The sequence below is a fragment of the Streptomyces sp. V1I1 genome, from assembly GCF_030817355.1.
Classification (GTDB): domain Bacteria; phylum Actinomycetota; class Actinomycetes; order Streptomycetales; family Streptomycetaceae; genus Streptomyces.
In genome coordinates this window covers 2,620,449-2,678,119 of the sequence record NZ_JAUSZH010000001.1, presented here as the reverse complement: position 1 = coordinate 2,678,119, position 57,671 = coordinate 2,620,449, and the positions used below count along the sequence as shown (strand labels likewise).

Genomic DNA, 57,671 nt, shown 5'->3' with positions numbered 1-57,671 from the left:
GGTCTGGCTCGGCGTCTACCCCGAGTCCAGGCTCTACCGCTACCGGCCCGACAAGCCCTGGAACAGCCCCGAGTACTCACCCGGCGGCCCGCCGGGGACCACCCCCAACCCCGAGCTGATCTTCAACCTGGGGCCACAGCTGCAGGCCCGCAGCAAATGCCTCGTCGAGGCGGAGGACGGAAAGATCGCCGTGGGCACCGTCCCGTCCGGCGACCGGCTCGGCGGCGGGCTCGCCATCTACGACCCGTCGTCCCGAGACTGGGAGTTCACCCGCAATGTCTCACAGGACCAGAGCCTCTTCGCGCTCGCCGCGTATGACGGTGTGGTCTACGGCGGCGGGTCCGTGACCGGCGGGCTCAGCACCACGCCGCCCACCAGGAAGGCGGGCGCGGTCTTCGCCTGGGACGTGGACCGCGGCCAGAAGCTCTGGGAGTTCGAGCCGGTCAGCACGGAGGGGACGGTCAGCGCGCTGGCCATCGGCCCCGACCGGAAACTGTGGGGGCTCGCCGGGCACACGCTCTTCGCCGTCGACCGGCAGAGCCAGCAGATCGTTCACCGCTATGAGCTGGGCACCAGGAGCACCGGCGGCTCAATAGTCGTGTCGCGCTCGAAGCTGTACGTGAGCGTGGACGGCGGCTTGATATACCGCATCGATCCGTTCGCCCCGCACCGTGACCCGGTGCTGGTCGTCGCGTATCCGCACCGGCGGCTGACGGGGCATCAGGATGGGCGGTTGTACTTCAACCGTGTCGCCGAGCTGTTCGTCGTCGATCCGCGGCGCTGATCTCCCGGCGCTGATCTCCCGGCCCGATCACACGATCTGATCGCCAGATCTGAACCCCGGTCTGACCTCGCGACATTGACCCCCCGTCATCAAGGCATTGACATGCCAAAACCGCCCGGCTAGTTTCGGCCCAGGCCGAAACTAGCCGGGCTCTGGCTCCCCTTCTCAGGCCTTCCGGAGGCCCCCATGAAGACAGGCTTCAAGCGCGCCGCCGCACCACTCGCGTTGTTCACGCTCGCCGCCCTGATCGCCGGGTGCGGCGGCGACAGCAGCTCGGGGTCGAAGAAGGTCACCGTCTGGATGTACCCGGTGATCGCCGACCCCAAGGCCAACTCCGCCTACTGGACACAGATCGAGAAGGACTTCGCCAAGGCCGAGCCCGGCGTGCAGCTCACCGTGGAGCAGCAGCCGTGGGAGAACCGCGACGAGAAGCTCGCCACCGCGTTCAGCAGCGGCAAGGGCCCGGACGTCGTGCTGCTCGGCCCCGACCAGATCCCGCAGTATCTGAGTAATGGAGCCATCAGGCCGGTCGACGGGGCGCTCAAGGGCACCGAGGACAAGTTCCTGCCGGCCGCACTCGAAGCCATGAAGCAGGACGGCAAGGTATACGCGGCGCCGATCTACCACACCGTCACCACCACGCTCTACAACAAGAAGTTGCTGGACCAGGCGGGCATCAGCAAGCCCCCGGCCACCTGGGACGAGATCAAGGCGGCCGCCCCCAAACTGAAGCAGGCGGGCGCCGCGGCCCTCGACTACTCCGCGGGCAACGAAGCGACGCAGAACCTCAACTTCTATCCCCTGCTCTGGCAGGCGGGCGGAAAGGTCTTCGCCGACGACGGCAAGAAGGTCGCCTTCAACGGGCCGGAGGGCGTCGCGGCCCTCACCTTCGTCACCGAACTGTACAAATCCGGCGCGATCCCCAAGTCCGCCCTGACCAACGCCAACGTCGTCGCCGACCAGGCGCTGGGCAAGCAGCAGGCGGCGATGGGCTTCTCCAACACCCCCGCGGACGCCGCGACCGCGGCCCAGGCCTGGGGCGCTGAAAACGTCGTCGTCGGCCCGCCGCTCACCGGGGCCAAGCAGGTGACCTTCGGCATCCCCGGCGGGCTCGGCATCAACGCCAAGTCCAAGAACGTCTCCGGGTCGGAGAAGTTCCTCGCCTTCATGACGAAGCCGGAACAGCTCCAGAGCATGGGCAAGGCAAGCGGCTTCCTCTCGCCGCGTACGGACGTCACTGTCCCGAGCGACGCCCCGTACGCGAAGGAGTTCCAGGAGGCGCTCGCCAACGCCTACCCCGGTGAGCCCAACCCCACCGCACGTCAGCTGATGTCGCTGATCGCGCCCGAGATCCAGGCCGCGCTGACCGGTAAGAAGAGCCCCAAGGAAGCCCTCGACGCGGCGGCCGAGCAGGCCGACGACCTCCTGGCGCGGCAGCGTTGAGTCAGACGTCCCTGACCAAGATCTCCCCGGGCGAGGTCCCTCCCCCCAAGGACTCGCCCGGCAGGAGCTCCTTCAGCAGGGCCGTACGACGGCGCGAGGCCCGCGTCGGCCTCCTCTTCGTGGCCCCGATGCTGCTGCTGTTCATCGTCTTCCGCTTCGGACCGGCCATCGGCGCCGCGTTCCTCTCGCTCACCGACTACCGGCTGAACGGCGAATGGCAGTTCATCGGGGCCGAGAACTACACCCGTCTCCTCGACGACGACCTGTTCTGGTCCAGCCTCGGCGTCACCGCCCTGTACACCGCGTTCTTCGTGCCGCTGACCGTCCTGCTCTCCCTGGGCACGGCCCTGCTGCTGCACCGCACCGTCTGGGCGCGCGGGTTCTTCCGCGGGGTGTTCTTCCTGCCGTACGTCACCAGCATCGTGCTGGCCGCCGTCATCTGGAAGTGGATCTACGAGGTCCAGGACGGCCTGCTCAATGCCGCGCTCGGCGTCATCTCCCTCGGCCCCGTCGACTTCCTCGGCAACGAGCACCTCGTCCTGCCCTCCATCGCCGTCACCTCCGCGTGGAAGGGCTTCGGCTACTCGATGCTGATCCTGCTGGCCGGACTCCAGTCGATCCCGCAGCACGTCATCGAGGCGGCCACCATCGACGGGGCGAACGGCTGGCAGCGGTTCCGTTGGGTGACTCTTCCGCTGCTGCGGCCGGTGCTGTTCTTCGTCCTCGTCATCGAGGCCATCGGCTCCTTCCAGGTCTTCGACCAGATGTATGTGATGACGGCCGGCGGACCCGTGCGCTCCAGTTATTCGCTCGTCTACTTCCTCTACGACTCCGGCTTCAAGTTCTTCGACTTCGGCTACGCGAGCGCGATCGGCCTGGTGCTCTTCCTCGTCGTACTGATCTTCTCGCTCATCCAGCGACGGCTCATCGGAAGGGAGGCGGACTGATGGCGCGGCTGCGACTGCCCGTCCTGCTGGTCCTGGTGGCGCTCGTGACCGTCATCCCCTTCGTGGTGATGGTGCTCGTCGCCTTCGCGCCGCCCGGCGGGCAGACGCTGCCGGGCGCGTTCGACCTGACCCGGGCCACCTGGCAGAACTTCTCCGACGTCCTCAGCAGCGCGGACATCATGCGCTGGGCGGTCAACTCACTGATCTACTCGGTGGTCTCCGTCGCGCTCATCCTGCTGTTCTCCTCCATGGCCGGATACGCCTTCGCGAAGAAGCGGTTCCCGGGCCGCGAGGTGCTGTTCTGGTCGTTCCTGGCGACCCTGATGGTGCCCTTCCAGGCCACCCTCATCCCGTACTACATCCTCGTCTCGGAGCTTGGCGGCGTCGACACGTACTGGGGACTGATCGTGCCTACGCTCGCCAACTCCCAGGCGGTCTTCCTCATGCGGCAGTTCATCCAGCAGCTGCCCGACGAACTCTTCGAGGCCGCGAAGATCGACGGCGCCTCGGAGTGGCGCATCTACACCACGATCGTCATCCCGCTGATCCGGCCGGTCCTGGCGACCCTCGGCGTCTTCGTCTTCCTCTGGCACTGGAACGACTTCCTGTGGCCGCTCGTCATCGGCCAGTCCGCCGAGATGCGCACGCTCACGGTCGGCCTCGCCACCCTCGAAGGTGAGAACGTCGCGGTCAACCAGATCATGGCCGGGGCCACCATCACCGTGATCCCCTGTCTGCTCGTCTTCGGACTGCTGCAGCGGTATCTGACCGACTCGATCGCCACCACCGGCCTCAAGACATGACCGTCGTCGACATCAACCGGCTGCTCGGCCCGCTGCCGTACGACGAGGTGGTGAGCCGGGACCCGGCCGGGCTCGTCGGCGAACTCGACCGGCTGCGCATCGACAGCGCCTGCGTGGTCCACACGCATGCCGTGTACGGCGACCCGCGCGACGGCAACGAATCGCTCACGGCCGTCGAGGAGGCCGACGGCGTACGGCTGCGCCCGGTGCCGGTGCTGATTCCCGGACCGCTCGGCACACCACAAGGGCAGGGCGGCGCCCGGCTGGTGCGGCTGTGCCCCGGCGAACACCGCTGGTCCCTCACCTGCGGGCACGCACTCGCCCTCGCCGCCGCGCTGGCGAAGACGCGCACCACCGCCCTGCTCGGCTGGGAGACCGTGACCGCCGCCGAGATCCATCAACTGGCGAGCGCCCTGCCGACCCTGCGGATCATCCTCACCGGCACCGGTTACCGCAGCCTGCGAGAGCTCGCCGAGCTCATGGACTCGCACGTGGAGTTGTACGTGGACACCTCGACGCTCGCCGGACATCTCCAGGTCGAGTGGTTCGCCGGACGGTACGGAGCCCGCCGCGTCCTGTTCGGCACGGGCGCGCCCGTCACCGACGACGCCGGACCCCGCTACCAGCTTGACACCCTGGGCCTGCCGGACGCCGAAACGGCCCTGATCGCGGGCGGCAACGCCATGCGGCTGCTGGGCGAAGGCGAAGACCCGTGAGCGTCATCGACGACCGGACTGTCATCGACGCCCATGGCCATCTTGGGCGCTGGTCCGACTTCGCCATCCCGGACGGCTCCGCCCGCAGCCTCGTCGAGGTCATGGACCGGTGCGGCGTCGCCACCGCCTGTGTCTCGCATCTGCTCGCCGTCGGCCCCGACGCCCGCGCCGGAAACGCCCTGCTGCTCACCGAGCTCGCACAGCACCCCGGACGCCTCCTCGGTTACGCCGTCTTCAACCCGCACGATCCCGAGGCACCGGCCCGGCTGCGCGACCTGATGGACGTGCCCGGCGTCATCGGGGTCAAGCTCCACCCCGAAGTCCACGAACTCCCGCTCGACCACCGCGCCTACACCCAGGCTTTCGACATCGCCGCCGACCGCGGCCGCATCGTGCTCGCGCACAGCCAGCAGGCATCCGCCCTTCTCCGAGCCGGTGCGCTTTTCGGCCGTGGCCCCCCGCTACCCGGAACTGCCGCTTCTGATGGGCCACTCGGGCCTGTGGACCAGCGGCTTCGCACCCGCCGCGGAAGCCGCGGCCCGCTGCCCCAATCTGGTCCTGGAGACCTGCGGCTCCCGGATGACCGCCCGCCATCTTCTGCGGCTGGTCGCCGAGACCGGGGCCGAGCGCATCGCCTTCGGCTCCGACGCCGTCTTCCTCGATCTGCGGGTGGGACTCGGGCGCGTACTGCTCGCCGGCCTCGACGAGGCCAACCGGGCGCAGATTCTGCACGGCACCATGGACCGCCTGCTGAAGGGCCTGAGATGACGCCCGTACGCACCGAAGGGTGGCCGCAGTGGCCGCCGCCGGCCGGCGAGGAGCAGCGCGAGCGGCTGCTGCGGGTGCTGGAGAGCGGAGAGTGGGGAGCGACCGCGGGCAGCGAGACCGAGTCCTTCGCGGCGGCCTTTGCTGAGAGCGTCGGCGCTTCTTACGGCGTCTGCACGGTCAATGGCACAGTGGCGCTCTTCCTGGCGCTGCGCGCGCTCGGCGTGCGGCCGGGTGACGAAGTGATCGTGCCCGCCTATACGTTCGTGGCCAGCGCCACCGCGGTGGTGCTGACGGGGGCCCGGCCCGTTGTCGCCGACGTACTGTCCGAGACCCTGCACCTGGATCCGGCGGCGGCGCGGCGGCTCGTGGGACCACGGACCCGTGCCGTCATGCCGGTGCATCTGGCGGGCGCGCCTGCCGACACCGAGGCGCTGCGCTCCTGGGGCATCCCGGTGGTGGAGGACGCGGCCCAGGCGCACGGTGCGCGGCGGCACGGACGGGCGGCCGGGAGCCTCGGGGTCGCGGGCTGTTTCAGTTTCCAGTCCAGCAAGGCGATGACCGCCGGGGAAGGCGGCATCGTGGTGACGGACGACCGGCGCACGTACGAGCGGCTGTGGTCGCTGCACAACGTCGGCCGCCGCCGGGACGGGGGCTGGTACGAGCACCCGGAACTGGGCTGGAATCTGCGGATGACGGAGTTCCAGGCCGCTGTGCTGCATCCCCAACTGTCCATGCTCGAACAGCAGTTGGCGCACCGTGCGGCACGGGCGGCGACGCTGGAGGCGGCTCTGGAGGAGGTCGAGGGCCTGGATCTGATCGGGCCCCCTGCCGGCACCACCCGGCACACCTGGCATCTGGCCATGCTCCGTTATGCCCCGGCGGCCTTCGGCGGCCACCCAAAGGCGGCGCTCCTGGAGGCCATGACCGCTCAGGGCATCCCGCTGGACGCCGGCTACCGCTCCCTGTCGCGCGAGCGCTGCACCGGGGGTGGGCCGTGCCCGGTCGCCGAGGCGGCCGAGGACACGGTCGTCTGGGTGCGCCAGCCGATGCTGATGGCCGACGACGCAGCCATGGCGGACATCGCCCGCGCCGCGCTCCTGGTCCAGCAGGCTTTCCGGCAGCGCCCGTTCAGCCGTTGAGACGCGGCAGCACCTCGGACCCGAACGCCTCGATCGCGCTCAGGGCGTCCGTCTGCGGCATGCCCGGCGGCTGGATACGCAGCACCACGCCGTCGGCGCCCATCTCGCCGTACGCCCCCAGACGCTGGACGCATTGGTCCACCGAGCCGATCACGGAGCGCGCCTCGATGTCGTCCCACTGCTGCGCGTAGCGCGCGGCATCGGCGGAGGTGCGCTTCCAGTCGCCGTAGGCGTCGTACAGACCGCGCAGCGGGCCCTCCAGGGCGACCCGTGCCTGCTTCGATGTGGTGGCGGCGTAGCCCTCGCGGCAGACGATGACCTCCGCGCCCAGACTCGCCGCGCCGCGCGGGTAGGAGCGGTACTCCGCGATCTTTCCGGGGAGTTCGGAGTCGAGTTCGTTGAAGGAGGTCGTCCAGCCGTCGCACATCCGGGCCGTACGCTCCAGCGCCGCCGACACCCGCCCGCCGTTCCAGATCCGCGGGCGCGGGGACTGCACCGGACGCGGCGACAGGAAGGCCTCGTCCACCGAGGTCCAGCGGCCGTGGTGGGTGACCTCGTCCTCCGTCCACAGCCGGGTGACAAGCTCCAGGCACTCCTCGAAGCGCGACACGCGCTCGCGCGGCTGGGTGCCGTACAGAGTGAACTCCTCGGGCCGGTAGCCCAGTACGAATCCCGCCGTGAGCCGCCCTCCCGACAGTACGTCGATGTGCGCGAGCGTCTCGGCCAGCCACACCGGCTGGTAGACGGGCGCGATCAGCCCGGCCGTCGCGAGTCCGATCCGCTCGGTGTGCGCGGCGAGATACGCCAGTGAGGTGAGGGCCTCGTGGTATCCGGGCCGGTGCAGATGCCGTTCGCCGAGTACCACCCAGTCGAATCCGGCCTGTTCGGCCAGGAGCACCTGCTCCACCGCGTCGGCGAGCCGGGGCCGGTCGGCCTTGTCCGCGTAGAGATTGACGTACAGGCCGAGACGCATGGGGCGCTTGGGCATTCTCGCTGGCCTTTCCTTTACGGTCCGGGCCGTAAAGGCTAGCGTGTCGACAACGACCGCAACAGACGGGAGAGATCGCTCATGTCTGCGACGGAGAACCTGGTGCGCAGGCTGCGCGGTGCCGTACTGCCCGCGGTGGCCACACCCATGGATCCCCGGGGAGTCGTGGACCTGGACGCGCTGCGCGGATACGCGGAGCGGATCGCGGCCGCGCGGATCGGCGGCGTCGCGGTATGGGCCCACACGGGCCGCGGTCTTCATCTCTCCGAACCCGACCGGCAGCAGGTGCTGAGCATCTGGCGGGAGGCGGTCGAAGGGCCGATCGTGGCGGGCGTGGGGGTGCCACGATCGGTCCGCCCCAGGACCCTGAAGGAGGCCGTGTCCGCCACGGTCGCCATGGCCGTGCAGGCGGCGGAGGGCGGTGCGGACGCGGTCATGGTCTATCCGCTCGCGCAGCTCGACGGGGACGACGACGAGGCCGTACGGCTGCACGAGAGCGTGGCCGCGGAGAGCGGGCTGCCCGTGCTCGGCTTCTTCCTGCACGGCGAGGCGGGCGGCTATCCGTATCCGCCGGCGTTGATCCGCCGACTGATGGCCCTGCCGTCGGCCGCGGGGATCAAACTCGCGACCCTGGACCGGGCGATGGAGTGCCAGGACGCGATCCGCGCGACCGAGGAGAGCGGAAAGCTGGTGGTCACCGGCGAGGACCGGATGTTCGGCCCGTCCCTGATGTGGGGCGCGGACTCGGCACTGGTGGGCATCGCGGCGGCGCGGGTCGGCCTGACAAGCGCGGTGCTGGACGCCTGGCGCTCGGGCGACCACGCCGGTTTCGTACGCGCGTCGGGTCGCCTGGACCGGTTCGCGGAGGCGACGTTCCTGGCGCCCATCGAGGGCTATGTGCAGCGGATGCTGTGGGCGGCGGTGTGGGAGGGGCTGCTTCCGGAGTCGGCGGCGTGTGATCCGTACGGGCCGGGGTTGGGTGTGGGGGAGCGGCGGGTGGTGGTGGACTGCCTGGAGGAGCTGGCGAAGGAGCCGGACGAGGCCTGACCCGGGGGGCCACCTGAACCGTGGCTCCGCCCCGGGCCCCGCGCCTCAAACGCCGGCGGGGCTGAATTTCGCGTCCGGGACCGCGCCTCAAACGCCGGCGGGGCTTGAATTTCCCGCCGGTCGGCCTGAACTTTCAAGCCGACCGACGGAAATGAAGCCCGTCGGGGGTTCCCCGGGCGAAGTCTGGGGGAGATTGAGGACACGCCCGAAGGGCGTACGGGGTCCGGGGCGGAGCCCCGGTTACGGGAAGGGGCGGGTAGGGGAAAGAACCCCCTCCAAGCCGAACAGCCCCACCGCGTTCCGCCACAACACCCCCTCCAGCTCCTCAAACGTAAAGCCCGCATCCCGGACCACCCCCAGCGCCACCGACGGGTCGATCAGCGTCGAGTCCGTCCCGAACAGCAGCCGCTCCACCGGCACCCCCGCCGCCCGCGCGTAGTCGATTCGGCCGGCGTCCGTGACCGTACGGCAGTGTTCGAGGTAGAGCCGGTCGCACGCCGCCGCCGCGTGCGCGGCCTCGCGCCAGGCGTCGCCGCCCGCGTGGCCCATGATGATCCGCAGCCGCGGCCGGCTCTCCAGCAGTTCGGGCAGCAAGGCGACCTCCGGCCCCCAGGTGTGCAGAAGCAGCGGCACCCCCGCCTCGTCGACGACGTCCAAGGCCTCGGCCATCTCCCGGGTGCCGATGAGCCGCCCCGGATAGTGGGTGTGAATCTTCGCGCCGACGAACCGGCCGGTGTCCAGACAGCGCCGCAGATCCTCGGCGCTCTCCTCGATACGGTTCGGGTTCACCACCGCGTAGCCGAGCAGCCGCGGGTGCACGGCCAGCACCTCGCGCAGCGCGGCGTTGCCCGCCACGGCGTCGTACACCACCGCCTCGGCGGCCGACACCAGCTGCAGACCGATGCCGTACTTGTCCATCAGGCGGATGTTGAACGCCGCGTCGCCCGTGTCCATGTGGAACGGCCACGGGCCCACATGCGCATGCACATCGATGATCGGCATCAGCCCAGCAGCTCCTCGACGTTCCCGCCCGCGATCGCCGCGCGCTCGGCCTCCCCGATGCCCGCGTAGCGCAGCCGCAGCGTCTGCGGGGAGATGTCCATGAAGGGGGTGCGCGAGCCGAAGACCAGATGGCGCGCGCCGGCCGTGTCGACGACCCGCTCGATCGCGTCGGGGGCGGAGAGCAGCCGGGTGGTGGCCCGGAAACCCGGTTCGCTCCGGGCGAGGAGCAGGAAGTCGGCCAGCACATACGAGTGCACGTCGAGGAAGACGACGTCCGCGCCGCGCCCTGCGAGCACCGGCCCGTAGTGGCGCGGGTCGCCGTCGTGCAGAAGGACCAGACCGCGTGCGACGGCCTGCCCGATCACATGCCGGTAGCCGGGGAAGTCCGGTTCCACGTCCTGCTGCTCGGTGAACAGCCGCAGGAAGCGCACACCCTCCGCGTCCAGGGCGTCAAGACGATCGTCGGCGGCGAGCGCGTCCCGCAGATCCACGGTGCCGACCGGCAGCAGCTCGGGGCAGTCGGCTAGGTCCTTGACCGTACGGATGTTGCCCGCCGCGTCGTCGAAGAGCGCTCCCCGCGTCGACATGGCCAGCGCTCTGGAGACGGGGGAGCGGGCAAGGCGGGACCTGACCTCGGCGAGGCCGATGTCGGCGTGGTGCCTGGGCCACGGGCCGTACAGCACGTCGACGTCCCAGCCGATGAGCTCCTCGGGCGCGGTCCGCAGCCAGTCGTAGTCGGTCACCGCGGTCACCGTGCGTGGGCCCGGTCGTGGACGGTGTGGATCGCGCGGGCGATGTGCTCCACGTCCGCCTCGGTGTATCCCTCGTTCCAGGGGAGGGCGAGCAGGGTCCGGCCGATCAGCTGCTCCGCCTGCGGACACAGCCCCGGCGGGTACCCCGGCAGGGCGGGATTGGCGTACAGCGGACGTTCGAGATAGCCCGGCATGGTGGGGACACCCTCGGCCTGAAGGTCCTTCGCCCAGCGGGTGTTGTCGTCGACGAGCAGCGGGAAGAGCCACCAAGCGTGGCCCGGCAACGGCTCGGGCACGGTGACCCGGTCGAGCCCGGCGAGCGCGGCGACGAGCTGCCCGGCCCGCTCCCGCCGCACCCGTACGACGTCCGCCACCTTGGCCAGCTGCGCGCGGGCCACCGCCGCGGTGAGCTCGGTCATCCGGTAGTTGAGGCCCATCTCGCGGTGGATCCGGCCCTCCGTGCGGTCCCATCCCTTGTCCATGAACAGCCGCATATGGCGAGCGAGCCCGGGGTCGTCGGTGAGCGCGAGGCCGCCGTCGCCCGCGGTGATGTGCTTGTACTGCTGAAGGCTGAAGCAGGCGATGTCCCCGACCGTGCCGAGCAGCCGGCCGGTGCTGTCCTCACCGAGCCAGGCCTGCGCGCAGTCCTCGATGAATACGAGTCCGTGCCGGTCGCAGATGGCGCGCAGCGCGTCGACGTCGGCGGCGGCGCCGAAGAGGTGCACGGCGATGACGGCCTTGGTACGCGGGGTGAGCGCCGCCTCGACGGCGCCGGGGTCGATGTTCCCGTCCTCGGGGCGTACGTCGGCGAACACCACCCGGCCGCCCTGCGCGACGACCGGCGCCACCGTGCCGAAGTCCGAGAGCGGCGTGGTGATCACCTCGTCGCCCGGGCCGACCCCGGCCGCCGCGACCGCCAGATGCAGCGAGGCCGTACCCGAACTGCAGGCGACCGTTTCCCCGCGGGACGGGCGGGACGGGCGGGACGGGCCGGACCCGCGGGACCCGCCGGAGTACAACCGCGTCATCTCGGCTTCAAGGGAACGTGCTTCACTGCCGAAGGCGCTGCACAGCACCGCGGAGTCCAGGACGCGCAGCACCGCGGCCCGTTCCTCCTCACCGAAGGTGCGGCCGCGCGGGCCGAGAACTGTGGGCAGCGGCATTTCCCGTTCGGGCATCGGGGCACTATCCTCTCCGCAAGAATGCGGTTATGGCCTGGGCCGAAATTAAAGCCGCGGTTGTCGGGCGTCAACCCCGTCCAGAAGTACCCCAGAACCACTCCAGAAGAACGGAGACCGGCCGATGGCTCTCACGGTCGGCGTCATCGGTCCCGAGGACCTCGTGCACAAGGTGGTCGCGGTCGGCGGCTCGGCCGGGGCGGACCGGCTGGTGCCCCTCCCGTACCGGCACGAGGACGAGACCCTCGACGTGGTCGGCAGGGCGCAGGCCGAGGTGGACGCGCTGCTCTTCACTGGCGTAGTACCGCACACGCTCGCCACCGCCGCCGGAATCGTCGACCGGCCCGCGATGTATGTGCCGTACAGCGGCGCGACTCTGCTGCGTGCCCTGGTCGAACTGCTCCGCCTCGGCCACGACGTCTCCCGTATCTCCATCGACACGCTGCGCCGCAGCGAGGTGATGGAGACGCTCACCGAGGCCAAGCTGCCCACCGACCATGTGCATGTACTGCCCTACCGGCCCGGGCTGACCTCGCAGGACCTGGCGGAGTTCCATCTCGCCGCGCGGGACAGGAAGCAGACGCGGGTTGCCCTCACCTGTCTCGGCTCGGCGTTCCATCTCCTCGACCACGAGATGCACGCCGTACGTCTCGCGCCGTCCCGGCACTCCATACGCTCCACGCTCCAGGCCCTTGTGCTCGCCACCGCGGGACAGCACAGCGGCGACGCCCAGGTCGCCCTCGGCATCATCGATCTTCCGGCGGCCGACAGTGAACTGGCCGCGGATCTTCGAGTGCTGGGCGGCAGCCTCGCCGATCTGGCGGACGGGCAGCGTCTGGTCGTCACCACCCGGGGCGTCCTGGAGGAGGTGAGCGGGCAGTTCACCCGCCTCCCGTTCCTCGACGACCTCGCGGCCCGGCACGGCGCCGCTCATGTGGGCTTCGGCCTCGGCCGCACTGCCGCGGAGGCCGAATCGCTGGCCAGACGCGCGGTCAACAGGGCCCGATCGGTGGGCCCGGTGGCCGGAGTCGTCTCGATGACCGACGACGTCGACATCGTGATCGACGCGGAACGCTCCGCGTCCACGCTGTCCGCGGCGGCGGCCGGGCCGGAGAGCACGGTCACGCTCGCCCGCCGCGTCGGACTGAACCCCAAGACGCTGGACCGGCTGCGTGAACTGGCCGCTCAGGAGCAGGACGAGGGCATCACCGCGCACCGCGTGGCGGAGCACCTCGCCGTCCAGCAGCGCACGGCCCGCCGCATCCTCAAGCGACTGGAACGGGCTGGGGTGGCCGTACCGACGGGCAGTCGGCAGCTGGGCCAGACCGGCCGCCCGCCGATCGTCTACCGCGTACGCCTCTAAGCCCGCCCTTACGGTCCGGGCCGTAACTCGAAGGAGCCGTGCTTGAAGATCGTCTCGGTCCACACCCGCGTTGTCAGGGCCCCTTACCGGCGGCCCTTCGTCATCAGCAGTGGAAGCAGCCCCGAACTCGTCAGCCTGGTCGTCGAAGTACGCACGGCAGACGGCGATACCGGCTTCGGCGAGGCCTCCCCGATGACCGCGTACACCGGCGAGACCCTCGCCGGCCTCGAGGCGGCGCTCACCGAACACGCCGCCCCCGCGCTGATCGGCCGCGACGCCCGCGACCTGGCGGGAGCGCACGCGGCCATGGACGCTGCCATCCGTGGCCAGCAGCTGGCCAAGGCGGCGCTGGACATCGCGCTGCACGACGTGGCGGCGCGGGCGGCGGGCTGGCCCGTGCATCTGCTGCTCGGCGGCTGTGTCCGCCCGCGCATCCCCACCACCTGGGTGGTCGGTCTCGGGACGGTCGAGGAGATGGTTGAGGAGGCGGCCGCGTACGCCGCACGCGGCTTCACCCACATCAAGGTGAAGGGCGGTGAGGACCCGGAACTGGATGTGCGGCTGGTCCATTCCGTGCGCGGTGCCGTGCCGGACTTCGTGGAGCTCAGCCTCGACGCGAACGAGGGCTACGACCCCGGCATCGCGGGCCGGACCGTCGCCCGGCTCGCCGACGCCGGGCTCGACCTTATTGAACAGCCGCTGCCCCGCTGGGACTTGACCGGCATGGCCGAGCTGCGCAGCCGCGGCGGCGCGCGCGTCATGGCCGACGAGAGCGTGCACTCGCTGCACGACGCCCTGGAGATCGTCCGCCGAGGGGCGGCCGATGTCCTCAACATCAAGATCCTCAAGGTAGGCGGGCTGTACAGGGCCCGGCAGATCGCAGCGCTCGCCGAGTCCGCGGGCCTCGCCGTGAAGATCGGCACCATGCCGGAGCTGGGCGTCGCCACCCTGGCCGCGGCCCATCTGACGGCCGCCCTGCCGCACGCCACGGTCCCGGCGGACCTGGTGGGCCCGCTGCTGGTGTATACGGAACCACTGGCGCCGACGGCGTTCGCGGCGACGGCGGAGACGGGGTGGGTGGACGTACCGGTGGGTCCGGGCCTGGGCCACGACCTGTAACCCGCGCGGCTGCGGCCCCCTCTGGGGCTCCGCCCCAGACCCCGCGCCTCAAACGCCGGCGAGGCTGGATTTGCCCGGGCGGGCCTCAAGTTTCGGCCGGACGGGTGGAAATTCAAGCCCGTTGGGGGTCCCCCCGGACGAAGTCTGGGGGAGATTGAGGACAACGCCCGAAGGGCGTGCGGGGGTCTGGGGGCCTGCCCCCAGTTCGGGAAGGGGCGGGGTGGGGAACAGGCCCGCCGCAGGCGCACCCCCCAGCCCGACGCCCGCTACCGCAGGCCCGCCGCGTCCCCCGCCACCGGCGCCACCCGCCGCGCCAGCACTCCCACCGGACCCGCCGCCCGCTCCAGCGTCAGCAGGCCCCTGACCGCCTCCGCCGTCTCCTCGTCGCTCGCGGCCGTCGCCGCGAGCAGCGCGATCAGATGGTCGACCAGCCAGTCCCGCAGCTCGTCCGCCGACGGCTGCTTCCCCTCGTCCAGCCAGATCAGCGAGGCCGCCTCGACCGCCGCGATCCAGGTGCGCACCATCATCCGCAGCCGCGGCCCCGGCCGGGCCACGCCGATGTGGACGAGGATCTGCTCGGCCGCGGCTCGCCGCACCTCGTCGACGATCGCCGTCGTACGGGAGGTCTCGGCGACGCTGCCCCCGCGCAGCAGCGCGCTGAACCCGGCGTCGTGTTCGTCGACGAAGACGAGGTAGCGGTCGAGGACCCGGGAGACCCGCTCGGTGGGCGGTCCCGCGGGCGGCTCGGTGAAGCACAGTTCCAGCTGGTCGGCGGCGGAGCGGAGAGCCGTCTCGTACAACTGCTGCTTGCCCCCGGGGAAGTAGCGGTAGACGAGGGGCCGGGAGACCCCGGCCGCCTCGGCCACGTCGTCGAGGGACACCTCGTCCGGCGGCCGGTGCGCGAAGAGCGTGAGCGCGGCGGCGAGGAGCTGCCTGCGGCGCTCCTCGACGCTGAGCCGTCGGTAGGCACGGGTCGCTGGAGCGGGACTGGTCATGCTCGCAGCGTAACCGCCCCGTTCCTGGATTACGCGAGGAGGCCGGAGCTCTTCCAGAGCCTGCGGCCCGGGCCCCGCAGGACGCCGATGTCGTCGAGGAAGTCCGTCAGCCGCTTCGCGCCCGACTGCATCACCTCGCGGCGGTGGCCGCTCGCCTTCACCTGGGCGACCGCCTCGCGCCGGTCGAGGCCCACGTCCGTGTACACCTGCGGATTCACGAAGCAGACCGAGAAGACCCGCGCCGCCTCCCCGCAGCTGAGGCGCGTGAACTCCTGCTCCCAGCGCGGCGCTGTCACCATCTGCCGGCGCAACTCCTCGCGGGCGTACCGCACATGGCGCGCCTCCTCCACCACATGGATGCGGGTCACGCCGCGCACCAGGGTCTGGACGCGCTCGTCCGGGAAGGTGAGGCGCTGCATCCAGTCGAGGATCTCCTCGCCGAGCAGCGTCGCCGCGAACGAACCGGGTGTGGTCGAGACGGTCTTCAGGACGCGCGCCAGATTGTGGTAGAGCCGCGGTACGGGATACGCCGGCGCCCCGCCCTTCTGGATCAGCCGGGCGAACATCATCGAGTGCCGGCACTCGTCCGCGATCTCGGTGAGCGCGTACCGGACATGGCTGCTGGTCACCGACTTGTCGTAGATGTGCCTGACCAGCAGCTGCATCAGGATGATCTCGAACCAGATGCCCAGCGAGGCGAGCGACGCGGCCTCGCGCCTGGCCAGGTCCAGCCGCTGGTCCTCGGACATCTTGCGCCACAGCGGGGTGTCGTAGAGGGAGAGCAGCTCCGGCGGCCAGAACCACTTGCCCTCCTCGACCGGGGAGTCCCAGTCGAGCTCCTTGTCGGGGTCGAAGGAGTGCTTGGCGGAGGACTCGAGGAGACGCTGGGCGACCTGCTCCCGGTCCCGGAGCGGGCCGAGTGCGTCGCGGAGCTGCTGCACGTCGCTTTCGGTCACTGTTGTCATGGCTGAGGGCACCTCGCGGGTGGGGTGAGCAATGTCAACCCTTATGAGACTGCCTGTCAGTAAGGTCGTCAATCCCTTGCGTACGACTTGTTGACTGGGCGTCTACCAACGTGTGAGCCTGCCAACTGTCCGTAGTGGTACGGGATATGAGGCGAAGGAGCCGTCAGTGTCGACTCACGACCGCTACACGCATGCCCCGGAGAGCTTCCACTGGCAGGTCCCGGCCTCCGGCGCGGCCCGCTTCAGCTGGGAGTACGAAGACGGCCGCGACCGACTGCTCGCCCTGTACCAGAAGGGCAAGGACAAGCAGTGGGACGGCGTCAAACGCATCGACTGGGACCTCGAGGTCGATCCGTACGACCCGCTGGGCACCCCCGACGAGGCGCTCACTCTCTACGGCTCGCGCCACTGGCCGAAGCTGACCGAGAAGGACAAGGGGGAGCTGCGCAGGCACTACACCTCCTGGCAGTTCAGCCAGTTCCTGCACGGCGAGCAGGGCGCGATGGTGTGCGCGGCGCGGATCGTGGAGTCGGTGCCCGATCTGGACGCGAAGTTCTACTCCGCCACCCAGACGATGGACGAGGCCCGGCACGCGGAGATCTACAGCCGCTTCCTGCACGACAAGATCGGGATGCTCTACCCGATCAACGACAACCTCCAGGGGCTGCTCGGCGACACCCTGCGCGACTCCCGCTGGGACATGCCGTACCTGGGCATGCAGGTCCTCATCGAAGGGCTCGCGCTCGCCGCGTTCGGCCTGCTCCGGGACACGACGGACAAGCCGCTGCCGAAGCAGATTCTGGCTTACATCATGCAGGACGAGGCCCGCCATGTCGCCTTCGGGCGGATGGCGCTGCGCGACTACTACAAGGAGCTCAGCGACGCGGAGCTGCGCGAGCGCGAGGATTTCGTCATCGAGGGCTGCTACTTGATGCGCGACCGGCTCAGCGGGGTCGAGGTGCTGGAGAACTTCGGCATCCCCAAGGCCGAGGCGGCGGAGCTCTCCGAGCAGTCCGAGTTCCTGCAGCTGTTCCGGAAGCTGCTGTTCAGCCGGATCGTGCCGTGCGTCAAGGACATCGGGCTGTGGGGCGAGCGCCTGCAGAAGGCGTATCTGGACATGGGCGTCTTCGAGATGGGCGACGCCAACCTCGACCTCCTCATGTCCCAGGACGAGGAGATCGCCGAGCAGCTCGACCGCGAACGCTTCGCGACGGAGGAGCAGGCGCGGGTCGCGGAGGTGGAGGAAGCGATCGCGGAGGGCGCGCAGGCGGCGGGCTGAGCTCTGCCCTCCGACTGAGCCTGCGGCCGAGCATCCGGCGGGGCGGTGAACCGGCGCACGGGACCGGCCACCGCCGTCGGCTCCCCCAGCAGCATGGCGTGCGTCGCGTCGGTGTCCTTCGCCCCTCGCGGAAGTACGGAATGGGCCCCTCTGCCGGGCACTGACCGCGCCCGTACCCCCACGCACCGTGTCACGTCAGGCCTGAGCAGGGTACGCCGGACCGGACGCGCTCAATGGCATGGAAGCCGAGACCCCCACCCGGTCGCTGACCCGGATCGGAGCCGGACGGCAGTCAACACAGGAGTCTGTCGCTCACACTTCCGAGCGGGATGCGGCCTTCTGGCTGGGTACGCTGGCTGTGCCAGGCAGACTCCGCCGCATGGGAGCAATCATGAGCGCCGCACGCGAGTACGGGCTGGACGAGCAGTACGAGTGGGCCCGCCCGCCGGCCGGCGGCTGGACGGCGGACGACCTCGACAGGCTTCCGAATCTTCCTCCGCACACGGAGCTGATCGACGGGAGCCTCGTCTTCATGAGTCCGCAGACCCACTTCCATATGGTCACCCTGCGCCTATTGGAGAACGCCTTGCTGGACTTCGCGCCTGAGGATCTCGACGTCATCCGCGAGATGACCACCAAGCTGGCCAGACGGGATCGGCCGGAGCCCGACCTGATGGTGGTGCCCCGGGGCGCGACCACCGGCCCGCGGCAGACCTGGTACGACCCCGACGACATCCTTCTGGCCGTCGAGATCGTCTCCGCAGACTCCGTGGAACGTGACCGCGAGGTCAAGCCCCGCAAGTACGCCAGGGCAGGCATCCGGCACTTCTGGCGTGTGGAGGAGGACGACGGGCTCCCTGTCGTGTACGTCTACGAGCTCGACCCCGCCACCCGCACGTACGCGGACACCGGTATCCACCACAAGCAGCTCAAGCTGGACCTCCCGTTCCCCCTCGACATCGACCTCACCGCCGTCAACCGCCGCGGGCAGCAGCCGGGCTGATCACTCCGCCGTCGGCGGCGGGAAACTCGTCCGCAGCGTGAACGCCCGTGGCGTCGGGCCGTGTTCGCGTACATGGAGCAGGCGATCCTCCGCCTCCTGGACCGTCGGGCGGTGGCCCCGCTCCACCCACCACTGCGTGCTCATGACCTCCTGGACGCGTTCGAACCACTCGTAGCGCCGCCCCAGCAGCTCCCTGTGCTGTCCCTGGTACATGAACGCGGTCAGGGCGTTCGTGTCCCTCCACACCGACATGTTCAGGATCAGCCACTCGTCCCCGAAAACCGGCACATCCGTGGCATTTCCGGTCTCGCTCTGGAGCCGCCAGACGAAGCCGTCTGCCGCGTCCGCGACAGCGTTCACCGGGTCCAAGCCGTTGACGAAGTCCTTTAACTCCGGGGAATCCAGCGGGAATTTGAGTCGGGCTATGTTCACCTGGGCGAGCTCGTAGGTCATGGTCATGGGCGCACCATAATCGTGTACCGCTCCGCCGCCACCCCCATTTCGAGGAGCGAGACGTCCGCGCCGCGCGCCGCGACCAGTTGCAGGCCGGCCGGGCAGCCGTCGCTCGTGAAGCCGGCCGGGATGCTTGCCGCCGGGTGGCCGCTGAGGTTGAACGCCCAGGTCAGGGCGGTGGAGTAGAGCTCGCCCGGTCCTTCGTGGCCGTGCGGGCGGTTCGGGGTGGCCGGGGTGAGGAGCAGCTCTGCTTCCGTGAACAGTGCGTCGAGACGGCGGTCGTTCTCCGTGCGCACCGCCGACCCCGCCGAAGGCTGTCCACGCCGTACAGCCTGCCACGCGTCCCTCGGGTCGAGAAGCGCGAACGGCCGCTCGTCGAGGCGTACGACTCCGGCCGAGGCCAGCCGCTCCACCGCAGCCCGCGCGACCGACGCCACCTCCGGGTCCGTCCGCGCGAAACCCAGGTCGGGCGACCAGCGCGCCCGTACCGGGAACGGCGGCCGCACCTCCGCGTACCCGTCAAGGACGCAGCGCAGATACGCCCGCGCGTCCGCCGCCGTGCGCGTCAGCACCCCCGCCGTCGCCAGGCCGGTCCGGTCGGGCGAGGGCAGCAGGCCGTTCGTCGTCTTCAGGCCGAACACCCCGCACCAGGCCGCCGGGATGCGTACCGACCCCGCCCCGTCGCTGCCGGTGGCCAGGCCCACCATCCTCGCCGCGACCGCCACCGCCGAACCGGCCGACGAGCCGCCCGGCGTACGGTCCGGGCGCCAGGGGTTGACCGTGCGGCCGTGCGCGCCGAGACCCCAGGTCTGCCAGTACGTGCCGGGGCCCGGCACCGCCGTCGAGCCGACCGGCACCGCGCCCGCCGCGATCAGCCGCCGGGCCGCGTACGAACGGATACCCAAGGGCCCCTTCACGGCGAACGGCATCCCGGCAAGGGGGAGTTCGGGCGAAACCTCGCATGCCGATGAGGCCGCATCGCCCCACACCTCGATGAAGGCGCACAGCTCAGGGTCCAGCCGCGCGATCCGCTCCAGAGCCTCTTCCGCCGTCATACGGTTCAGTCTCGCAGCGCAGCCTCCATCACCGCCCGCGCGATCGGCGCCGCGCTGCCGCCGCCGCTGATCTCGCCGCGGTCGGCCGATACGTCCTCCTCGACGACCACGGCGACCGCGACCGCCGGCTGGCCCGCGTCGGCCGCCTGCGCCCAGGAGATGAACCAGGCATAGGGCCGACCGGAGTTGTCCAAGCCGTGCTGCGCCGTACCGGTCTTGCCGCCCACCGTCGCCCCCTCGATTGCGGCGTTCTGACCGGTGCCCTCCTCGACGGCCTGGACCATCATCCGCTGGAGTTGCTGCGCGGTCGCGGGGTTCATCGCCTGTTGGTACGACTGCGGGTAGTTCCGTGCGACCGTGCGACCGTCCGACCTGGTCACCCGGTTCACCAGATAGGGGCGTTTGAGATCCCCGCCGTTGGCGACAGCGGCCGACACCATCGCCATCTGCAGCGGCGTCGCCGTGGTGTCGAACTGCCCGATCGATGAGAGCGCCAGCTGATCGACGGTCATATGGCGGTCGAAGTTGGACACGGCGACTCCCGAGGGGATCCGCAGCCTGCGGTCGTTGAAGCCGAACTTGCTCACCGTGTCGACCATTCCGGCGAGGCCCACCTTCACTCCCAGATGCGCCATCACGGTGTTGCAGGACCACTGGATGGCGTACGCGAGCGAGGCGTCGCCGCAGCCGTCCGCCGCGTTGGGGAGCGTCGTCCTGGTGCCGGGCAGGACATAGGGATCGGGCGCGCCGGACGGCGCGTCGACGTCCGTGACCACACCCGCGTCAAGCGCGGCCGCCGCCGTCACGATCTTGAAAGCGGAGCCGGGCGGATACGTCTGCCGGATGGCCCGGTTGAGCATCGGCTGGCTGCCCGAAGTATTGAGCTTCGCCCACTCGGTCTTGACCGGCGGCCCGGTACCGGAGAGCAGCCCGGGGTCGTACGAAGGGCTGCTGACCAGGGCCTGGATCCTCCCGGTCGACGGTTCGAGCGCGGCGACCGCCCCTCGCTTGCCGCCGAGCCCGTCGAACGCGGCGCGCTGCATCGAGGGCCTGATGGTGGTGACGACATTGCCGCCGGGCGGCTGGATGCGGCTGATGTCGTCCCAGAAGGGCAGCGGCGCGAGCATGGCGTCCGTGCCGGTCAGGACGCCGTCCTCGGCGTTCTCGACGAGGGTGGTGCCGTACGTCTGCGAGGCGTAGCCGGTGACGGGCGCGTACATCGGGCCCTGGGTGTAGGTGCGTTCGTACCGCAGTTGCTGGCCGGTGTCCTTCGAGCCGGTGACGGGCTTGCCGCCGACCAGGATGTCGCCGCGCGGCTCGTCGTAACGGGCAATGGCAAGGCGCCGGTTGGCCGGGTTCTTGTCGAGCGACGTGGATTCGACGATCTGCACCCGGGCGGCGTTGACCAGTAGCGCGACCAGGAGCAGCAGACACAGGGCGGCGGCCCGCCGGATGTAGGGGATCACCGTTCGTCCTCCAGGACCAGGGCGATGACCCCCGTGTCGACCACGTCGGGATGCGGCGCGCGGGCCGAGTCGCTGACCCTGATGAGCAGCGCCACGATGATCCAGTTGGTGACGACGGACGAACCGCCCTGGGCGAGGAAGGGCATCGCCATGCCGGTCAGCGGGATCAGACCCATCACGCCGCCCGCGATGACGAACACCTGGAGGGCGATGATCGAGGCGAGTCCGATGGCGAGCAGCCGTCCGAAGGGGTCGCGCAGGGCGAGCCCGGCGCGGTAGCCGCGCGCCACCATCAGCGCGTACAGCATGAAGATCGCGGTCAGGCCCACCAGGCCGAGCTCCTCGCCCGCGGTGGCGAGGATGAAGTCCGACTTGGCGGCGAAGCCGATGAGGATGGAGTGCCCGAGGCCGAGACCCGCGCCGAGCATCCCGCCGGCGGCGAAGGCGAAGAGCGACTGGGCGAGCTGGCTTGGGCCCTGGCCCGCCCTGATGGTGGCGAACGGGTCGAGCCAGTCCTCGACCCGGCTGTGGACGTGCGGTTCGAGGGCGCCGACGGCGAACGCGCCGGCCGCCGCGAGCAGCAGGCCGACCGCGATCCAGCCGGTCCGGCCGGTCGCTACGTACAGCATGATCACGAAGAGTCCGAAGAAGAGCAGCGAGGTGCCGAGGTCGCGTTCGAGGACCAGCACGACGACGCTGAGCAGCCAGATCGTGACGATCGGGCCGAGCACCCGGCCGGTGGGCAGCTGGAGCCGCCAGATCCGGCGGCCGGTGTAGGCCAGGGCGTTGCGGTTGGCCGCGAGATACGCGGCGAAGAAGACGGCGAGCAGGATCTTGGCGAACTCGCCCGGCTGGAAGGAGAGTCCACCGATCCGGATCCAGATCTTGGCGCCGTTCACGGCGGGGAAGAGGATCGGCACGATCATCAGGACGAGGGCGGCGACGACCGAGAGATACGCGTAGCGCTGCAGGACCCGGTGGTCGCGCAGGAAAACGACGGCCACGATGAACAGCGCGACACCGAGTGTGGACCAGATCAGCTGGGCGGGCGCGGCCTCGTCGAGCGGGGTCTCCAGGTCGAGACGGTAGATGAGCACCAGGCCGAGGCCGTTGAGGAGGACCGCGATGGGCAGCAGCAGCGGGTCGGCGTACGGGGCGCAAAAGCGCACGGCGAGATGCGCGAGGAGGGCCAGTACGCCGAGGCCCGCTCCGTAGCGCACGGCGTCCGGCGGAACCGCGCTGTTCTTCGTCAGGCCGACGTCGATGTAGCCGTAGACGCACATGAGGACGGCGCAGACGAGGAGCGAGAGCTCGACGCCCCGCCGCTTGGTGAGGCGTAGTTCGGGCGGAGGAGCGTCGCCCGTCGTTGCGGTCATGCCACGCAACGTAGCAAGACGCAGGCCCTTTTCCCTTTATGTCATAGTGCGCCGAAAATGAGCCGACGGGCCGTCACCTCCGGCTCGGGGTTGTGTCAGTACTGGTACGGCTGCTGGCCGGGCTGCTGCTGCGGCTGCCCGTACGCCTGACCGCCCGGCCCGCCCGCGCCCTGGAGCTGCAGCTGCTCCGCCTGCTCCTTGGTCACCTGCTGCTCCATGCCGCAGAACGTGCACTGCGTCGCGTACTTCGTCGAGAACGGGAACAGCGGCACGAAGAACAGCGTGAACTTCGTGACGCGCTTCCTGAGCGTGTGCGCGGAGGGATTGCCGCAGCGCCCGCACACCAGCGTGAGTATCGCCAGCTGGTAGAGGTAGCCCTTGGTGCCGAAGATGATCATGCTGTTCTCTCCCTCGTCAGTGCCCGCCGGCACAGGGCCAGCAGCTTCTCGTCCGTAAAGATGTCATGGCTGCCGTATCCGCCGTCGATCGCGTTGTGACGTCGTACGGCAGCGAGCTCGTCGCGCAGGATCCGCTCCGCGCCCTCGGCCGTCAGCTCCGCCAGGCACTCGGCGATCGGCACCCGGGTGTTCGGCAGACTCTCCCAGGCTGTCAGCAGAACCGGCCATGCCCGCCCATGATCGCCCGTCACCCGCCAGAGCGCGATCGCCCCGTCCACCCGGGTCCACGGCTCCGCCGACCGCAGCAGGTCACCCAGTGCCCCGGAGGCCTCCCCGCCCGCAGGCCCCAGCGCGCCGAGCGCCCTCGCGGCCGACCGCCGGGCCCCGGAATCCGTGCCGGACAACGCCGCACGCAGCACCGGCAGCACGGGCTCGGCGTCACCCTCGATCGCCCACAGCGCCCCCGCCGTCCGCGCCGCGAGAGACGCCGAGAAGCCGGAGCCGACGCCCACGCAGCGCAGCAGCTCCCGCAGCTCCGGAACGGCCTCCCGCGCGCCGGGCCCGAAGGCGGTGAGCGCCCGCAGCGCCGACTCGGCCACCCACTCCCCGCGGTAGTCGGGCGCGCCCCGCAGTACCCGCAGCACCTCGGGCACCGCATCGGCGGCCCGCAGCGCCGTTAGCCCGTACAGCAACGGCCCGGCCCGGTCGTAAAGCCGCTCGTCCAGCTCGATCTCGCCGAGCCGGTGACGCAGCGCGGGCGCGAGCGACGCCGCGGCCGCGCCCAGATGGTCCAGCGCATAGCCCAGATCGTGCGGTGCCTCGGGCCGCTCCAGAGTCCGCGCGAGAACCGGCACCGCGCGCCGGTCGCCCGCCCGGGCCAGCGCGGCGAGCGCGCTGCCGAGCGTGGGCGGCCCGCTCTCCCACTCCCGGACCCAGGCCCCGGGGTCAGCGGCCACCCGGTCCGCCAGCGCGTCCGCGGCGGGCGCGGCGAGGCCGAACAGCTCCCCGAGCGCGTCGGCGGCCGCGTCCGCCAGCCGTTTCTCAGGGTCGGCGAGCTGCTCCCCGATCAACCCGACCAGCTCGTCGTACGCACCGCGCCAGGTCCGCAGCAGCCCGCTGCTCATCCGTACGGCATCGATCCGCTGGCCCCAGTCGGGGCTGCACAACTGGTCGGCGAGCAGGGCGATCCGGTCGTCGACGCGGTCGCCGAGCCCCGAGTGGAGCGTACGCAGCAGATCCGCCGTCCAGGGGGCGCCGCGGCCCGCACGGTCCGCCTCGTGCATCTCGCGCAGCCGGCCGAGGAGCGTGGGCGTCGACGGCCGCTCGGGCACGGGTTCCGTGGCGGGTGCCGCGGGCTCGGCGCGGGAGCCGACCGACTCCGTGCAGGAGCCGACCGACTCCGCGCACGGGCCCACCGGTTCCGCGACGGGCGCTGCGCGCTCGGCGCCGGGGCCGACCGACTCCGCGCCAGGGTCCGCCGACTCGGCCGCCGGGCTTGCCGCCACCGGCTCGGCGCGCAGTTCGCGCAGCAGGCCCGTCACCCCCGGCACGACATCGGCCGGCAGCGCGTCCGGCGCGCAGCGGGCGAGCTGCGCGAGCGCGGCCAGCCGCAGCCCCGGGTGGTACGGCGCCCGGGTCAGCCCGGTGAGCCACTCCACCACTTCGGGCGCCAGCCGCTGGTGGCGCAGCGCGATCCGGCCCGCGGCCTCGACGCAGGCGAACCGCACCTCCGCGTCCGGCTCGACGCCGAGCCGCTCCCGCAGCAGTCCGAGCACCAGCTCGGGATCGTCGTGCAGCGTGGCGAGCGCGAGCGGAGCCGTGAGCCGCACGCCGCGGTCCTCCGCGTCGACCAGCGCGAGGAAGACGTCCGCGCCCGCGGTCACGGCGGACGAGGCCATCGCGTAGTTCGCGGCGTACTCGAACTCCTCGTCCTCCGGATCGAGTTCGTCGTCGCCGTCCAGATCGATGCCGCCGATGCTGGTCAGCAGCTCCACGATGCCGCCCCGGTCCTGGACCGCGGGATTCGCCACGAGCTCGATGAGGAAGGGAATGCAGGCGAGCGTCGAGTCGTACACATCGCCCTGGTGGTGCACCGCTCCGTACATCCCGTCGAGCGCCGTCTCGCGCTCCGCGGGATCCGCGGACGCGAGTCCGAACAGCATGTGAGGCACATCGTCCGCCGGCCCATAGGCGTGCGCCAGTGATGCCCAGTCGACCTCGTCGATCCCCCCGAACACGCTTGCCCCCTCCCAAGAACCTTGCGCTTGGGGAGAGTGTGCACTACGGCTCCGGCATCGCGCGGTTATTGCTCCGAAGGCCCCGCGGCTGTTCCCATGGTCGAGGGGTGGTGGCATGACGGGACTGCGCGTCACACCGGCACGCGAGCAGGGCCGGGACCGGCTGTACGTCAGCCTTCCGGACGGCCGCAACGTCGCCTGGTACGACAGGGACAGCGGCCGCGTCAGCCTGGTCTCCGAACGCCACCGCGCCGATGCGCTGGCCGCTCTCGCCCCGTATCTGACCGGCGAGGTCACCGTCGGACCGCCGCCCGTGCCCACCTCCGCCGATCTCGCCAGGCTGGCCCTGCACCCGGACGACGACCTCGCCCCCAACCGCCCCGGCGAGGCGCTCCACGCCGATCTGGACCGCCTCCCCGCCGGGCGCCGCTTCCGGCAGGACCCGCGCCGCGCGGAACTCGCCGCCCAGCAGCTGCTCGGCGACAGCCTCGACCGGCTGGAGGTCGCGGGCTGGCGGATCATTCACTCGGTGCCGCTGCCCGGCGCCGACCGCATCGACCATCTGGCCGTCGGCCCGGGCGGGGTGCTGGCCGTACACACCCTGGCGGCCCACCGGCTGCGGGTGCGGATCGCCGATCCGATGGTGCGGGCCGGCCGCGGTGTGCCGGGCCCGCTGCTGCGGCTGACCCGCCGCAGGGCCGAGCGGGCGACCCTCGCGCTGACGGCGGCGGTGCGCCCGGTCCTCGCCGTGGTGGGGGCGGCGCGGCTGGATGTGCTGCCCGCGCCACCGGACGTACGGATTCTGCGGGAGGACGAGGTGCCCGCGCTGGCCAGGCTCGGCGGAGTACTGAAGCCCGCGGACATCGAGGCGCTGTACGCGGCGGCGCGCGACCGCCGCACCTGGCTGCGCGCGTAATCCGGCCCTGTTGGTCGTGACCCTCTAGTCGTGATCCTCGGGGAGCCGCAGCCGCAGCACCGTGGTGACCGTGTGCCGTGTCGTGCCCTGCTCCACCTCGGCCGTCAGCCCGGTCTCCACGGCCCGGTACGCGACCTCGCCCACGCCGACCGCCATCGCCGTCTCCGTCCCGGTGCTCGTCCGGCCAGCCAGCGCGGCCGCCGCCTGTGCCCGCAGCGCGGGAGCCAGAGGGCTGGACACCAGCGGGGTGTCGTCGTCCGGCAGTACCAGTACCAGCGCGTTCGGCCGCGCCTGCGGCCCGGTGAAGCCGACGACCGCCGCATCGCGCGCGGAGGTGTGCCGAAGCTTCTGCCACGCGCGCGTGCCGCTCCGATACGTCTGGTCGAGGCGCTTGACCACAAGGCCCTCGACGCCTATCGCGGGCAGCGACTCGAACCAGGTGGCCGCCTCCCCGGCGTCCAAGGTCATCGGCACGGGCTGCAACGGCGGCCCGAGCGGGCCGAGCAGCGCGACCAGCCGCGCGCGCCGTTTCTCGTACGCCGACGGCCGCAGATCCTCGCCTCCCTCGGCGAGCAGATCGAAGGCGGCGTACGAGGCGGGCAGCCGGCGTGCGAGGGCGGGTGCGCGGCCCGCGGTGGCGGCGGCGCGCTTCTGTACGGCGGCGAAGTCGGTACGCCCTTCCGTCCAGACCACCACCTCTCCGTCGAGCACCGTGCCGTCGGGCAACTGCCGTGCCGCGTCCGCGAGATCGGGGAACGCGGCGGTGATGATCCGGCCCGAACGGGCCTGGAGGAGCACCTCGCCGCCGAGCCGGAAGATCACCATCCGGTGGCCGTCGAACTTCGGCTCGTACGCCAGACCGCGCCCGCGCGGCAGGACGCTCACCGATTCGGCGAGCGCGACCTTCAGGGGCGGCCTGGGCGCGTTCATGGCGGCCCGTCCGGCAGCCGCCCGGCCCGGTTGAGATTGATGAGCGGGCCGAGCAGATCCCCGTACCGGTCGAGCCGTGGCGCGATGTCGCCGATCCGGAAGACGAGGTTCTGGTGCGCCTCGATCTCCTCCCAGGTGACGGGCGTGGATACGGTCGGCTCGGTGCGGGCGCGCAGGGTGTAGGGGGCGGCGGTGGTCTTCGCGGCGGCGTTCTGGCTGTGGTCGACGAAGACCTTGCCGGGCCGCAGGGAGCGCTTCATCCGGTGCAGGATCAGGCCGGGCAGCGTGGCCTCGCCCTCGACGGCGAGGCTCTTGGCATAGGCCGACACCTTCTCGGAGGGTGTGGGCTCCACCGGCACGAGGACATGCAGCCCCTTGGAGCCCGAGGTCTTGGCGTACGCGTGCAGTCCGTCCGCCGCGAGCCGCTCGCGCAGCCAGAGCGCGACGGAACAGCACTCGACGATCGTCGCGGGGGCGCCCGGATCGAGGTCGAAGACCATGCGGTCGGCCATCGCCGGCTCGTCCGCCTGCCACTGCGGTGTGTGGAACTCCACGACCAGATTCGCCGCCCACATCAGCGACGCGAGGTCCTGTACGACGACCTGCCGGGCGTTCTTGTCCTCCGAACGGGGGACGGCGACGGTCCGGACCCAGTCGGGCGTTCCCGGCGGCGGGTTCTTGGTGAAGAACAGCTGGCCGTCGGGCCCGTCCGGGTACCGCAGGAAGGACAGTGGACGGTTGTGGAGATGGGCGAGGATCGCACCCGCCGTGGTGGCGTAGTAGTGCAGGATCTCGCCCTTGGTGGTCCCGGTGGCGGGGTGGATGACCTTTTCCAGATTGCTGAGCGCCAGGCGCCGCCCCTCCACCTCCGTGATCGGCGTCATACGATGAGAATCCCACGAATCCCGAACTTTCGGATGAAAGGGATGAAACGTGCGATCCATATGGAACGGCGCGATCTCCTTCGGTCTGGTCAGCATTCCGATCAAGCTGGTGAACGCCACCGAGAGCCACTCGGTCTCCTTCCGGCAGACCCATACCGTCGACGGCGGCCGGATCCGCTACCGCAAGGTCTGCGAGCTGGAGGAGAAGGAAGTGCCGGCCTCCGAGATCGGCAAGGGGTACGAGGACGCGGACGGATCGATCATCCCGATCACCGATGAGGATCTCGCGGCCCTGCCGCTGCCCACGGCGAAGACGATCGAGATCGTCGCGTTCGTGCCGGCGGAGCGGATCGATCCGCTCCAGATGGACGCGGCGTACTACCTGTCCGCCAACGGCGTCCCGGCCGCCAAGCCGTACACGCTGCTGCGTGAGGCGCTCAAGCGGAGCCAGAAGGTCGCCGTCGCCAAGTTCGCCCTGCGCGGCCGGGAGCGCCTCGGCATGCTGCGCGTCGTCGACAATGTGATCGCCATGCACGGGCTGCTCTGGCCGGACGAGATCCGCTCGCCGCAGGAGGCGGCCCCGGACACCGAGGTGACGGTCCGGGCGGCAGAACTCGACCTGGCCGACGCTCTGATGGACACGCTCGGCGACGTCGACCTGGATTCGCTGCACGACGACTACCGGACGGCGGTGGAGGCGATGATCGCCGCGAAGGTGGAGGGCGGCGAGGTGGCTCCCGAGACCGCGCCGGCCGAGCGCGCGGGCGGCAAGGTCATCGACCTGATGGCCGCGCTGGAGAAGAGCGTTCAGGCGGCGAAGGAGGCGCGCGGGGAGGAGGGCGAGGAGGTCGCCGAGGTTACCTCGATCAAGGGACGCAAGCGGGCGGCGGCTTCGCCGAAATCGACGGGCGGTGCGGGCGCGGGCGCGGGCGCGAAGAAGTCCACCGCGAAGACGGCGAAGAAGACGGCGGCGAGCGCGAAGAAGACCACGGCGGCCAAGTCGGCGGCGGCCAAGTCGACGGCGAGCAAGTCGACGGCGGGCAAGTCCACTGCCACGAAGTCCACTGCCACGAAGTCCACCGCGGCGAAGAAGACCACGAAGAAGGCCGCGGCCAAGAAGGCGACCCCGAGGAAGCGCGCCTCGGCGTGAGGCTCACTGCGCGGCCTGCGCGCCACGGGCGGCTCGCCCGCCGCGCCTCGCGCTCGCGCCTCGGCTTGAGGTGGCCTATTGCGGCCTCCAGCGGCGCCTCGCAGGCGCAGGTGCGGCTGCTGTTCATCTGCCTCGGCGGCGCCGTCTATGCGCGGCGCAGCAGGTTGTCCAGCACAGACTCCAGATAGTCGGCGCGCTCGGCCCCGACGGGCAGCGTCTGCGGCACGGCATGGCTCAGCTGCGTGTGCCCGAGATAGCTGGTGTAAGCGAGCAGCCCGCGCTGCCGCGCCTGGTCCGGCGGGAAGCCCAGCTCCTCGAAGAGATGCGCCACATAGCCGACCCGGCGCTCCGTCACCCGCGCCAGTACGGCGGCGACTTGGGGATGGCCGGCAGTCGCGAGCAGCGAGACTTCGAGGGGGTCGTCGGCAGCGGACGCCGTCACCTGCGCGAAGAGGGTGCGCAGCCGCCGCTCCGGGTCCGGCTCGGACTCCATCGCGGTGATGATCTCCTCCGTGCAGATCTCTTCCCACCGGGCCAGCGCCGCCTCGATCAGCGCATCCCGGTTCGTGAAGTGCCAGTAGAAGCTGCCCTTGGTCGTGCCGAGCCGGGCTGCGAGCGGCTCCACCGCGACGGCGGCGAGCCCGCGCTTCCCGATGGCGGCGAGCGCCGCGTCGGCCCAGTCGCGGGCCGAGAGCCTCTTGCGACCCTGCCCCGGTCCTGTCTGCCGGGCCTCTTCTGCTTGCGCCATGACCATACGCTACCGTACGGTGAAACATACGCAACCGTATGGAGGTGCTTGATGCGCACGGTACGGAACGTTCACGAGCGGCTGATCGACGCCCCGGCGGAGGTGGTCGGCGCCCTGCTCGACCGCATCTCCTCCCCGGACGACCCGCTCAGCCCGAGCCCCGTCTGGCCCCCGATCCGGTTCGACGGCCCCCTCGGCGTCGGCGCGGACGGCGGCCACGGCTTCGTCCGCTACTCGGTCGTCGCGTACGACCCGGGGCGCAGCATCCGCTTCGACTTCAGCCCGCCGGGCAACGGCTTCCACGCCCTCGCGATAGAACCGCTGGACGCCGGCCGCTGCCGGGTCCGCCATGTCCTCGAACAGGAACAGGGCCTCAAGGCATGGCTGCTGTGGACCCTGGCGATCCGCCCGATGCACGACACGATGATCGAAGAACTCTTCGACAACATCGAGCGCGCCGCATCCCCCGCCGGTCTGCCGCGCCCCTACCGCTGGACCCGCCGGGCGCGCCTGTTGCACGGACTGGTCTCGGGCCGCCCGACCGCCACGAGCGTCCCGCCGGAAGCCGAACTGGCCCACCAGGCATTCGCAGTCCCGGACTTCGCCGACGCGTACGCCCTCCCCCTGGGCCCGGGCATGCCCCGGGACCCCCAGGCATGGCGCAAGGTCCTGCCCTTCCCGGTCCGGGCCACGGCCCCGGACGAACTCCTGCTCGGCGAGGACGGCGGCCATCTCGACTTCCGCGCCTCGGTCCTGATCGCCGGCGACAAGGTCACGCTCACCACGGTGGTGAAGTTCCACAACTGGCGCGGCAGGCTCTACTTCGCGGCGGTCCGCCGCCTCCACCCCCTCATGGCCCGCAGGATGCTCCGCCGCACCCACCGCCGCCTGGCCTTCGCGGCCCCGCCTGCGCCCGACCGGACACCGTCGCCGCCCGACCTGTCACCAGCACGGATGGACGAAACGGCCGCCCAGTAGAGTGCGCCTTCGTTCCTCTCTCCGTCCCCGAGGTGTCCGTCCGTGAGTTCCGCCAGTTCCGCGTCCCCCAGCACACCGGCCGTGACCGTCGTAGGGATCGGAGCAGACGGCTGGGACGGAATTCCCGCCGCCTCGCAGCAGGCGCTCCTCGACGCCGAGGTCCTCGTCGGGGGGCCGCGCCAGCTGGAGTTGCTGCCGCCCGCCTGCGCGGGGGAGCGGGTGACCTGGCCGACGCCGCTGCGGCCCGCCGTGCCCGGGCTGCTCGCTGTCCACGCCGGGCGTCGTGTCGCCGTGCTGGCCAGCGGCGATCCCATGTTCTACGGGATCGGGCGGGCGCTCACCGAAGTGCTCGGCGCCGGCGTGCCGCGGGTACTGCCGCACCCGTCCTCGGTGTCGTACGCCTGCGCGCGCCTGGGCTGGCCGCTGGAAGACACCGAGGTCGTGACGCTCGTCGGCAGGCCCACCGCGCGGCTCGGCGCGGCGCTGTACGACGGGCGGCGGCTGCTCGTCCTCAGCGCCGGGGCCGCGACGCCCGCCGACGTCGCGGCCTTCCTGCGCGAGTCCGGGTTCGGACCCAGCCGGATGCGAGTGCTGGAACAGCTGGGCGGGCAGCGCGAACAGCGGGCGGAAGGGACCGCCGACGCCTGGGACCTGCCGCCCGGCGATCCGCTGAACGTCCTCGCCATCGACTGCCGCCGCGCCCTGGGAGCTCTGCGCCTCGGCGCCGTACCGGGGCTGCCGGACGCCGCATACGAACACGACGGGCAGCTCACCAAGCGCCATGTGCGTGCCGCAACGCTCGGCGTGCTCGCCCCCGCCCCCGGCGAACTGCTGTGGGACATCGGCGGCGGCTCCGGCTCCGTCGCCGTCGAGTGGATGCGTACGCACCGCTCCTGCCGGGCCGTCACGGTCGAGCGCGACCCCGCCCGGGCCGAGCGCATCTCCCGCAACGCGGACCGGCTCGGGGTGCCGGGGCTGCGGGTCGTCACCGGCACCGCGCCCGAGGCGCTCGCCGGACTGCCTACGCCGGACGCGGTGTTCGTCGGTGGCGGGCTGACCGTGCCGGGCCTGCTCGAAGCCTGCTGGAAGGCGCTGCCTCCGGGCGGGCGGCTGGTCGCCAACACCGTGACGCTGGAGTCCGAGGCGCTGCTGGCCGACTGGTACCGGCGCCGCGGCGGCGAGTTGGTACGGCTCGCTGTGGCGCACGCCGTTCCGGTGGGCGGCTTCACCGGCTGGCGGCAGGCCATGCCCGTGACGCAGTGGGCAGTCACCAAGTCGGGAGACGAACGATGACCGGCGCCCGATGCACGTACTGATACTCGGCGGGACCACAGAGGCCCGCCGCCTCGCCGAGTCCCTGCATCCGGCTGCGCGGGTCACCACCTCGCTCGCCGGACGCGTCGCCAGCCCCAGGCTGCCCGCGGGCGAGGTCCGGATCGGCGGCTTCGGCGGGGCCGAGGGCCTGGCGCAGTGGCTGCGGGCGCACCAGGTGGACGCGCTCGTCGACGCCACCCATCCCTTCGCGGGGACGATCAGCTTCAACGCGGCGTCGGCCGCGATCACGGCCCACGTTCCCCTGCTGGCCCTGCGCAGGCCCGGCTGGGTCGCGGGCGAGGGCGACGACTGGCACATCGCCGGCTCACTGGAACAGGCCGCCGGGATGCTTCCCGTCCTCGGCCGGCGGGTCTTCCTCACCACCGGCCGGATGGGCCTCGCCGCCTTCGCGGGCCTCGACGAACTCTGGTTCCTCGTGCGGTCGGTGGACGCCCCGGAGCCGCCGATGCCGTCCCGGACGGAGGTGCTGCTGGACCGGGGCCCCTTCACGCTCGACAGCGAGCGCGAGCTGTTGCGCCGCCACCGCATCGACGTCCTGGTCACCAAGGACAGCGGCGGGGCCGCCACCGCCCCCAAGCTCACCGCCGCCCGCGAGGCCGGACTGCCGGTGGTGGTGGTCCGGCGACCACCGGTCCCGGACGGCGTCCCGGTGGCGGTCACCGTGGACGAGGCGGCCGCCTGGCTGCGTCAGTTCTCCGGATAGCGGCGAGGCCCCGGCCCGCTCACGGTTCCTCTCACTCTCCCTCTTCCTCCCCTCTTCCTCCTGTTTCTCTCACTCTTCCTCGCTCGCAAGAGCGTTGACCGCGGCGGCGGCGATGGCGCTGCCGCCCCGGCGTCCGCGCACCACCAAGTGATCGAGACCCGAGGGGTGTTCGGCAAGCGCGTCCTTGGACTCGGCCGCCCCGACGAAGCCGACCGGCACTCCGATGACCGCCGCCGGGCGCGGGGCGCCCTCCTCGATCATCTCCAGCAGCCGGAAGAGAGCCGTGGGCGCGTTGCCGACGGCCACCACCGCGCCCTCCATGCGGTCGCGCCACAGCTCCAGGGCAGCGGCGCTACGAGTGGTGCCGAGCTCGGCCGCGAGGCCCGGGACCGACGGGTCGGACAGCGTGCACACCACGTCGTTGTCCGCGGGCAGCCGCTTGCGGGTCACCCCGCTGGCGACCATGGAGACATCGCACAGGACGGGCGCGCCGGCGCGCAGCGCCGCGCGGGCGCGGGCCACCACGTCCGGGGTGAACGAGAGGTCGCGTACCAGGTCGACCATGCCGCAGGCGTGGATCATCCGGACCGCGACCCGGCTGACATCGGCGGGCAGCCCCGCGAGATCCGCTTCCGCGCGGATGGTGGCAAAGGACTGGCGGTAGATCGCCGCGCCGTCCTTCTCGTACTCGAACACTGTGCTCTCGCTCATCTCGTCAACGCGTCACGGCCGGCGCGGCCGGCATGGCGGCGAGCATACCGACCGTCTGCGCAGGCGGTCCGGGGTCCGGGTAGAGGAAGCCCAGCGGCACCCTGGCCGGCCTGCGTTCCGTGAGCGTCACATCACTGGACAGCGGCCACCGCCTGGCGGCGCTACTGCGGGTTGGTCTCCCTTCGCCGGCCGGCGTCAGCGCGGTCCCGTGAAAATGCCGAGCGATTGCGTCTTCCCTTCCGATGCCGGGAGGTTTGACGCAACACCTTGGCGGGTGACACAGCGGGGTTTGCCTCAACGGCGGCGGTGACATCCAACTGCACGGCGCGGGCGACGGCCGCGTACGCCAAGGGCGGCCGGGCCCGCGCCTTGCTGGAGGAGCTGCCGGGGGGCGGAGGGCTTCGCGATCAACACTGACGGCAGGACCTGGCAGACCAGCGGGTTCGCCCGCCACGTCGTGAAGGTGAGCGCCTGACGGGCTGCACCGTCTTGGTCGGCACGGCTGGTCGGTCGGCATTGCCGAGCGTGCCGACCGCGAACTCTCGGCCCTGGAACTGACCGTCTTCCAGTGCCGTACCGCTGGCACGCCGTCAGTCTTCGAGGGCGTTTCTTCCGCCAATTCTGCCTGTTCTCGTCGGGGCGTAGAGGCGATCATCTTGCTAGGAACTGCTGCCGACAGGGGACTGGCGATGATGCCGCCAGCGAGCGGGAGACGAAGTCGTCGCCGGAATCCAGGCCCTGACCCAGTCCTCTGTCCGCATCGACACACGGAGCGCCCGTGACAAACCTCCACCGCTACGACATCGACGCCGTCCGGGCTCAATTCCCCGCCCTCAAGGCCGGGTCCGCCCACTTCGACGGTCCCGGGGGCACCCAGGTTCCTCAGCCCGTCATCGACGCCATGGTCGACGCACTGTCCGACCCGCTGTGCAACCGGGGCGCCAGCACCGCCGGTGAACGTAACGCGGAGGCCATCGTCACCCAGGCTCGTCAGGCTCTCGCCGACTTCCTCGGCGCCGACCCGGGCGGCATCGTCGTCGGGCGCAGCTCCACCCAGCTCGCTTACGACTTCTCCCGGACCCTGGCCAAGACCTGGCGCCCCGGTGACGAGGTGGTGGTCACCCGCCTCGACCACGAATGCAACGTCATGCCCTGGGTCCAGGCCGCGGCCGACGCCGGGGTCACGGTCCGCTGGGCCGACTTCGACCCCGAGACCGGGGAACTGACACCCGATCACATACGTGAAGTGCTGTCCGAGCGCACCCGCCTGGTGGCCGTCACCGCTGCCTCCAACCTGATCGGGACCCGGCCCGACATCCCGGAGATCTCCCGGCTGGTCCACCGGACCGGGGCCCTGTTCTACGTCGACGCGGCCCAGTACAGCTCCCACGCCAGCATCGACTTCGACGGATTCGGCGCGGACTTCCTCACCTGCTCCGCCTACAAGTTCCTCGGGCCTCACCTGGGTGTCCTCGCCGCCCGTCCCGAGCTGCTGCGGAGCCTGAAGCCGGACAAGCTGCTGGCCTCGACCGACACCGTGCCCGAACGCTTCGAGCTCGGCATCCTGCCTTACGGGGTGCTCTCCGGTGCCCGTGCCACCATCGATTTCTGGGCCGGGCTGGGACCGCTTCGCGAAGGCAGCCGGCGGGAACGCCTGGTGTCGGCGCTTACCGCGGTCGAGGCCTACGAGGACGCGTTGCGGCTGCGGGTCGAGCAAGGACTGGCCGGTCTTGAGGGCGTCACCGTGCACTCACGGGCTTCCTCACGTACCCCCACCCTGCTTCTGACCATCGACGGTCATCACCCCCAGGACGTCTACCGCTATTTGGCCGGCCGTGGGGTCGACACCGGGGCGGGAACCTTCTATTCGGTCGACGCCTCCCATCGCCTCGGCCTGGGAGACCAGGGCGGCGTGCGCGTCGGTCTGGCCCCCTACAGCTCCGAAGAGGACGTCGACCGCCTCCTGGAGGGCATCGCGGACTGTCTGCACCTGCGCTCCCGTTCCACTCGACGGTTTGCCGGGTCGCCTGTGAATGCCTCGTAAACGGACGCCACGCATGTGTGGGTGCCGTTGACCGACCCGATTTTCGAATGTACGGAGCCTTCAATGACCGAGACTGTTCTGGACGAGATGTGGATCCGTCGCTTCTCCCCCGGTCCTGACCGTGGCGCGACCCTCGTCTGTTTCCCGCACGCCGGAGGATCGGCGAGCTACTTCCGCCCGATGTCGAATGCGCTGAAGTCCAGTCTTCAGGTCTTTGCGGTGCAATACCCCGGGCGGCAGGACCGGCTTCACCATCGCTGTCTTACCACCATCGATGAATTCGCCGACGAAGCCTTCGCCGCGCTTGAGCCACTTATGAACCGGCCCCTCTCCTTCTTCGGGCACAGCATGGGTGCAGTCATCGCTTTCGAAGTGGCGAACCGCATGAAAGAGCGACTCGGCGCAGCCCCGTCGACGCTGTTTGTTTCGGGCCGACGAGCCCCCTCGACGCACCGTGAGGTAGGTATTCATCTGCTCGATGATGCCGGTCTTGTCGAAGAGCTGAAGCGGGGAAGTGGTACCGACGCGCGCATTCTCGAGGACAAGGACGTCCTGCGCATGATCCTTCCGCCGTTGCGCAGCGACTACACGGCGGTCGAGACATATCAGTGGCGGCCCGGGCCGAAGCTCGACTGCCCTGTCGTCGCCCTTGTCGGCGACGAGGACGAGAACGTCAGCCTTGACGAGGCCCGCGCGTGGGAAGAGCACACGACCGGCCCGTTCTCCCTGAACACCTTCTCGGGCGGACATTTCTATCTGGCGGACCATCAGAGTGCCGTCGCCGATGTCGTCACCCGGCAGCTGCTGTCCCGGACGGCGTGAGCGTTCTGGCTTCTTCACGCCCAGAGACAAGGAAACCCATGCCCGACGAGCCCGCTCCCCGCCATCTGCCGTCACTGACGAGCCTGCGTTTTGTCTTCGCCTGCGCCGTCGTGTGGTTCCACATGAGCTTCGTTTCGGGGATCTTCGACGGTCCCCTGCAGATGGGGCTGGGTGCCACCGAGCCGTTCGCAGCGGGGGCGGTGAGCGGCTTCTTCGTCCTGTCCGGGTTCGTGCTGACCTGGGTTCACAGACCCGGCGGCCGGGCCCGTGCGTTCTGGCGGCGCCGGTGGTGGAAGATCTTCCCCAACCATCTGCTCGCCTGGACCGCGGCCGTGGTGTTCTTCGCCGTCACCACCGCCGCGGTGCCCATGGAGGCGCCCCCCGGACAGACTCCGTGGGCTGCCGTCGCGGGTCTGTTCCTGGTCCAGGACTGGGTACCGGACTATGACGTGTTCACGGGTTTCAACACACCGGCGTGGTCGATCTCCTGCGAGGCGTTCTTCTACGCGCTCTTCCCCGCCCTTATCGTCGTCGCCCGCAAGATCCCCGTACAGCGGCTGCGGTGGGTGTGGACGGGGCTCGCCGTGGTGATCGTCCTCATGCCCCTTGTGGCCACTGCCGTCCCTGGACGGATGCTGTTCGACTGGCTGCCCATCAACGAACGCAGCATGTGGTTCATCTACGTCTTCCCGCCCGTGAGGCTGCTGGAATTCATCCTCGGCATGGTCACCGCCCGCCTGATTCAGACCGGCACCTGGCCCCGCGTCAGCCGACTCCAGGTGAGCCTCGCCTTCGTGGCCTTCTTCCTCCTGCTGCCCTTCGTGCCCCGGCAGTACGCGATGTCCTCGGCGATGGCGCCGGCCCTCGCGGCGGTCATCGCGAAGACGGCCCTGGCCGACCTCGAGGGCCGCACGCGACGCCTGCCCCGCCCGGCCCTGATCGCCCTGGGCGAGGCCTCCTACGCCCTCTACATCACCCACTTCCCGCTCATGATGGCCGCCCGCCACCTGATCGGACCCGACCCCGGCCTGGCGGCTTGGGAAGGCTTCGCGTTCGTCTTCGCGCTGATCGCCCTCTCGATAGGTCTGTCCCTGGTCGTGTACCGGTACTTCGAGCGCCCCCTGATGCGCCGCTTCGCCGGCAGCCATCGCACCCCGCCCCAGCCCTCTTCCGCTCCCTCTCCCGCTCCCGCTTTCTCGGCCCCTTAGCGGCATCGCCGCGGCCCTCGCGGTGCGAGCGTCCGGCCCGGCCCCACGCGCCGGGCCGGGTGAGCCGGACGCGTTGCGGCCGCCGCGGCGAGCGCCGTCATCCGGTAGTTGGGACTGTCGTGTGTGCGGCTGGAGTCTTACGCAGGCGATGTCCCCGTGGGGCCGAAGAGCCGGCCGGCGGGGCATCGCCCATCCATGCCTGGGCGCCGTCCTCCTGTCCGTGGCCGGCGCCTCGCGGCCATTCGCCCGCCACGGTCTCGCCGTGCGCGGGCCGCGCTTTGCGCGGCGCTCGGCTTCCCCCGCATCCGGGGGAAAAACGGCGGACGCCGTCCCGAAGGACGGCGTCCGCAGTGTTGACCGGTGGTTACTGCTCCTGGGAGACGGCGACCGCCTCGGGCTCCAGGCCGAGGCCGTCACCGCCGGCGAGGATGTCATCGCACACCCGGTGGAAGTGCGTGAGGATGCACTCCCGGTCGCTGAAGATGTTCTGCCGGTACGCGGACGACTGCGCGGTGGCGGCGACGTCGACCCATTCGTCGACGTCCTGCTGAACGACCGCCTTGTACATCTCCCACCAGAAATCGATCTGCCGGAGGTACTCGGGATCGTCGGTCTCGTACCGCAGCTCCCACGCCTCGAAGCGGGTCTTGTTCACGCTGAGCGGAACCGCCCGCCACAGCTGCGTATGCAGCGCCTGGCAGTTGGCGACGGCCGTGGGGAACAGCAGGTAGTTGCAGACGGTATGTGCCGTGTGGTCCAGGGTGCGCTGGAGGTCTTCCAGGCCGCCCAGGAACGGGACGAAGTACATGGCGTTGCGACCGTACACGTGAGTGGTCGAGTGCCGGGCGTCCTTGGCGTCCTTGCCGCCCATCTCGTGCAGCGCCTGCGCGTGGTAGTACTCGCTGAAGGCGTCGATCGCCACCTTCCAGTTGACGTCCACCTCCCACTCGACCTTCTCGACGAGCTTCATGTCCTCCATACGGAAGGCGCCGAGGTCGGCCGCCACCTCCGGGGCGATCCAGTCCTCGAGCGGCCCGGCCACCCCCGGACCGGCCAGTACAGCCCACACCCAGCCGCCCCACTCGCCGAGGTCGAGGCCGGGCGCGCAGAGTCCGGCCAGGACCTTCTTGTCGAAGTCAGGACGGTCGGGGACGCCGGTCACATTGCCTTCGGCGTCGTAGGCCCAGTTGTGCCAGCGGCAGGTGAACCGGCGTGCGCCGGTGCCGCTTTCCGGCACGATCCGGGCGCCGCGGTGCTGGCAGACGTTGTGGAAGCCGGACAGGCCGCCGTCCTCGCGCCGGGTGATGACGATGTTCTCGCCGTGCCCCTCCCAGACGTGGAAGTCACCGGGGTTGGCGATCTGCTCGGACCGGCAGATGATCTGCCAGCTTCGGTTGAGTATCTGGATGCGCTCGCGCTCGTACCGCTCCGCGTCGCGATAGACATCGGCATCGATGGTCGCGGGTCCGATCGGCGGCACATTGGGTATGCCGGGTCCGAAGCGGGCGGGCAGATCGCCTCGGGTGGGCTGGAAGACCACGGTCGACCTCCGTCGGGTCAGAGTAAGTTCTTCGGTTTGTGTTCCACGTCGAGAATGAGGACAGGAACAGGGCAGTGACCCGCGCACGAAGTCAGTCGCGAATTTCCCCCGACGGGGAGGCTAACTCTCTTTGTCAAGAGAGATCAAGTCGGTTCTGTCGTCCCGTCAGGGACTGTCGACGCATCGTCAAAGTTCTTGCCCGCATCAAGAATGGGTAAGCCCCTGCCGGGGATTCCGGGGGAGTTGGATAGGTGAGGGCGAATCGGGGCCTTTGTTGATTGTTGGGTCAGATCACCTTGGTCGCCGAGTAGCAGACGTTGGCATCACCCGACCTCCCGCAGTTTTGCCGCCGGTTCTGCCTGGTCCGAAACTCGGGGAGCGTGAATCATTGCGGTGGAAAGATTCCTTGACCGAGTTCCCCGGGTCCAGTGAACCGAACCCGAACGCGCCGCAGCCGAGTCGATGTCATGTGATATCGGCTGACGCTCTGCGCTCCGGTCCATCTGTGCAATCAGGCGATGTAAGGAACCGACTTTGGTGGGCACTGAGGGCAAGCTCCGCGGCTATCTCAAGCGGGTGACGGCCGAGCTGCTGGAGACCCGCGAGCGGCTGGCGGCTGCGGAGAGCAGCGATCCCATCGCGATCGTCAGTATGGCCTGCCGGTTCCCTGGCGAGGTGCGGTCCCCCGAGGACCTGTGGCAGCTGATGATGCGCGGCGAGAACGTGGCCTCGGGCGCTCCGGAGGACCGCAACTGGGACCTTGACGAGCTCTCGGTGCAGGGCCCGGACGCGCGGAGCATCCGCAAGGTCGGCGGCTTCCTCGACGACGCGGCCGACTTCGACGCCGACTTCTTCGAGATCTCCCCGCGCGAGGCGGTCGCGATGGATCCGCAGCACCGCCTGCTGCTGGAGACCACGTGGGAGGCGTTCGAACGTGCCGGCATCCCGCCGGACTCGCTGCGGGGCAGTCTCACCGGTGCCTACGTCGGCATCATCAGCGGCGACTACGCGTGCCAGCTGACCGGATCGGGGCGCGGCACATCCGGCCTCGACGGCTTCTTCATCAACGGTGCGGGAGCCGCCTTCGCCTCCGGGCGGATCGCCTACTCGCTCGGCCTGCACGGTCCCGCGGTCACGCTCGACACCGCCTGCTCCTCGGCGCTGGTCGCCCTGCATGACGCATGCCAGGCCCTGCGCCAAGGTGACTGCACGATGGCGCTGGTGGGCGGAGCGGCCGTCGTGTCGACACCGGCCATGCTCGTGGAGTTCAGCCGTCAGGGCGGCCTCGCCCCGGACGGCCGGTGCAAGCCCTTCGCCGCTGCCGCGGACGGCACCGCCTTCTCCGAGGGCGTGGGCGTACTTGTCCTTGAACGGCTGTCCGACGCGCGCCGCGCCGGTCACGAGGTGCTGGCTGTCGTACGCGGCACGGCGGTGAACCAGGATGGCGCCTCCAACGGCCTCACGGCACCCAACGGCGCCGCCCAGGAGCAGGTGATCCGCCAGGCGCTGGCCAATGCCCGGCTCACGCCCGACCAGGTCGACGCCGTCGAGGCCCACGGCACCGGCACCACCCTCGGCGACCCGATCGAAGGTCAGGCGCTGCTGGCCACGTACGGCAACCGGCGGACCGAGGGCCGTCCGCTGCTGGTGGGCTCGGTGAAGTCCAACATCGGGCACACCCAGGCAGCGGCCGGCCTGGCGGGTCTGATCAAGATGGTGCTGGCCATGCGCAACGGCGTCCTGCCGCCCAGTCTCGGAATCGACGAGCCGACCCCGCACATCGACTGGTCCCAGGGCAACATCCGGCTGCTGACCGAGGCGACTCAGTGGCCTTCGACCGGGTCGCCCCGCCGGGCAGGCGTCTCCTCCTTCAGTCTGAGCGGAACCAACGCCCACGCCCTGATCGAGCAGGCACCCGCCGAGGAGGCAGAGGACGAAGAGGGCGCAGGGGACGCCGAGCCAGCGCCGGCGTTGCCGGCCGTACCGTGGACGCTCTCCGCGAAGTCCGCGGCGGCGCTACGGGCCCAGGCCGCACAGCTGCTCTCGCACCTGGACGGCGAGCCACCGGCTTCGGACACCGACATCGGTCTCTCCCTCGCCGCCGGGCGTGCCGTGCTGCGGCACCGAGCCATCGTCGTCGGAGCCGACCGGCAGGCGCTCACCGCCGGGCTGAAGGCGCTCTCGACGGGGGAGCCCGCGCAGAACCTGGTCCAGGGTGTCGCCGCGGGTGCGGGACACTCGGGTGCCGTGTTCGTCTTCCCCGGCCAGGGGCCCCAATGGGCCGGGATGGGGGAGGGGCTGCTGGAGTCCTCACCCGTATTCGCGGCACGCGTTCAGGAGTGCATAGAGGCGTTCGAGCCCTACCTGGACTGGTCCTTGTCCGACGTGCTTCGGGGCCGTCCCGGCGCCCGGAGCCTGGACCACGACGAGGTCATCCAGCCCGCCCTGTTCACGATGATGGTCTCGCTGGCCGCGGCGTGGCAGTCCTGCGGCGTCCACCCCGTCGCGGTGGTGGGGCACAGCCAGGGCGAGATCGCGGCAGCCTGTGTGGCGGGGGCTCTGTCCCTGTCGGACGCGGCCCGGATCGTGGCGCTGCGGAACGGTCCCATCCGGGCCGCGCTCACCGGCCGCGGCGGGATGGCGTCGATTCCCCGGCCGGTCGCGGACGTCGAGAAGCTGCTCGAGCGGTGGGGTGGCCGACTCACGATCGCCGCTGTCAACGGTCCGGCGTCGACCGCGGTGTCCGGTGAACTTGACGCACTGCAGGAGCTGTTCGCGGTGTGCGAGGCCGACGGGACGCCCGCGCACCGCATCCCCATCGACTATGCGTCGCACTCGGCCCAGGTCGACGCGATCGAGACGGAACTGCTCGACACGCTGGGCCTGATCGAGCCGGGGGAACTCACCGTCCCGTTCTACTCGACGGTGACCGCCGACCCGCTCGACGGCCGCGACCTGACGGCGGGCTACTGGTTCGAGAACCTGCGCCGTCCGGTGAACTTCGCGGGCGCGGTGGAGTCCCTGCTGGCCGACGGGCACCGGACCTTCGTTGAGTGCAGCGCCCACCCGGTGCTGACCTTCGGTCTGGAGGAGCTCGTCCACGAGAAGGACGCCCACGCGACTGTCGTCACGACGCTGCGGCGCGGTGACGGCGGCCTGGACCGTTTTCTCACCTCGCTCGGCGCCCTGCACATCACGGGCTGCCAGGTCGACTGGCCGGCCGTCTTCGCGGGCAGCGCTGCCCGGCGCGTGCCGCTTCCGACGTATCCCTTCCAGCGTCGGCGGTTCTGGCTCGACGCCCCGGCCGCCGCGGCCGGGGACGTGCGCGCCGCGGGCCTGAGGGCGGTGGACCATCCCCTCCTGGGTGCCGCCGTCGACGTGGCGAGCGATGACGGAGCGGTCTTCGTCGGACGGGTGTCGTCAGGCGACCACCCGTGGATCGCCGACCACGCCGTGGCGGGGACGATGCTGATGCCGGGGACAGCGTCGGTGGAGCTGGCGGCGCACGTGGCGGCCCAGTCGGGGCTGGGCGGGGTCGAGGAGTTGACCCTGCACGCGCCGCTCGTCGTCCCGGACGAGGGCGGGCTCACGATCCAACTGGCCGTCGGGAGCCAGGATGACTTGGGGCAGCGGTCGCTGACCCTGCATTCCAGGCCCGACGGTGACGCGGCCGGCGAGCCGTGGACCAAGCACGCCGACGGCACTCTCCAGACCGAGGTGCCCGGCGACCTGGATCCAGCGGTGTGGGCCGATCTGAGTGAGCTCTGGCCTCCGGCCGACGCCGCCCGGGTGGACATCGACGGCGTCTACGACCGGCTGGCACTTCGTGGCTTCCAGTACGGCGCCGCCTTCCAGGGACTGCGCGGGGTGTGGCGGCGCGGCGACGATCTCTTCGCCGAGGTGGTACTGCCCGAGCCCGTACCCGCGGACGCGGTGGAATTCGGCTTGCATCCGGCGCTGTTCGACGCCGCGCTGCACCCCGCCCTGGTCGACCGGGCCGCTGCCGAACCACAGGCCCGGCAGATGCTCCTGCCGTTCGCGTGGAGAGGCGTCGCGGTGCACGCCACCGGGAGCACCGCCCTGCGCGTCCGGCTCACGCGCAGCGGTGAGGACAGGCTGGCGCTGTTGGCCGCAGACCGCACCGGTGCGCCCGTCGTATCCGTCGAGTCGCTCACGCTGCGCCCCGTGAGCGTCGACCAGTTGCACGCTCCCGGAGGCCGCCACCGTGACTCTCTTTTCCGGCTCGACTGGCCGGCCGTCGCCCCCTCGTCGGGCCGGCCGTCACGCCCCGAGCGGTGCGCGGTGCTCGGTGACGACCCGGTGCGGTCGGACGGCGGCCAGGTCGGTCGTCGGTACACGGACCTGGCGGCGCTGAGCAGTGCGCTGGAGTCCGGTGAGCCGGTGCCGGAGCTGGTGTTCGCGCCGGTCGCTCCGTCGACTCCGGATGGTCCGCGGGACGTTGCCGGAGCGGTCCGCACCACCCTCGGCGGCGTACTCACCCTCGTGCAGACCTGGCTTGACGACGACCGCCTCGCCTCCTCCCGGCTCGTGATCCTGACCAGGGGAGCGATGGCCCTGGACGGCGACGGCTCACCGGATCTCGCCGGGGCGTCGGTGTGGGGCTTCGTCCGGTCGGCCCAGGCCGAGCACCCCGGCCGTTTCGTGCTGGTGGACACCGACGGCGCCCCGGGGTCCGACGAGGTGCTGCTCGCGGCCGTGGCGACCGGTGAACCACAGACAGCGATCCGGGCGGGCACGGTGCGGGCGGGCCGGCTGGTCCGAGCAGCCGTACCGGCGCCGACGAAATCGGCGGCGTCGTCGCCGCAGTCGGGAACGGTGCTGATCACCGGCGGGCTCGGGACATTGGGCGGACTTGTGGCGCGCCACATGGTCGCCGAGCGAGGCGCCAGGCAGCTGCTCCTCGTCGGTCGCAGGGGCGGGGACACGCCCGGAGCGGCCGAGCTCGTCGAGGAACTGACCGGTCTGGGAGCGGCCGTCACGGTGGCTCGGTGCGACGTGGCCGACCGCGCCGCGCTCGCGGAGGTCATCGCGGCGGTACCGGCCGATCACCCGCTGACGGCGGTGATCCACACGGCGGGCGTGGCCGACGACGGCATAGTCGCCGCGCTGTCGCCCGAACGGCTGGACCGGGTGCTGCGTCCCAAGGTGGACGCGGCGGTGAACCTGCACGAGCTGACCCGCGATCACGGGCTTTCGGAGTTCGTACTGTTCTCGTCGCTGTCGGGGGTACTCGGCCGGGCGGGCCAGGCGAACTACGCAGCGGCGAACGCCTTCCTGGACGCTCTTGCCCACCACCGTCGCGGGGTGGGCCTGGCCGGACTGTCCCTGGCGTGGGGCCTCTGGGCGCAGGCCAGCGACATCACTGGCGAGTTGGGCGAAGCCGACCTCAGGCGGCTTGCCGCCCCGGGCATCATGGCCATGTCTTCCGATGAGGCGCTGGCGCTGTTCGACGCCGTACACGGCGCCGACGCGTCTGCGCTTGTGACCGCGCGCCTGGACCTGCCCGCGCTGCGCGCCGTCGCACAGGTGGAGGAATTGCCGTCGGCGCTGCGCTCATTGGTCAAGGCGGTGCGGAGCGCCCCGGTCCAGGGGTCCGGGGAGCCTGGCGTCACGTCGCTGCGAGGCGAGCTGGCCGGACTGCCCGGCGCCGATCAGCAGATCAGGCTGACGAATCTGGTCCGGTCCAAGGTGGCGGCGGTGCTGGGACACAGCGAGTCCAGTGGCGAGACGATCGGGGAGGACCGGGCCTTCAAGGAACTCGGCTTCGATTCGCTCACCGCGGTCGAACTGCGCAACCAGCTCGGCTCGGCCACCGGCATACGGTTGCCGGCGACCCTGATCTTCGACTACCCGACGCCGGTGGCTCTCGCATCGTTCCTGCGGTCGCAGTTGGCGAGCGGGGAGACGGGCGACGAGGTGGCGGACGCCGGCGGGGCCGATGCCGTAAACGCCGCCGTCGAAAACCTCCGCTCGGTGGTGTCCGCTCGCACGTTGGACGACACGACGCGCGACCAGCTGGTGACCCGGCTCAAGGACTTGGTGCACGAATGGACCGTGACACCGGAGAACCTCGCGGTGCAGCTGGAATCCGCCAGCGCCGACGAACTTTTCAGCCTGCTGGACGAGCAGCTCGGCAGCTCTTGATACGGGTGCCGCGCTCGATCGTCCGCACATCGCACGATGACTCAGGTGGGAGTGACAAAGCAGTGGACACCTCTTCCGACTCGCTGGTCGAGGCGCTTCGGGCATCTCTGATCGAGAATGACCGACTCCGCCAGCAGAACCAGCAGTTGACCGATGCGGCCGGCGAGCCGCTGGCCATTGTCGGGATGGCCTGTCGGCTGCCGGGCGGCGTCACCGCGCCCGAGGACCTGTGGCGGCTCGTCACCGACGGCGAGGATGCAGTCGGACCGTTCCCCTCGGACCGGGGCTGGGACGTCGAGGGGCTGTTCCACCCGGAACCCGGCCGCCCGGGGACCTCGTACACCCGCGAGGGCGGGTTCCTGTACGACGCGGCGGACTTCGACGCGGCCTTCTTCGGTATCTCGCCCCGTGAGGCGGCGACGATGGACCCCCAGCAGCGGCTGCTGCTGGAGTGTTCCTGGGAGGCCCTCGAACGCGCCGGGATGGACCCGAAGTCCCTCGCCGGCAGCCGGTCCGGCGTGTTCTTCGGCCTGATGTACCACGACTACCTGGGCAACACCAGTTCGGGAAGCCTGGCCTCGGGCCGGATCTCCTACACCCTCGGCCTCGAGGGCCCGGCGATGACGGTGGACACCGCCTGTTCGTCGTCGCTGGTGGCGCTGCACTCGGCCGCGACGGCGCTGCGCCAGGGGGAGTGCTCGCTGGCGCTGGTCGGCGGCGCCACGGTGATGGCGACACCGCAGGCGTTCGTCGAGCTGTCCCGGCAGCGGGTGCTCTCCCCCGACGGCCGGTCCAAGTCGTTCTCCGCGGCCGCCGACGGTGCCGGATGGTCCGAGGGCGCGGGCGTCATCGCCGTGGAACGCCTCTCGGACGCGCAGCGGCTGGGGCACCGGGTGCTGGCCGTGGTGCGTGGTTCCGCGCTCAACCAGGATGGCGCGAGCAGCGGGTTCTCCGCGCCCAACGGTCCGGCGCAGCAGCGCCTGATCCGCCAGGCGCTGACGAATGCCGGTTTGTCCACTTCGGACGTGGACGTCGTGGAGGCGCACGGTACGGGCACCACGCTGGGTGACCCGATCGAGGCCCAGGCCCTGCTGGCGACCTACGGACAGGACCGTCCGGCCGACCGCCCCCTGCTGCTGGGAGCGTTGAAGTCCAACGTCGGGCACACTCAGGCGGCGGCGGGTGTCGTCGGCATGATCAAGATGGTGCTCGCCCTGCGGCACGGTGTTGTGCCGGGCACACTGCACCTGGACACTCCCAGTCCGCAGGTCGACTGGTCGGCGGGGGCCGTGGAGCTTGTGGCCAAGACCAGGCCGTGGCCGGAGACGGACGGTCCGCGGCGGGCCGCGGTGTCCTCGTTCGGCATCAGCGGGACCAACGCTCACGTGATCCTGGAGCAGGCGCCCGAGCCGCCCGCCGCGGACGGCCGGGCCACCGGCACCGACGACCAGGTGCCCTGGGTGCTGTCGGCCCGGTCCGCGACGGCCCTGCGCGGCCAGGCCGCCCGGCTGCTGTCGTTCGCGGAGTCGCACGACGACGTGCGGCCGCATGACGTCGGCCGTGCCCTCACCGCGCGGTCGGTCTTCGAGCACCGCGCCGTCCTCGTCGGCCGTCACCGTGCGGAGTTCCTGAGCGGGCTGCGGGCCCTGGCCGACGGCAAGGACGCCTTGGGTGGGGTACACGGCAAGGTGCACGCCACCGGCCGGACGGTGTTCGTGTTCCCCGGTCAGGGTTCGCAGTGGGCGCGGATGGGCGTCGGCCTGCTGGACACCGAACCCGTCTTCGCCCGCGAGCTGGAAGCCTGCGACGAAGCGTTGCGGGAGTACGTGGACTGGTCGCTGCTGGACGTGTTGCGCGAGGCTCCTGGCGCCCCCGGGCTGGAGAGTGACGACGTCGTCCAGCCCGCCCTCTTCGCGGTCGCGGTGTCGCTTGCCGCCCTCTGGCGCTCACACGGCGTCGAGCCGGCCGCCGTGCTGGGGCACAGCCAGGGCGAAATCGCCGCCGCCTATGTCGCCGGCGCCCTCACCCTGAAGGACGCGGCACGGATCGTGGCGCTGCGCAGCCAGGAGATCGTGCGCGTCATGGCGGGTCGCGGCGGCATGGTCGCCGTGGCGGTCGCGGCCGACGTGCTGCCCGGGTATCTCGAGCCGTGGTCCGGCAGGCTGACGGTGGCCGCGGTCAACAGCCCGCTGTCGGCGGTCGTTTCGGGGGACGACGCCGCGCTTGAGGAACTACTCGCCCGGTGCAAGGCCGACGGTATCCGCGCACGCCGGGTTCCGGTGACGTACGGCTCCCACTCGCCGCAGGTGGACGAGCTTCGCGACCGCCTGCTGTCGGAACTGGCTCCGGTGCGGCCGGTGCGCTCGACGGTGCCGTTCTTCTCGACCGTGACCGGCGACTGGCTCGAAACCACCGGGATGGACGCCGACTACTGGTTCCGGAACCTGCGTCGGCAGGTCAGGTTCGCGGCGTCGGTCACGGCCCTCGCCGAGCAGGGCTTCGACTCCTTCATCGAGGTCAGCCCGCATCCGGTTCTCGTTCCCGCGGTCGAGGAGACCCTGGCGGAGGCGGGCAGTCCGTTCTGCGCGCTCGGCACCTTGCGAAACGGCAAGGGTGACCGGCAGCAACTGCTCACGGCGCTGGGAGAGGCGTTCGTCGGTGGCGTACCGGTGAACTGGCCGTCGGTGCTTCCGGGCGGCGACGCCGAGTACGTCGACCTGCCGACGTACGCCTTCCAGAAGAAGCGTTTCTGGATCAACACCGACGCTCCGGGCAGTGCGTCGACCGAACCCGATCCCCTCGAGTCGCTGCTGCCCGAGGACGACAACCGGGACGAGGTGCGTGAGGGACTGCTCTCGGGGTCGGACGAAGAGCGCCACGCCGCCGCGCTCGACCTTGTCAGCGGGACGGTCGCGGCCGTGCTCAGGCACAGCTCGACCGACGACATCGCCGCGGACGACGCGTTCCTCGACCTGGGGTTCGACTCCCTCACGGCGCTGGAGGCCCGTAACCGCCTGAACCGCGCGACCGGGCTGAGCCTGCCGCTGAGCATGGTGTTCGACCACCCCACCCCGGACGCGCTCGCCCGCTTCATCCTGTCGGAGGTCACCGCACGGGCGGGTACCGAGGCCGGCGCCGAGTCGGACGACGACCTCCTGCGGTTCGCCGCGGAGCGCCGGCAGGGGACAGCCGCGGACGACCGGATCCCGATGTCCTTCGGTCAGCAACGGCTGTGGGCCCTCGACCAGATGGTCCCCGACAGCCCCGCGTACAACGTGGTCATGGCGCTCGCGCTGCACGGATCGCTGGAGCCGGAGGTGATGGAGAAGGCCGTCAACGAGGTCGTCCGGCGGCACGACATCCTGCGCACCACGTTCCCCAGCGCCGAGGGGCAGGCCTGGCAGAAGATCGCGCCGAGCATGACGATCCCGGTGCCGGTAGTCGACCTGGAAGGGGTCCCCGCACCGGAGCGGGAGGCGGAGTACGAGCGGCTCGTCGGGGTGGAGGCCCGGCATGTGTTCGACCTTGCCGAGGGCCCGCTGACGCGGGTGAGGCTGTTCCGCGTCGGTCCTGCCGAGTACCGGATGGTGGTCAATCTGCACCACATCATCGCGGACGCGTGGTCGGGCGGCATCCTCGGCCGGGAGATCGGGGCCGCCTACGAGGCCTTCGCCGACGGGAGGACTCCCGCGCTGCCGGCCCTGGCCGTGCAGTACGCCGACTACGCCCTCTGGGAGCGCCGGCGGTTCGACGACGAGCGGCTCGCCGCCAGGCTGGCGAACCTGCGTGAACTGATGGGTGACGCCACGACCGGCGTGAAGCTGTTGACGGACCGGCCCCGACCCGCGGTCCAGCAGTTCCGGGGCGGCGCCATGAGCTTTGACGTCGGCGACGAACTCGCCACCGCGCTCCGCTCGTTCAGCGCCGAGCACGGCGTCACGCTCTTCACCACGCTGCTGTCCGCCCTCAAGGTGGTGCTTTACCGATACGCGGGCGACACCGAGAGCTCGGGTGACGTGGTGGTCGGGACGGCGATGGCCAACCGGCAGCACGAGGCCGTCCAGGACCTCATCGGCTTCTTCGTGAACACGGTGGTCCTGAAGACCGGCATGGGCGACGATCCCACCGTCGCGGAACTGCTCGGCCGGGTCGGCGAGGTGGTCAAGCAGGGGTTCGACCACCAGGACGTCCCCTACGACGCGCTGGTCGCGGAGCTGAGCCCGGAACGAGGGGCGACGTCCAACCCGCTGTTCCAGGTCGTCTTCGACATGAAGCGCCACAGCGGGAACTCCGGGCCGGGCGGCGCGGCATTCGCCGACGTCGTCGAAATCCACAATGACACCGCCAAGTTCGACATCGAGATCTCGGTGACCGAGCTGCCCGACTCGCTCCTGGTCGACGCCGAGTACAACAGCGACATCTTCGACCACGCCACCATCGAACGCCTGCTGGCGGGATACCGGGTGCTGCTCGAGGCGTTCGCCGGCTCGCTGGAGCGGCGGGTGTCGGAGCTCCCCGTCCTGCCGTCCGCGATCGAGCACCAGCTCCTGGTCGAGTGGAACGACACCGCCCACGAGTATCCGGACGAGCAGATCCGGTGCCTGCACACCCTGATCGAGGACCAGACCGACCGGACGCCGGACGCCGTCGCGGTGACGTTCGAGGGCGAGGACATCACCTTCGCCGAACTCGACCGCCGTGCCAACCGGGTGGCCCACCGGCTGCGCGGGATGGGAGTCGGTCCCGACCAGCCCGTCGCCATCTCCGTCGAACGGTCGCTGGAGATGGTGGTCGGCCTGCTCGGCATCCTGAAGGCCGGCGGCGCCTATCTGCCGATCGACCCGACGTATCCGGCGCAGCGAGTGGCGTTCATGCTGTCCGACGCGGACCCGCGCATCCTGCTGACCCAGCAGCGACTTATCGACCAGCTTCCGGAACACCAGGCCGTGGTGATCCCTCTGGACCGGGCGGGGGAGTTCGACAGCGAGCCCGACACCCGTCCGGACTGCACCGCCGGCATGGACGACCTGGTGTACATGATCTACACCTCGGGCTCGACCGGACGGCCCAAGGCGGCGATGATGACGCATCGCGGCGTTGTCAACCGGCTGTTGTGGAAGCAGGAGTACTTCGGTCTCACGCCGGACGACCGGGTGCTGCAGAAGACCCCGTTCAGCTTCGACGTGTCCGTGTGGGAGTTCTTCTGGCCGCTGCTGACGGGTACGCGGATGGTGGTCGCCCGACCGGAGGGTCACAAGGACCCCGAGTACCTCTCCACCTTGATCCAGGAGCAGGGCATCACGACCCTGCACTTCGTTCCCTCGATGCTCCGGGTCTTTCTCCAGCATCCCGGCATCGAGCGCTGCCGGTCGATCACCCGGGTGATCGCCAGCGGGGAGGCGCTGCCCACGTCGTCGATCCAGTCGTGCTACGACCAGCTGCCGGGGGCGACCCTCTACAACCTCTGGGGGGCGACCGAGTGCTCGGTCGACAGCACCTGCTGGGAGTGCCCGCGCGACATCGGGTCCTCCGTCGTGTCGCTGGGCCCGCCGATCCACAACACCCAGATCTACGTCCTGGACCGGCATCTCAGTCCGGTGCCGATCGGCGCGCCCGGCGAGGCGTACATCGGCGGTGTCGGCGTGGCGCGCGGCTACTACAACAGGCCCGAGCTGACCGAGCAGCGCTTCCTGCCGGACCCCTTCAGCTCCGAGCCCGGCGCCACGCTGTACCGCACCGGTGACCTGGCCCGGTTCCGGGCCGACGGGTCGATGGAGTTCCTGGGCCGGACCGACTTCCAGGTCAAGGTGCGCGGGATGCGCATCGAACTGGGGGAGATTGAGGCGGGCCTGGGCAAGCACCCCGCCGTGCGCGATGTCGTGGTGATGGCCCGCGAGCTCACGCCGGACGCCCAGGACAAGCAGCTCATCGCGTACATCGTCCCCGAGGAAGGGGCGACCGCCCCGGAGGCTTCGGCCGCCGGCAGGGAAGAGGAACGACAGCGCCTCTTCGACGAGACCGGCTGGAACGGCAGCTACACCGAGAAGCAGCTGTCGGAGGAGGAGACGCGCGCCCGGCTCGACTCGACGGTGGAACGCGTGCTGGCGCTGCGGCCCCGGCGCGTGCTCGAGATCGGCATCGGCACCGGCGAGCTGCTGGCCAGGATCGCCCCGCACACCACCGCGTACTGGGGGACCGACCTCTCCGGTACAGCGGTCGACCATGTGCGCGACCAGGTCGTGCCCACTCTTCCCGAAGAGGCCGGCATACAGCTGTTCCACCGCGAGGAGAACGACTTCAGCGCCTTTGCCGACGAGCAGTTCGACGTCGTGATCCTCAACTCGGCCGCGCAGTACGTCCCGGACTCCGGCTACCTGCGCGAGGTCATCGGCACGGCCCTGGCACACGTGCGGCCCGGCGGCGCCGTGTTCCTCGGCGACGTGCGGAGCCTGCCGATGCTCGACGCCTTCCACACGGAGGTCGAGCTCGAGCGTGCCGAGCCGGGGCTCACCGTCGGCCTGCTGCGCAGCCGGGTCCGGCAGCGCACGGCGCACGAGAAGGAACTCCTGCTCGCGCCCGAGTTCTTCACCGCGCTGCGTGCGGAGATCCCTGCGATCTCCCGGGTCGAGATGATGCTCAAGAGCGGCGACGACCACAACGAGGTGACCCGGTACCGCTACGACGTGGCCCTGCACGTGGGCCAGGCCGTCGCCGACCTGCCCCGCCCGGCACGGGTGGCCTGGACGTCGATGGACGCCGTCCGCCGCATCCTCACGGAGGAGCGGCCGGACGGGCTGGAGGTCAACGGCGTCCCCAACGCCAGGGTCGCCTCGATCAACGCCTTCCTGGCCGCGATGAACGACGCCTCCGACGAGACCGCCGTCGACGATCTTCTCCGTTCGGACGTCGCCGAGGGTGTCGAGCCCGAGGTGTGCCGTCAACTGGGCGAGGAGCTTGGCTATCTGGCCGACATCGCCTGGGCGGGCGGAAGGACCGACGGCAGGTACCGAGTGACGTTCCGGCGTCCGGAGACCGAGTACCTCGCCGACTGGACGGACCCGGCCGACCCGGGGCGCTCGCCGCGGCACTACGCCAACAACCCGAGGCTGTCCGAGCTGGGCCGCTGGCTGACCGCGGAGGCCGCGACCTTCCTGCGGGACAGCGTCCCGGAGTTCATGGTGCCCTCGGCAGTCGTCGCGCTCGCCGAGTTCCCGATCAACGCCAACGGAAAGCTGGACCGCGGTGCGCTGCCGCTGCCGCTGCGGGGCATGCAGCCGACGGAGAGGATCGTCGCGCCGCGCACCCGGTTCGAGGAGCAGCTCGCGGTCATCTGGGCCGATGTGCTGGGCCTGGACGAGGTGAGCGTCGACCGGGGCTTCTTCGCCCTCGGAGGCGACTCCCTGCTCGGCATCCAGATGGTCAGCCGGGCCACCGCCAAGGGGATGGCCCTCACCCCGCAGGACGTGTTCCAGAGCCCCACCATCACGGAGCTGGCGGTGCTGGCCGAGACCCGGGGCCCGGTGCGAGCGCCGACCGTGGTCGAGCGGGATCCGCAGCTGCTGGAGTGGGCGCGGTCGCGCTATCCCGACGCCGCGGACGCCTACCCGGCGACCGGGATGCAGCAGAGCGCACTGGAGGCCATCGAGCGGGCGCCCGACTCCGGTGTCTACGTCACCCACCAGCGGTTCCAGTTCATAGGTCAGAAACTGGACCCGAGCGCGCTCGAGCGGGCGTGGCAGTACACCGTGGACCAGTTCCCCTCGCTGCGCACCAGCTATGTCCGTGACGAGGCCGGCCAGTGGATCCAGGTGGTCCGTACGGACGTGCGGATCCAGATCGACACGTACGACCTCCGTGCCGCCTCCCCGGTGGAGCAGGAGCGCCGGATCAGCGCCTACATCGAGGCGGAAAGGAGGCGCGGCTTCAACGGTCCGCCGCCCAAGACGCGGCTGGGTCTGTTCCGCCTGGCGGACGACGCCTTCGAGTACATCCACTTCTTCACCCTGCTCGCGCAGGACGGTTGGAGCGCGGCGATGATGCTGCGCACCCTCCTCGACACCTACGAGAGCCTGACGGCCGGCCGCGAGCCGATCGTCGTGCCCCCGGCGTCCGCCTACGGCGACTTCTGCGTGGAGCAGGGTCAGCGGGACACGAGTGACGCCGAGGAGTTCTGGCGACAGGAGCTGGCCGGCGTGGAGCTCCCCGGGGCATCCATCACGCTGCCTCCCCAGGAGCGGCGGACCGACGTCCCGGTGCCGGTCCAGCAGGAGTTCGTGCCGGTCTCCGAGGAGACCGCGAACGAGCTCACGGCGCTGGCGCGGAGCCATGGCCTCAGCGTCAACAGCGTTGTGTACGGTGCGTGGGCCATCATGGTCAGCGCCATCACGGGCTCGCCGGACGTGGTCTGCGGTGCGCTCATGTCCGGGCGCAGCACCACGTCGGTCGACGTGGACCAGGCGGCGGGTCTGATGTTCAACATTCTCCCGGTGGGGACCACAGTGGATCCCGCTGCTCCTCTGCTGCCCTGGCTGGCCGAGGTTCAGGCGAGGATCTCCGCCATCAGCGACTACGAGTACTTCTCGCCGGCGGCCCTGCGCGACGTGACCGGAGTGCCTGCCGGGGAGCCGCTCTTCGAGAGCTACGTCGTCAACGAGAACGTGCCGGGCATGACGGCCGGTCTGGGCCGGCTCATGTCGGTCCTCGGAGCGGCGACCCCGGTCCAGGTCCTGGCCCAGACCGAGCATCCGCTGCGCGTTGAGATTCACTTCACGGACCAGTTCTCCGTGATCGCGGCCAACCACCGGTCCGGCTACTTCCCCGACGGGGCGGTGGCTCGCTGGATGAAGGAGTACGTGCGGCTACTTTCGGCCATCGTGGCGAATCCTGAGCGCCCTGTCGGTGACTTGGTCTCCGAGTGTGCGGCACAGGTCCGGTAAATCCTCCCTAAAGAATGGCTGGCGTCACTCAAGGGATTCCGTCAAGTGCGCAGGGTAACGCGTTGCGTGGTAGGTGCAGTGGTGCGAGACACTCTCCAGAAAATGACGTGCCGGGATCGGCAAGTGCATGTTAGAGTCGATCTTGAATGCAAATCACGTTGCTGCTTCCCTTCGGGCCTCTTTGAGGGCCCGAAGGGTGGTCACTGGGGAGAACTTCGTGATAATACGCTCCATTGTGGACGATCATCGGGCCGAAGAGCTTGCCTCGCTATTGCGGGTGCTCCGGGAACGGGCCGGGATGACCCAAGAGGAATTAGCAGACAGTTCCGGCCTGAGTATCCGGACAATCTCGGATCTGGAACGCGGCCGTACAACCACCCCGCAGCGGCGGTCAATCGCGCTGCTCGCCGGTGCCCTGTGCATCGAAGGGGACTCGCTGGACCACTTCCGGCAGGCTGCACGGGGCCGGTCTGTGGCGCAATGTCCGGACTGTGCGGCCACGTTGCAGCTGGACGAGCTGTTCCAGCAGAAGCGATCAGCTTGACCTGTGGGCGGTCATCCGCCGACCCCACCGGCCGCGTCGTGCGGCCGGTGGCTCTTTCTGAGTCCTCACCCGCCCGACGGCAAGTCTCGGGCATCCGGGTGATCTATTCCGCCTTCCAGTCGAAGTGCTGCAATGCGCCGGCCGGGATATGCGGCTGCACCGGGGGAGAAGTATGGCTAACGAGCAGAAGTACCTGGAGTACCTACGGCGTGCCACCGCCGAGTTGCAGGATCTGCGTCGCCAGTTAAAGGAGACGCGGGACCGGGCCGAGGAGCCCATGGCAATCGTTGGTATGGCATGCCGGTACCCGGGTGGAGTGACCTCTCCCGACGAGCTGTGGAATTTGGTCACCCATGCGGAAGACGCGGTGACCGATTTCCCCCGAGATCGCGGCTGGGACATCTCGGGGCTTTACGATCCCGATCCCGATGTTGCGGACAAGAGTTATGTCCGCAATGGTGGATTCATTTCCGACGCCGCATTCTTCGACGCGGACTTCTTCGATATAAGCCCGCGTGAAGCTGAGTCGATGGACCCGCAGCACAGGCTGCTGCTCGAGTGCTCCGCGGAGGCATTCGAGCGCGCAGGTATCAAGCTGGACACCCTCCGTGGAAACCGGGTCGGGGTATTCAACGGCATCATGTCGTCCGGCACATCCAGCGACGCCGCCAGCATGGCGGCCGGGCGGGTGGCCTATGCGTTCGGCCTGGAGGGGCCGGCACTGGTCGTCGACACGGCCTGCTCGTCGTCCCTGGTCGCCCTGCATCTCGCCTGCCAGGCACTGGAGAACGACGACTGCTCGCTCGCCCTGGTCGGCGGGGCCACAGTGATGTCGACACCGGATACGTTCGTGTACTTCAGCCGGCAGCGTGGGCTGTCGCCGGACGGCCGGTGCAAGTCCTACGGCGCGGGAGCGGACGGGACCGGATTCGCCGAAGGCGCCGGGGTGTTGCTGCTCGAGCGGCTGTCTGACGCGCGTCGTCTCGGCCATCCCGTGCTCGCGGTGGTCAAGGGGTCGGCGGTCAACCAGGACGGCAGGTCGAACGGGATCACGGCACCCAACGGCCCCTCTCAGCAACGGGTGATCCGGGAGGCGATGAGCAGGGCGCGCGTCGTCCCGTCCGACGTGGACGTCGTGGAGGGCCACGGCACGGGCACCCGGCTGGGCGACCCGATCGAGGCCCAGGCGCTCCTCGCCACATACGGCTCGGACCGGCCCGCGGACAGACCTCTTCTGCTCGGCTCGATCAAGTCGAACATCGGCCACACGCAGGCCGCCGCAGGCGTGGCGGGCGTCATCAAGATGGTGCAGGCCATGCGGCACGGTGTGGTGCCGCCCTCGCTGCACGCCGACTCGCCCTCGCCACAGGTCGACTGGTCCTCCGGGGCAGTCGATCTGGTGACCCGCACGACGCCGTGGCCGGACACCGGCCGGGCCCGCCGCGCGGCGGTCTCGTCCTTCGGCCTCAGCGGGACCAACGCTCACGTGATCCTTGAGCAGGCTCCCGAGCCGCAGGTCCCCGACTACGCCGGCACGCCGGTGCCGACGGGCGCCGCGCCGTGGATCCTGTCCGCTCGAACCGAGGACGCGCTGCAGGGACAGGCCGAGCGCCTGCGGTCCTGGATGCACGGGCACGAGGAGGTGGACCCGGTCGACGTCGCGGTGGCGTTGGCGACCAGGCGCGGGGCCATGCCGGTCCGGGCAGCGGTGCTCGGGACCAGCCGGGCGGATCTGTTGCACGGGCTCGAGGCCCTGGCGGGCGGTGAACCCGCCGCGAACGTGTTCCGGACACGTGCCCGGTCCGACGGCCACCTCGCCGTGATGTTCACCGGCCAGGGCTCGCAGCGCCCCCGCATGGGGCAGGACCTCTACGTGAAGTACCCGGTGTTCGCCGAGGCGTTCGACGCGGTGTGCGCCGCCGTGGACGACTATCTGACACGTCCGCTGAAATCTGTGGTCTTCGCGCGTCCGGACACCGCGGACGCCCGTCTGCTGGACCGAACCGAGTACACCCAGGCGGCGACCTTCGCCCTGGAGGTGGCGCTCTACCGCCTGACCGAGAGCTGGGGCGTCCGGCCGGCCTTCGTCGCCGGGCACTCGGTGGGCGAGCTCGCCGCCGCGCACGTGGCCGGTGTGTGGTCGCTGCCCGACGCCGCGAAGGTGGTGGCCGAGCGAGGGCGGTTGATGGGCGCTCTGCCGGACGGCGGTGCGATGGTGGCCGTGGCGGCCCCCGAGAAGTGGCTGCGCGAGCTGCTGGTGTCGCTCGACGCCGATGTGAGTGTGGCCGCGGTGAACGGCCCGTCCGCCGTGGTGATTTCCGGGGACGAGGCGCTGGTCGGCAAGGTCGCCGCCGCCTGCCGGGCCGAAGGCGTACGGACGAAGCCGCTGCGCACGTCGCACGCCTTCCACTCCGCGCGGATGGAACCGATGCTGGACGCCTTCGCCGAGGTACTGGCCTCGGTGACCTTCCAGGCGCCCCGGCTGCCCCTGGTGTCGAACGTGACCGGAGCCCTGCTCACCGACGATCAGGCCTGCTCGGCCGCCTACTGGGTCTCGCACGTACGCGAGACCGTGCGCTTCGCCGACGGCGTGCGCACTCTGCACGGGCAGGGCGTGTCGCGGTTCGTCGAACTCGGCCCGGACGCCGCGCTGATCATTGCCGCACAGGACACGCTCGCGGGGGACACGGCCGGGGAAGAGCAGGACTCCGGAGCGGAGCTGTTCACCGCTCTTCTGCGCCGTGGCCGACCGGATGTCGACTCCGCCCTGTCCGCGGTCGC

General features: G+C 70.6%; 41 protein-coding genes and 1 pseudogene (2 of these 42 cut by a window edge). 25 read left to right on the top strand and 17 right to left on the bottom strand.

Going from position 1 to position 57,671, the window contains the following annotated elements:
* The 8 genes and pseudogenes from QFZ67_RS12505 to QFZ67_RS12470 form a co-directional block, all read left to right on the top strand.
* Positions 1 to 784, top strand: the end of a protein-coding gene (locus QFZ67_RS12505; RefSeq protein ID WP_307661160.1) for a hypothetical protein. It extends 1,151 nt beyond the left edge of the window; only the last 784 of its 1,935 coding nucleotides appear in the window; its start codon lies off the left edge, out of view; it ends in the stop codon at positions 782 to 784.
* Positions 785 to 970: 186 nt separating this feature from the next.
* Positions 971 to 2,227: a sugar ABC transporter substrate-binding protein gene (locus tag QFZ67_RS12500; RefSeq protein WP_307661159.1), complete on the top strand. Its 1,257-nt coding sequence runs from the start codon at positions 971 to 973 to the stop codon at positions 2,225 to 2,227.
* On the top strand, positions 2,224 to 3,174 hold the full coding sequence (locus QFZ67_RS12495) for a carbohydrate ABC transporter permease (RefSeq protein WP_307661158.1): 951 nt from the start codon (positions 2,224 to 2,226) through the stop codon (positions 3,172 to 3,174). Before QFZ67_RS12500 ends, QFZ67_RS12495 begins: the two co-directional genes overlap by 4 nt.
* On the top strand, positions 3,174 to 3,977 hold the full coding sequence (locus tag QFZ67_RS12490) for a carbohydrate ABC transporter permease (RefSeq protein WP_307661157.1): 804 nt from the start codon (positions 3,174 to 3,176) through the stop codon (positions 3,975 to 3,977). The genes QFZ67_RS12495 and QFZ67_RS12490 overlap by 1 nt, the downstream gene beginning before the upstream one ends.
* Entirely contained in the window at positions 3,974 to 4,693 is a 720-nt protein-coding gene (locus QFZ67_RS12485; protein WP_307661156.1) for an amidohydrolase family protein, read from the top strand. The genes QFZ67_RS12490 and QFZ67_RS12485 overlap by 4 nt, the downstream gene beginning before the upstream one ends.
* Positions 4,694 to 4,794: 101 nt before the next feature.
* Positions 4,795 to 5,085 (top strand): annotated as a pseudogene (locus QFZ67_RS39090) (amidohydrolase family protein); the annotation flags it as partial.
* A gap of 58 nt (positions 5,086 to 5,143) precedes the next feature.
* Entirely contained in the window at positions 5,144 to 5,461 is a 318-nt protein-coding gene (locus tag QFZ67_RS12475) for an amidohydrolase family protein (RefSeq protein WP_373430218.1), read from the top strand.
* Complete coding sequence (locus QFZ67_RS12470) at positions 5,458 to 6,600, top strand: DegT/DnrJ/EryC1/StrS aminotransferase family protein (RefSeq protein WP_307661155.1); 1,143 nt, start codon at positions 5,458 to 5,460, stop codon at positions 6,598 to 6,600. The genes QFZ67_RS12475 and QFZ67_RS12470 overlap by 4 nt, the downstream gene beginning before the upstream one ends.
* Here the strand turns inward: QFZ67_RS12470 and QFZ67_RS12465 are convergent.
* Positions 6,590 to 7,588: an LLM class flavin-dependent oxidoreductase gene (locus QFZ67_RS12465; RefSeq protein WP_307661154.1), complete on the bottom strand. Its 999-nt coding sequence runs from the start codon at positions 7,586 to 7,588 to the stop codon at positions 6,590 to 6,592. The two genes, QFZ67_RS12470 and QFZ67_RS12465, sit on opposite strands and share 11 nt — an antisense overlap.
* 81 nt (positions 7,589 to 7,669) lie before the next feature.
* On the opposite strand from QFZ67_RS12465, the gene QFZ67_RS12460 reads away from it, so the two are divergent.
* Entirely contained in the window at positions 7,670 to 8,635 is a 966-nt protein-coding gene (locus tag QFZ67_RS12460; protein ID WP_307661153.1) for a dihydrodipicolinate synthase family protein, read from the top strand.
* A gap of 240 nt (positions 8,636 to 8,875) precedes the next feature.
* On the opposite strand, the gene QFZ67_RS12455 is transcribed toward QFZ67_RS12460, so the two are convergent.
* The 3 genes from QFZ67_RS12455 to QFZ67_RS12445 are packed head-to-tail and all read right to left on the bottom strand — an operon-like array spanning position 8,876 to position 11,567.
* On the bottom strand, positions 8,876 to 9,637 hold the full coding sequence (locus QFZ67_RS12455; RefSeq protein ID WP_307661152.1) for an amidohydrolase family protein: 762 nt from the start codon (positions 9,635 to 9,637) through the stop codon (positions 8,876 to 8,878).
* Positions 9,637 to 10,380 (bottom strand): hypothetical protein, encoded by a 744-nt coding sequence (locus tag QFZ67_RS12450; RefSeq protein WP_307661151.1) that lies wholly within the window; start codon positions 10,378 to 10,380, stop codon positions 9,637 to 9,639. Before QFZ67_RS12450 ends, QFZ67_RS12455 begins: the two co-directional genes overlap by 1 nt.
* A 5-nt stretch (positions 10,381 to 10,385) precedes the next feature.
* Positions 10,386 to 11,567, bottom strand: a complete 1,182-nt coding sequence (locus tag QFZ67_RS12445) for a DegT/DnrJ/EryC1/StrS aminotransferase family protein (protein WP_307661150.1) — start codon at positions 11,565 to 11,567, stop codon at positions 10,386 to 10,388.
* Positions 11,568 to 11,691: 124 nt separating this feature from the next.
* On the opposite strand from QFZ67_RS12445, the gene QFZ67_RS12440 reads away from it, so the two are divergent.
* Together QFZ67_RS12440 and QFZ67_RS12435 are read left to right on the top strand one after the other, a co-directional pair.
* On the top strand, positions 11,692 to 12,930 hold the full coding sequence (locus QFZ67_RS12440) for a hypothetical protein (protein ID WP_307661149.1): 1,239 nt from the start codon (positions 11,692 to 11,694) through the stop codon (positions 12,928 to 12,930).
* Between the two features lie 42 nt (positions 12,931 to 12,972).
* A complete protein-coding gene (locus QFZ67_RS12435; RefSeq protein ID WP_307661148.1) occupies positions 12,973 to 14,049 on the top strand; it encodes a mandelate racemase/muconate lactonizing enzyme family protein in 1,077 nt (358 codons plus the stop codon).
* Positions 14,050 to 14,315: 266 nt separating this feature from the next.
* On the opposite strand, the gene QFZ67_RS12430 is transcribed toward QFZ67_RS12435, so the two are convergent.
* Together QFZ67_RS12430 and QFZ67_RS12425 are read right to left on the bottom strand one after the other, a co-directional pair.
* Entirely contained in the window at positions 14,316 to 15,044 is a 729-nt protein-coding gene (locus QFZ67_RS12430; RefSeq protein WP_307661147.1) for a TetR/AcrR family transcriptional regulator, read from the bottom strand.
* A gap of 29 nt (positions 15,045 to 15,073) precedes the next feature.
* The gene (locus QFZ67_RS12425; protein ID WP_307661146.1) at positions 15,074 to 16,009 is read right to left on the bottom strand and encodes a diiron oxygenase; all 936 of its coding nucleotides are present in this window, start codon (positions 16,007 to 16,009) and stop codon (positions 15,074 to 15,076) included.
* 166 nt (positions 16,010 to 16,175) lie between these two features.
* On the opposite strand from QFZ67_RS12425, the gene QFZ67_RS12420 reads away from it, so the two are divergent.
* Together QFZ67_RS12420 and QFZ67_RS12415 are read left to right on the top strand one after the other, a co-directional pair.
* Positions 16,176 to 17,288: a ferritin-like domain-containing protein gene (locus QFZ67_RS12420; protein WP_307661145.1), complete on the top strand. Its 1,113-nt coding sequence runs from the start codon at positions 16,176 to 16,178 to the stop codon at positions 17,286 to 17,288.
* Between the two features lie 391 nt (positions 17,289 to 17,679).
* Positions 17,680 to 18,291 carry a Uma2 family endonuclease gene (locus QFZ67_RS12415; protein WP_307661144.1) on the top strand — a complete coding sequence of 204 codons (612 nt, stop codon included), beginning with the start codon at positions 17,680 to 17,682 and terminating at the stop codon, positions 18,289 to 18,291.
* Here the strand turns inward: QFZ67_RS12415 and QFZ67_RS12410 are convergent, their stop codons facing one another.
* From QFZ67_RS12410 to QFZ67_RS12385, 6 genes are all read right to left on the bottom strand, one after another.
* The gene (locus tag QFZ67_RS12410) at positions 18,292 to 18,750 is read right to left on the bottom strand and encodes a DUF3291 domain-containing protein (protein WP_307661143.1); all 459 of its coding nucleotides are present in this window, start codon (positions 18,748 to 18,750) and stop codon (positions 18,292 to 18,294) included. It abuts the gene before it with no gap.
* Positions 18,747 to 19,799 (bottom strand): amidase, encoded by a 1,053-nt coding sequence (locus QFZ67_RS12405; protein ID WP_307661142.1) that lies wholly within the window; start codon positions 19,797 to 19,799, stop codon positions 18,747 to 18,749. The genes QFZ67_RS12410 and QFZ67_RS12405 overlap by 4 nt, the downstream gene beginning before the upstream one ends.
* Positions 19,800 to 19,804: 5 nt before the next feature.
* Positions 19,805 to 21,265 (bottom strand): penicillin-binding transpeptidase domain-containing protein, encoded by a 1,461-nt coding sequence (locus tag QFZ67_RS12400; protein WP_307661141.1) that lies wholly within the window; start codon positions 21,263 to 21,265, stop codon positions 19,805 to 19,807.
* Positions 21,262 to 22,641 carry an FtsW/RodA/SpoVE family cell cycle protein gene (locus QFZ67_RS12395; RefSeq protein ID WP_307661140.1) on the bottom strand — a complete coding sequence of 460 codons (1,380 nt, stop codon included), beginning with the start codon at positions 22,639 to 22,641 and terminating at the stop codon, positions 21,262 to 21,264. Before QFZ67_RS12395 ends, QFZ67_RS12400 begins: the two co-directional genes overlap by 4 nt.
* A gap of 95 nt (positions 22,642 to 22,736) precedes the next feature.
* The gene (locus QFZ67_RS12390; RefSeq protein ID WP_307661139.1) at positions 22,737 to 23,039 is read right to left on the bottom strand and encodes a zinc-ribbon domain-containing protein; all 303 of its coding nucleotides are present in this window, start codon (positions 23,037 to 23,039) and stop codon (positions 22,737 to 22,739) included.
* On the bottom strand, positions 23,036 to 25,276 hold the full coding sequence (locus QFZ67_RS12385; protein WP_307661138.1) for a HEAT repeat domain-containing protein: 2,241 nt from the start codon (positions 25,274 to 25,276) through the stop codon (positions 23,036 to 23,038). The genes QFZ67_RS12390 and QFZ67_RS12385 overlap by 4 nt, the downstream gene beginning before the upstream one ends.
* A gap of 115 nt (positions 25,277 to 25,391) precedes the next feature.
* Between QFZ67_RS12385 and QFZ67_RS12380 the strand changes: the two genes are divergently transcribed.
* Positions 25,392 to 26,192 (top strand): nuclease-related domain-containing protein, encoded by an 801-nt coding sequence (locus QFZ67_RS12380; RefSeq protein ID WP_307661137.1) that lies wholly within the window; start codon positions 25,392 to 25,394, stop codon positions 26,190 to 26,192.
* A gap of 24 nt (positions 26,193 to 26,216) precedes the next feature.
* Here the strand turns inward: QFZ67_RS12380 and QFZ67_RS12375 are convergent, their stop codons facing one another.
* Both QFZ67_RS12375 and ligD read right to left on the bottom strand, forming a co-directional pair.
* Complete coding sequence (locus QFZ67_RS12375; protein WP_307661136.1) at positions 26,217 to 27,122, bottom strand: ATP-dependent DNA ligase; 906 nt, start codon at positions 27,120 to 27,122, stop codon at positions 26,217 to 26,219.
* Positions 27,119 to 28,006, bottom strand: coding sequence for a non-homologous end-joining DNA ligase (gene ligD, locus QFZ67_RS12370; protein ID WP_307661135.1), 888 nt, complete (start codon positions 28,004 to 28,006; stop codon positions 27,119 to 27,121). Before ligD ends, QFZ67_RS12375 begins: the two co-directional genes overlap by 4 nt.
* Positions 28,007 to 28,055: 49 nt before the next feature.
* On the opposite strand from ligD, the gene QFZ67_RS12365 reads away from it, so the two are divergent.
* Complete coding sequence (locus QFZ67_RS12365) at positions 28,056 to 29,156, top strand: Ku protein (RefSeq protein WP_307661134.1); 1,101 nt, start codon at positions 28,056 to 28,058, stop codon at positions 29,154 to 29,156.
* A 145-nt stretch (positions 29,157 to 29,301) separates the two neighbouring features.
* Here the strand turns inward: QFZ67_RS12365 and QFZ67_RS12360 are convergent, their stop codons facing one another.
* Entirely contained in the window at positions 29,302 to 29,910 is a 609-nt protein-coding gene (locus tag QFZ67_RS12360) for a TetR/AcrR family transcriptional regulator (RefSeq protein ID WP_307661133.1), read from the bottom strand.
* A 45-nt stretch (positions 29,911 to 29,955) separates the two neighbouring features.
* Between QFZ67_RS12360 and QFZ67_RS12355 the strand changes: the two genes are divergently transcribed.
* The 3 genes from QFZ67_RS12355 to QFZ67_RS12345 are packed head-to-tail and all read left to right on the top strand — an operon-like array spanning position 29,956 to position 32,920.
* Complete coding sequence (locus QFZ67_RS12355) at positions 29,956 to 30,882, top strand: DUF2867 domain-containing protein (RefSeq protein ID WP_307661132.1); 927 nt, start codon at positions 29,956 to 29,958, stop codon at positions 30,880 to 30,882.
* 42 nt (positions 30,883 to 30,924) lie between these two features.
* On the top strand, positions 30,925 to 32,175 hold the full coding sequence (gene cbiE, locus QFZ67_RS12350; protein WP_307661131.1) for a precorrin-6y C5,15-methyltransferase (decarboxylating) subunit CbiE: 1,251 nt from the start codon (positions 30,925 to 30,927) through the stop codon (positions 32,173 to 32,175).
* A gap of 10 nt (positions 32,176 to 32,185) precedes the next feature.
* Complete coding sequence (locus QFZ67_RS12345) at positions 32,186 to 32,920, top strand: cobalt-precorrin-6A reductase (protein WP_307661130.1); 735 nt, start codon at positions 32,186 to 32,188, stop codon at positions 32,918 to 32,920.
* Between the two features lie 69 nt (positions 32,921 to 32,989).
* Here the strand turns inward: QFZ67_RS12345 and QFZ67_RS12340 are convergent, their stop codons facing one another.
* Positions 32,990 to 33,616: a precorrin-8X methylmutase gene (locus QFZ67_RS12340; RefSeq protein ID WP_307665820.1), complete on the bottom strand. Its 627-nt coding sequence runs from the start codon at positions 33,614 to 33,616 to the stop codon at positions 32,990 to 32,992.
* Between the two features lie 793 nt (positions 33,617 to 34,409).
* Here QFZ67_RS12340 and QFZ67_RS12335 point away from each other — a divergent pair.
* The 3 genes from QFZ67_RS12335 to QFZ67_RS12325 all read left to right on the top strand — a co-directional run bounded on the left by QFZ67_RS12335 (position 34,410) and on the right by QFZ67_RS12325 (position 37,705).
* Entirely contained in the window at positions 34,410 to 35,675 is a 1,266-nt protein-coding gene (locus QFZ67_RS12335) for a cysteine desulfurase-like protein (protein WP_307661129.1), read from the top strand.
* A gap of 63 nt (positions 35,676 to 35,738) precedes the next feature.
* On the top strand, positions 35,739 to 36,497 hold the full coding sequence (locus tag QFZ67_RS12330) for a thioesterase II family protein (protein WP_307661128.1): 759 nt from the start codon (positions 35,739 to 35,741) through the stop codon (positions 36,495 to 36,497).
* Between the two features lie 38 nt (positions 36,498 to 36,535).
* A complete protein-coding gene (locus tag QFZ67_RS12325) occupies positions 36,536 to 37,705 on the top strand; it encodes an acyltransferase (RefSeq protein WP_307661127.1) in 1,170 nt (389 codons plus the stop codon).
* Positions 37,706 to 38,069: 364 nt separating this feature from the next.
* Here the strand turns inward: QFZ67_RS12325 and QFZ67_RS12320 are convergent, their stop codons facing one another.
* Complete coding sequence (locus QFZ67_RS12320) at positions 38,070 to 39,245, bottom strand: aromatic ring-hydroxylating dioxygenase subunit alpha (protein WP_307661126.1); 1,176 nt, start codon at positions 39,243 to 39,245, stop codon at positions 38,070 to 38,072.
* A gap of 537 nt (positions 39,246 to 39,782) precedes the next feature.
* Between QFZ67_RS12320 and QFZ67_RS12315 the strand changes: the two genes are divergently transcribed.
* The 4 genes from QFZ67_RS12315 to QFZ67_RS12300 all read left to right on the top strand — a co-directional run.
* Positions 39,783 to 45,410 carry a type I polyketide synthase gene (locus QFZ67_RS12315; protein ID WP_307661125.1) on the top strand — a complete coding sequence of 1,876 codons (5,628 nt, stop codon included), beginning with the start codon at positions 39,783 to 39,785 and terminating at the stop codon, positions 45,408 to 45,410.
* Between the two features lie 62 nt (positions 45,411 to 45,472).
* Positions 45,473 to 54,346: an amino acid adenylation domain-containing protein gene (locus QFZ67_RS12310; protein ID WP_373429994.1), complete on the top strand. Its 8,874-nt coding sequence runs from the start codon at positions 45,473 to 45,475 to the stop codon at positions 54,344 to 54,346.
* Between the two features lie 217 nt (positions 54,347 to 54,563).
* Positions 54,564 to 54,890, top strand: coding sequence for a helix-turn-helix domain-containing protein (locus tag QFZ67_RS12305; RefSeq protein ID WP_307661124.1), 327 nt, complete (start codon positions 54,564 to 54,566; stop codon positions 54,888 to 54,890).
* A gap of 172 nt (positions 54,891 to 55,062) precedes the next feature.
* Positions 55,063 to 57,671, top strand: the start of a protein-coding gene (locus QFZ67_RS12300) for a type I polyketide synthase (RefSeq protein ID WP_307661123.1). Its footprint extends 2,947 nt past the window's final position; only the first 2,609 of its 5,556 coding nucleotides appear in the window; its start codon is at positions 55,063 to 55,065; its stop codon lies beyond the right edge, outside the window.

What these genes read in the sequence shown, in the direction of transcription:
- QFZ67_RS12355 (WP_307661132.1), top strand. Translation starts at nt 29,956, where the DNA reads ATGCGCACGGTACGGAACGTTCACGAGCGGCTGATCGACGCCCCGGCG.
- QFZ67_RS12460 (WP_307661153.1), top strand. Translation starts at nt 7,670, where the DNA reads ATGTCTGCGACGGAGAACCTGGTGCGCAGGCTGCGCGGTGCCGTACTG.
- QFZ67_RS12425 (WP_307661146.1), bottom strand. Translation starts at nt 16,009, where the DNA reads ATGACAACAGTGACCGAAAGCGACGTGCAGCAGCTCCGCGACGCACTC.
- QFZ67_RS12345 (WP_307661130.1), top strand. Translation starts at nt 32,186, where the DNA reads ATGCACGTACTGATACTCGGCGGGACCACAGAGGCCCGCCGCCTCGCC.
- QFZ67_RS12485 (WP_307661156.1), top strand. Translation starts at nt 3,974, where the DNA reads ATGACCGTCGTCGACATCAACCGGCTGCTCGGCCCGCTGCCGTACGAC.
- QFZ67_RS12390 (WP_307661139.1), bottom strand. Translation starts at nt 23,039, where the DNA reads ATGATCATCTTCGGCACCAAGGGCTACCTCTACCAGCTGGCGATACTC.
- QFZ67_RS12440 (WP_307661149.1), top strand. Translation starts at nt 11,692, where the DNA reads ATGGCTCTCACGGTCGGCGTCATCGGTCCCGAGGACCTCGTGCACAAG.
- QFZ67_RS12470 (WP_307661155.1), top strand. Translation starts at nt 5,458, where the DNA reads ATGACGCCCGTACGCACCGAAGGGTGGCCGCAGTGGCCGCCGCCGGCC.
- QFZ67_RS12410 (WP_307661143.1), bottom strand. Translation starts at nt 18,750, where the DNA reads ATGACCATGACCTACGAGCTCGCCCAGGTGAACATAGCCCGACTCAAA.
- QFZ67_RS12445 (WP_307661150.1), bottom strand. Translation starts at nt 11,567, where the DNA reads ATGCCCGAACGGGAAATGCCGCTGCCCACAGTTCTCGGCCCGCGCGGC.
- QFZ67_RS12490 (WP_307661157.1), top strand. Translation starts at nt 3,174, where the DNA reads ATGGCGCGGCTGCGACTGCCCGTCCTGCTGGTCCTGGTGGCGCTCGTG.
- QFZ67_RS12360 (WP_307661133.1), bottom strand. Translation starts at nt 29,910, where the DNA reads ATGGTCATGGCGCAAGCAGAAGAGGCCCGGCAGACAGGACCGGGGCAG.
- QFZ67_RS12325 (WP_307661127.1), top strand. Translation starts at nt 36,536, where the DNA reads ATGCCCGACGAGCCCGCTCCCCGCCATCTGCCGTCACTGACGAGCCTG.
- QFZ67_RS12375 (WP_307661136.1), bottom strand. Translation starts at nt 27,122, where the DNA reads ATGAACGCGCCCAGGCCGCCCCTGAAGGTCGCGCTCGCCGAATCGGTG.
- QFZ67_RS12330 (WP_307661128.1), top strand. Translation starts at nt 35,739, where the DNA reads ATGACCGAGACTGTTCTGGACGAGATGTGGATCCGTCGCTTCTCCCCC.
- QFZ67_RS12405 (WP_307661142.1), bottom strand. Translation starts at nt 19,799, where the DNA reads ATGACGGCGGAAGAGGCTCTGGAGCGGATCGCGCGGCTGGACCCTGAG.
- QFZ67_RS12380 (WP_307661137.1), top strand. Translation starts at nt 25,392, where the DNA reads ATGACGGGACTGCGCGTCACACCGGCACGCGAGCAGGGCCGGGACCGG.
- QFZ67_RS12395 (WP_307661140.1), bottom strand. Translation starts at nt 22,641, where the DNA reads ATGACCGCAACGACGGGCGACGCTCCTCCGCCCGAACTACGCCTCACC.
- QFZ67_RS12455 (WP_307661152.1), bottom strand. Translation starts at nt 9,637, where the DNA reads ATGCCGATCATCGATGTGCATGCGCATGTGGGCCCGTGGCCGTTCCAC.
- QFZ67_RS12415 (WP_307661144.1), top strand. Translation starts at nt 17,680, where the DNA reads ATGAGCGCCGCACGCGAGTACGGGCTGGACGAGCAGTACGAGTGGGCC.
- QFZ67_RS12430 (WP_307661147.1), bottom strand. Translation starts at nt 15,044, where the DNA reads ATGACCAGTCCCGCTCCAGCGACCCGTGCCTACCGACGGCTCAGCGTC.
- QFZ67_RS12465 (WP_307661154.1), bottom strand. Translation starts at nt 7,588, where the DNA reads ATGCCCAAGCGCCCCATGCGTCTCGGCCTGTACGTCAATCTCTACGCG.
- ligD (WP_307661135.1), bottom strand. Translation starts at nt 28,006, where the DNA reads ATGACGCCGATCACGGAGGTGGAGGGGCGGCGCCTGGCGCTCAGCAAT.
- QFZ67_RS12500 (WP_307661159.1), top strand. Translation starts at nt 971, where the DNA reads ATGAAGACAGGCTTCAAGCGCGCCGCCGCACCACTCGCGTTGTTCACG.